At 57.1% G+C, this 57,671-nt stretch carries 41 protein-coding genes (2 of these 41 only partly in view); 14 read left to right on the forward strand and 27 right to left on the reverse strand.

Features of this window, described 5'->3' with window-relative positions:
* The 4 genes from AC07PU_RS31710 to AC07PU_RS31725 form a co-directional block, all read right to left on the reverse strand.
* Nucleotides 1-1,784, reverse strand: the 5' portion of a protein-coding gene (locus tag AC07PU_RS31710) for a UvrD-helicase domain-containing protein (RefSeq protein ID WP_495322264.1). 979 nt of this gene lie to the left of the window's left edge; the window shows 1,784 of its 2,763 coding nt (coding positions 1-1,784); the start codon lies at nucleotides 1,782-1,784; its stop codon lies beyond the left edge, outside the window.
* Between the two features lie 508 nt (nucleotides 1,785-2,292).
* Nucleotides 2,293-3,390, reverse strand: a complete 1,098-nt coding sequence (locus tag AC07PU_RS31715) for a DUF4238 domain-containing protein (RefSeq protein WP_495322266.1) — start codon at nucleotides 3,388-3,390, stop codon at nucleotides 2,293-2,295.
* 419 nt (nucleotides 3,391-3,809) lie between these two features.
* The gene (locus AC07PU_RS31720; RefSeq protein ID WP_495322268.1) at nucleotides 3,810-6,374 is read right to left on the reverse strand and encodes a S8 family peptidase; all 2,565 of its coding nucleotides are present in this window, start codon (nucleotides 6,372-6,374) and stop codon (nucleotides 3,810-3,812) included.
* 56 nt (nucleotides 6,375-6,430) lie between these two features.
* Nucleotides 6,431-7,414 carry an AAA family ATPase gene (locus tag AC07PU_RS31725; protein WP_495322270.1) on the reverse strand — a complete coding sequence of 328 codons (984 nt, stop codon included), beginning with the start codon at nucleotides 7,412-7,414 and terminating at the stop codon, nucleotides 6,431-6,433.
* A 781-nt stretch (nucleotides 7,415-8,195) separates the two neighbouring features.
* Here AC07PU_RS31725 and AC07PU_RS31730 point away from each other — a divergent pair.
* Nucleotides 8,196-9,632, forward strand: a complete 1,437-nt coding sequence (locus AC07PU_RS31730; RefSeq protein ID WP_495322272.1) for a hypothetical protein — start codon at nucleotides 8,196-8,198, stop codon at nucleotides 9,630-9,632.
* 135 nt (nucleotides 9,633-9,767) lie between these two features.
* On the opposite strand, the gene AC07PU_RS31735 is transcribed toward AC07PU_RS31730, so the two are convergent.
* The 4 genes from AC07PU_RS31735 to AC07PU_RS31750 form a co-directional block, all read right to left on the reverse strand.
* Nucleotides 9,768-13,787, reverse strand: a complete 4,020-nt coding sequence (locus tag AC07PU_RS31735) for a helix-turn-helix domain-containing protein (protein WP_495322274.1) — start codon at nucleotides 13,785-13,787, stop codon at nucleotides 9,768-9,770.
* 349 nt (nucleotides 13,788-14,136) lie between these two features.
* Nucleotides 14,137-14,802 (reverse strand): hypothetical protein, encoded by a 666-nt coding sequence (locus tag AC07PU_RS31740; RefSeq protein ID WP_495322276.1) that lies wholly within the window; start codon nucleotides 14,800-14,802, stop codon nucleotides 14,137-14,139.
* Between the two features lie 527 nt (nucleotides 14,803-15,329).
* A complete protein-coding gene (locus AC07PU_RS31745; RefSeq protein ID WP_495322278.1) occupies nucleotides 15,330-16,328 on the reverse strand; it encodes a hypothetical protein in 999 nt (332 codons plus the stop codon).
* Between the two features lie 218 nt (nucleotides 16,329-16,546).
* On the reverse strand, nucleotides 16,547-16,903 hold the full coding sequence (locus AC07PU_RS31750) for a hypothetical protein (RefSeq protein WP_495322281.1): 357 nt from the start codon (nucleotides 16,901-16,903) through the stop codon (nucleotides 16,547-16,549).
* Nucleotides 16,904-17,051: 148 nt separating this feature from the next.
* Between AC07PU_RS31750 and AC07PU_RS31755 the strand changes: the two genes are divergently transcribed.
* Nucleotides 17,052-17,381, forward strand: coding sequence for a helix-turn-helix domain-containing protein (locus AC07PU_RS31755; protein WP_495322283.1), 330 nt, complete (start codon nucleotides 17,052-17,054; stop codon nucleotides 17,379-17,381).
* Nucleotides 17,382-17,769: 388 nt separating this feature from the next.
* On the opposite strand, the gene AC07PU_RS31760 is transcribed toward AC07PU_RS31755, so the two are convergent.
* Nucleotides 17,770-18,738: a DUF932 domain-containing protein gene (locus tag AC07PU_RS31760; protein WP_495322285.1), complete on the reverse strand. Its 969-nt coding sequence runs from the start codon at nucleotides 18,736-18,738 to the stop codon at nucleotides 17,770-17,772.
* Nucleotides 18,739-19,468: 730 nt separating this feature from the next.
* Between AC07PU_RS31760 and AC07PU_RS31765 the strand changes: the two genes are divergently transcribed.
* A complete protein-coding gene (locus tag AC07PU_RS31765; protein ID WP_495322287.1) occupies nucleotides 19,469-19,675 on the forward strand; it encodes a hypothetical protein in 207 nt (68 codons plus the stop codon).
* A gap of 16 nt (nucleotides 19,676-19,691) precedes the next feature.
* On the opposite strand, the gene AC07PU_RS31770 is transcribed toward AC07PU_RS31765, so the two are convergent.
* From AC07PU_RS31770 to AC07PU_RS31790, 5 genes are all read right to left on the reverse strand, one after another.
* A complete protein-coding gene (locus AC07PU_RS31770; RefSeq protein WP_495322288.1) occupies nucleotides 19,692-20,462 on the reverse strand; it encodes a DUF7227 family protein in 771 nt (256 codons plus the stop codon).
* Nucleotides 20,463-20,753: 291 nt separating this feature from the next.
* Entirely contained in the window at nucleotides 20,754-21,176 is a 423-nt protein-coding gene (locus AC07PU_RS31775) for a hypothetical protein (RefSeq protein ID WP_495322289.1), read from the reverse strand.
* Between the two features lie 100 nt (nucleotides 21,177-21,276).
* Entirely contained in the window at nucleotides 21,277-21,504 is a 228-nt protein-coding gene (locus AC07PU_RS31780; RefSeq protein WP_495322290.1) for a hypothetical protein, read from the reverse strand.
* Nucleotides 21,501-21,767 carry a hypothetical protein gene (locus AC07PU_RS31785; RefSeq protein WP_495322292.1) on the reverse strand — a complete coding sequence of 89 codons (267 nt, stop codon included), beginning with the start codon at nucleotides 21,765-21,767 and terminating at the stop codon, nucleotides 21,501-21,503. Before AC07PU_RS31785 ends, AC07PU_RS31780 begins: the two co-directional genes overlap by 4 nt.
* Before the next feature lie 771 nt (nucleotides 21,768-22,538).
* The gene (locus AC07PU_RS31790; protein ID WP_495322294.1) at nucleotides 22,539-23,330 is read right to left on the reverse strand and encodes a YqaJ viral recombinase family protein; all 792 of its coding nucleotides are present in this window, start codon (nucleotides 23,328-23,330) and stop codon (nucleotides 22,539-22,541) included.
* A gap of 544 nt (nucleotides 23,331-23,874) precedes the next feature.
* Between AC07PU_RS31790 and AC07PU_RS31795 the strand changes: the two genes are divergently transcribed.
* The 3 genes from AC07PU_RS31795 (at nucleotide 23,875) to AC07PU_RS31805 (ending at nucleotide 28,379) form a co-directional block, all read left to right on the forward strand.
* Nucleotides 23,875-25,119 (forward strand): MFS transporter, encoded by a 1,245-nt coding sequence (locus AC07PU_RS31795; RefSeq protein WP_495322296.1) that lies wholly within the window; start codon nucleotides 23,875-23,877, stop codon nucleotides 25,117-25,119.
* Nucleotides 25,120-25,519: 400 nt separating this feature from the next.
* Nucleotides 25,520-26,839: a PDDEXK-like family protein gene (locus tag AC07PU_RS31800; RefSeq protein ID WP_495322298.1), complete on the forward strand. Its 1,320-nt coding sequence runs from the start codon at nucleotides 25,520-25,522 to the stop codon at nucleotides 26,837-26,839.
* Between the two features lie 418 nt (nucleotides 26,840-27,257).
* Nucleotides 27,258-28,379, forward strand: a complete 1,122-nt coding sequence (locus AC07PU_RS31805) for a DUF3800 domain-containing protein (RefSeq protein WP_495322300.1) — start codon at nucleotides 27,258-27,260, stop codon at nucleotides 28,377-28,379.
* Nucleotides 28,380-28,584: 205 nt separating this feature from the next.
* On the opposite strand, the gene AC07PU_RS31810 is transcribed toward AC07PU_RS31805, so the two are convergent.
* A complete protein-coding gene (locus AC07PU_RS31810) occupies nucleotides 28,585-28,974 on the reverse strand; it encodes a hypothetical protein (RefSeq protein WP_495322301.1) in 390 nt (129 codons plus the stop codon).
* Between the two features lie 377 nt (nucleotides 28,975-29,351).
* On the opposite strand from AC07PU_RS31810, the gene zorA reads away from it, so the two are divergent.
* The 4 genes from zorA to AC07PU_RS31830 are packed head-to-tail and all read left to right on the forward strand — an operon-like array spanning nucleotide 29,352 to nucleotide 37,657.
* On the forward strand, nucleotides 29,352-31,361 hold the full coding sequence (gene zorA / locus AC07PU_RS31815) for an anti-phage ZorAB system protein ZorA (RefSeq protein WP_495322302.1): 2,010 nt from the start codon (nucleotides 29,352-29,354) through the stop codon (nucleotides 31,359-31,361).
* Nucleotide 31,362: 1 nt separating this feature from the next.
* A complete protein-coding gene (locus tag AC07PU_RS31820; protein ID WP_495322304.1) occupies nucleotides 31,363-32,067 on the forward strand; it encodes an OmpA/MotB family protein in 705 nt (234 codons plus the stop codon).
* Nucleotides 32,061-33,779, forward strand: a complete 1,719-nt coding sequence (locus AC07PU_RS31825) for an EH signature domain-containing protein (protein ID WP_495322305.1) — start codon at nucleotides 32,061-32,063, stop codon at nucleotides 33,777-33,779. Before AC07PU_RS31820 ends, AC07PU_RS31825 begins: the two co-directional genes overlap by 7 nt.
* Nucleotides 33,779-37,657, forward strand: coding sequence for an SNF2-related protein (locus AC07PU_RS31830; RefSeq protein ID WP_495322307.1), 3,879 nt, complete (start codon nucleotides 33,779-33,781; stop codon nucleotides 37,655-37,657). Before AC07PU_RS31825 ends, AC07PU_RS31830 begins: the two co-directional genes overlap by 1 nt.
* A 76-nt stretch (nucleotides 37,658-37,733) precedes the next feature.
* Here the strand turns inward: AC07PU_RS31830 and AC07PU_RS31835 are convergent, their stop codons facing one another.
* The 3 genes from AC07PU_RS31835 to AC07PU_RS31845 all read right to left on the reverse strand — a co-directional run bounded on the left by AC07PU_RS31835 (nucleotide 37,734) and on the right by AC07PU_RS31845 (nucleotide 40,491).
* Nucleotides 37,734-38,567: an LEM-3-like GIY-YIG domain-containing protein gene (locus tag AC07PU_RS31835; protein ID WP_495322309.1), complete on the reverse strand. Its 834-nt coding sequence runs from the start codon at nucleotides 38,565-38,567 to the stop codon at nucleotides 37,734-37,736.
* 122 nt (nucleotides 38,568-38,689) lie between these two features.
* A complete protein-coding gene (locus AC07PU_RS31840; protein WP_495322311.1) occupies nucleotides 38,690-39,964 on the reverse strand; it encodes a DUF6035 family protein in 1,275 nt (424 codons plus the stop codon).
* A gap of 176 nt (nucleotides 39,965-40,140) precedes the next feature.
* Complete coding sequence (locus tag AC07PU_RS31845) at nucleotides 40,141-40,491, reverse strand: H-NS histone family protein (RefSeq protein ID WP_495322313.1); 351 nt, start codon at nucleotides 40,489-40,491, stop codon at nucleotides 40,141-40,143.
* Between the two features lie 328 nt (nucleotides 40,492-40,819).
* Between AC07PU_RS31845 and AC07PU_RS31850 the strand changes: the two genes are divergently transcribed.
* On the forward strand, nucleotides 40,820-41,806 hold the full coding sequence (locus AC07PU_RS31850; RefSeq protein ID WP_495322315.1) for a LysR family transcriptional regulator: 987 nt from the start codon (nucleotides 40,820-40,822) through the stop codon (nucleotides 41,804-41,806).
* A gap of 303 nt (nucleotides 41,807-42,109) precedes the next feature.
* Here AC07PU_RS31850 and AC07PU_RS31855 read toward each other — a convergent pair whose 3' ends face one another.
* Both AC07PU_RS31855 and AC07PU_RS31860 read right to left on the reverse strand, forming a co-directional pair.
* A complete protein-coding gene (locus AC07PU_RS31855) occupies nucleotides 42,110-46,063 on the reverse strand; it encodes a hypothetical protein (RefSeq protein ID WP_495322317.1) in 3,954 nt (1,317 codons plus the stop codon).
* A 259-nt stretch (nucleotides 46,064-46,322) separates the two neighbouring features.
* Nucleotides 46,323-47,528, reverse strand: coding sequence for a HEPN-associated N-terminal domain-containing protein (locus AC07PU_RS31860; RefSeq protein WP_495322318.1), 1,206 nt, complete (start codon nucleotides 47,526-47,528; stop codon nucleotides 46,323-46,325).
* 294 nt (nucleotides 47,529-47,822) lie between these two features.
* Between AC07PU_RS31860 and AC07PU_RS31865 the strand changes: the two genes are divergently transcribed.
* Both AC07PU_RS31865 and AC07PU_RS31870 read left to right on the forward strand, forming a co-directional pair.
* Nucleotides 47,823-48,479, forward strand: coding sequence for a hypothetical protein (locus AC07PU_RS31865; RefSeq protein WP_495322320.1), 657 nt, complete (start codon nucleotides 47,823-47,825; stop codon nucleotides 48,477-48,479).
* Nucleotides 48,480-48,863: 384 nt separating this feature from the next.
* Nucleotides 48,864-49,442: a DUF1643 domain-containing protein gene (locus tag AC07PU_RS31870; RefSeq protein WP_495322322.1), complete on the forward strand. Its 579-nt coding sequence runs from the start codon at nucleotides 48,864-48,866 to the stop codon at nucleotides 49,440-49,442.
* A gap of 155 nt (nucleotides 49,443-49,597) precedes the next feature.
* Here the strand turns inward: AC07PU_RS31870 and AC07PU_RS31875 are convergent, their stop codons facing one another.
* From AC07PU_RS31875 to AC07PU_RS31905, 7 genes are all read right to left on the reverse strand, one after another.
* Entirely contained in the window at nucleotides 49,598-50,590 is a 993-nt protein-coding gene (locus AC07PU_RS31875) for a dipeptidase (protein ID WP_495322324.1), read from the reverse strand.
* Between the two features lie 61 nt (nucleotides 50,591-50,651).
* Nucleotides 50,652-51,647, reverse strand: coding sequence for an ABC transporter ATP-binding protein (locus AC07PU_RS31880; protein WP_495322326.1), 996 nt, complete (start codon nucleotides 51,645-51,647; stop codon nucleotides 50,652-50,654).
* On the reverse strand, nucleotides 51,644-52,657 hold the full coding sequence (locus tag AC07PU_RS31885; RefSeq protein WP_495322328.1) for an ABC transporter ATP-binding protein: 1,014 nt from the start codon (nucleotides 52,655-52,657) through the stop codon (nucleotides 51,644-51,646). Before AC07PU_RS31885 ends, AC07PU_RS31880 begins: the two co-directional genes overlap by 4 nt.
* Nucleotides 52,658-52,662: 5 nt before the next feature.
* Complete coding sequence (locus AC07PU_RS31890; RefSeq protein WP_495322330.1) at nucleotides 52,663-53,574, reverse strand: ABC transporter permease; 912 nt, start codon at nucleotides 53,572-53,574, stop codon at nucleotides 52,663-52,665.
* On the reverse strand, nucleotides 53,571-54,545 hold the full coding sequence (locus tag AC07PU_RS31895; protein WP_495322331.1) for an ABC transporter permease: 975 nt from the start codon (nucleotides 54,543-54,545) through the stop codon (nucleotides 53,571-53,573). The genes AC07PU_RS31890 and AC07PU_RS31895 overlap by 4 nt, the downstream gene beginning before the upstream one ends.
* An 82-nt stretch (nucleotides 54,546-54,627) precedes the next feature.
* Complete coding sequence (locus tag AC07PU_RS31900) at nucleotides 54,628-56,220, reverse strand: ABC transporter substrate-binding protein (RefSeq protein WP_495322333.1); 1,593 nt, start codon at nucleotides 56,218-56,220, stop codon at nucleotides 54,628-54,630.
* 171 nt (nucleotides 56,221-56,391) lie between these two features.
* On the reverse strand, nucleotides 56,392-57,318 hold the full coding sequence (locus AC07PU_RS31905; RefSeq protein WP_495322334.1) for a LysR substrate-binding domain-containing protein: 927 nt from the start codon (nucleotides 57,316-57,318) through the stop codon (nucleotides 56,392-56,394).
* 124 nt (nucleotides 57,319-57,442) lie between these two features.
* On the opposite strand from AC07PU_RS31905, the gene AC07PU_RS31910 reads away from it, so the two are divergent.
* Nucleotides 57,443-57,671, forward strand: partial view of a carboxymuconolactone decarboxylase family protein gene (locus tag AC07PU_RS31910; protein WP_495322336.1) — the 5' portion only. Its footprint extends 317 nt past the window's final position; the window shows 229 of its 546 coding nt (coding positions 1-229); the start codon lies at nucleotides 57,443-57,445; its stop codon lies beyond the right edge, outside the window.

Consider the following 57,671-nt stretch of genomic DNA (forward strand, 5'->3'; position numbering starts at 1 on the left):
TCCGTTGCAAGATTGAGCATATCCTCGAAGTCGATGCACTTGGCTTCTCGTAGCTTTTGGTCCCACGCGCGCCGTAGGCCTTCAAAGAGCCGCAGAAAGATCCCGTGGCGAAAGCGAAATGTTCCGGCCTCCCCTTGGGACAATCTTCCTTGTAGATCCTCCGTCGTGAGTCGATTACTTTTCACGTGGGTCAAGAACGTCCGGAACGTTCCGGCAAGGCGCCGGTTCTCGATTGGCAATCGTCCTGGCACGGGACGATCTGGATTGGGGTCTAGAACCACGCCGAGCTTTGGAAGCTCTTGACTTAGTTTTTCGAAGGCCGCGCCGGACCACAACTCAGCCATAGTGGTCTCCAACAGGACCGTCCCATAGCGCTGGTGTAGTGCCCGTTTCCAAACCATGCCATCTTTGTAGCCGATGAATTTCTTTGGCGGCTCCCCGCTCGCGTCTAAAGCCCAGTGCTCTAAGTACGCGTTGGCATCAGGCAGGTAGAAGTCCGGCTTGTACTGTCGGTAGTTCTCGTCGGCGGTATCTTGTTCGTAGTCGCCTTCATAAACGTAGCGCACCCCGTTATAGAAAAGCCAGTTGGCTAACACCACCTCTCCCTGGCTTTTTACAACTTCGTCGTTCAGAGTTCTGAAACCCCTACGACGTTTGTCCGGGTCCCATGCGTCGGGATTTTCTTGCTCCTTTCCGAATTTCGGTAAGTCTTGTCCAAAGACGACTCGAAACATGTCCCACTGCGTTCTGAACTGCGAATCCTTGTCCTTGAGCTCGTCCGCCAGCGCCACCAGCGTTTCGAGGTCTTTTCCGTCTTCAAGCCACGGGGCAAGTGACGGCTTTTTTCCGGTGGCCGCACCGATAACATCCAGACCAAAGGCGTGGAAAGTCTTAGCCGTTACCTGATCTGCGGAAAGGTTCAAAGGCCCCAGTCTCGCTCGGATCCGCTCACGCAGCTCCGCCGCCGCGTCGTTGTTAAAGGCAAGCAGCAACATGCGATCTGCAGCAAAGTAGCCATGCTGAAGCGCATATCCCGCTTTGGCAACCATTGTCGATGTCTTGCCTGATCCTGCCGCCGCAACAAGAAGTACTCGGTTATCAAAACAGATGACGGCTTCGCGCTGCTCAGGGGTCAGTCGCGATTTTTCTACTCGGTCAAAGAAATCTTTGTCCTTGATCAGAGCTCGAGATAGCCGCTGAGCGTTGACGGTCTTGACATATTCCTCGAAGGGATGCTGCCATATCCGGACGGCATCCTGGATCTCTTTTGACTGGAGTTCTAAGTGCTTTCGAACCTCCAGGGTTTCGAACATGCTGCGTGCCGTTGATGGTTTTATTGTCTCGTGATGCTGTGCAAATTCTCGACTGAGCCAGCCACGATGGGCGAGCCGCTGGCTACAAGCTTTCAACGTCGACTCCGCCCAAAATTGGATTGGAAGTACGCTCAGGCCAAAGTTGCGGATGAATTTCTCAACCCTTACTCGCTTGCGCTTAGCCTCTATCGCTTCGGTCAGCGCTCGCTTGAGCTGCTGCGCCTCAATGTTCGGGATCCCGTCAAGCTGAAGCCGCTGCCCCTTCGCACCCAGTATGAGTACCGTCGCCCAAAACAGTCCACCTGTCACGGTGGTGCTTTCAAGGTTGTCCACGTTCGCGTCGAGGACCGCCCCCCCGACGGAAAGCTTCACCTTCTCTCCGTCCAACTCAAGTCTCCAATCGGGAGCACCCGTGAAGAACTTTCCAAGTGATGTAGGAATCCAAACTTGCGGCATAACCTGCACAACCATTGCTAAGAAATAACTACAGAAAACTGTAGAAATTCTATGCGCGATGTGTGGTGCTTGTTTTTTTCTTTGACGGCGGCTCCGAGCTACGGGCTCAAACCGCCCATGTCTTCTGAGACACCGCTTTCTCATGACGCAGATCGCGCTCAACCAGAGACGCAGATAGCGAAGGGAGAGGTCAGAGAAGGAAATTGAGAGTAATCATGAAGTCCGAACGGAGCCGAGGAGCCGGCTCATGCAGCGGGAGCCAAGTTGCGTCACTGCATGGGATCTCAGCGATCAACCCATCGCTTTTCAGCCGCACACCAAGGATGACGCGCAACACCGAACAATCGCGTCCGCGAAGCAACGACCCGAGCCTGGCCGGGCCACGCAGTCGGCAAAAGTGATGCAATGCAGCGAGAACAAGAAAGGCCGTCCCATCGAATCCAGGCTACAGACGGACCACCGCACCTGTCGAAAACTCTGTGCCGTCCTCATCCGGCAAGCTCGCAAGAGCGAATTCTCCAATTTACATGGAAGAGAAGCCATCCCTACGGCGAAGATTCTCACTGAACCGCTCATGAGCCCACACGTTTTCTGGTTCTCGATCCATACATTCGATGCGCTGCTTTCGAACCTTATTCTTGATCTTGACGAACGTCGGCATAGCAGGTAAGCGCACTTGCGACCGTAGAGTAAGGTGCGTGCTACGGAGCGTCCCATCCGCCTTGAGCGAGGCTGGAGTATGTGTTGCAGTCTCAACGAAGGCTTTGACTTTCGAATACTTTGCACCGAGTTCGCATAGCCCAGCCCTCATGGAATCGGAACGCGTCATCAGCACCGCAGAGGTGTTGATTGCCTGGAAGGAATTCAACAGCCGAACGTCCTCGTCCAACGCTTCGATGACAATTCCAGCAGATGCGTTACGATACAGATACACGCCGGGATCGTAAAGACAACAAGTTACGGAAGGCGTGATCGGCAGGAAGAACTGAATCCCTCTGACGGTTATAGACGAACTCATCGGGTGCGTGGACTCGCGTAGATACCAGTTATGCTGAAATACTGGATGATCTGAGAGAACGAACTCTGTTTCGGTCTTGTTGACGACAAGCGCAAGGCGCAGGTCACGAAGCAGCCGGTACTGCGTTGCGGCAAACGTGGCGAGATAGGCCTTCACGACCCTAGGCTCAGATGGAGTGACACGCAATCGCCGCATGTCGTCTTGCTCTAGGCTGTTCAGTCGTGCGATCTCCGCGAAGATCGTCCGAACCCCAGCGTTCACGAAGGCAATATTCCTCTCGTACGCTTCACGCGTTCTCGCCAATTGAACGACAACGAACCGCAGTAGCGCGGGCGTAGGTACGGGATTGAATCGATCCTTCACCTCGGAGAGGATCTTTAGATCATCGCCAACAGGGGCTTCCACATGCTCACTCAGAAACCGTTCAAAGGAGTCATCTATCTCATACTCGTAGTTTCCCGCGCAGATATCTTTGATGTTTTGATTAGGGCGGTACTGCTGGCGCTCAGTGTCGTAGACGTTAAGCCTGGACTCACCTCTCTTCTCCGTTGCGAAACGGCGCAGGAGAAGCTGAGGAACAAAGTGCTGTTTCTTGGCGGTCATTATCGAACGAGGAGCTGCGACGATTGAGACATGCGCGGACACAAACAATGCCTTGCGTCACGATAAGGCTGTATTTTCTAAGTGAGCCGTGAGTTTTATTTGCCTGATCCTTGTGCGTCTTGGCAGGACCTCCTAGAACCTGATGCGGCAAGAGGACAGCTCACCGCTCGATGCTCAGAACTGCCTCGAAGCGCAACGATGGACGTTGCGAGACCATCAATCTCACGATGTGCCCTGTGGTGTACAGCTTGCGCGCCGAGTGCTACACGCTGGCACAAGCCTGCACACTCTCCACGCGCGTTAGTAGGTGCGGAGAATGCCACCACCTGGTCAAAATGGAAGCTGGAAGGCGAGAGCGTCAATCCCATTGCTTCACGACTAATGGGCAAAGCTATGGACCACCACTAACGCTCAAAGACTCACAGCTCAATAGAAATTGCTGGAACCATGACGCCAATCCTATTGGCGATGGGAGTGTATATGTTAACTGTCGTGTCTCCAATCACACGAAGGCTGACGATGAGGGCATAGCGAGTCGGTGCGTCTTGACGCCCACCGCCTTTCCAGTCTTTCCACCAGCCACCAACTGGATACACAGCAATGTGATCCATCCCGGCCAATGTACGTGCGTTTCCACTCCACACGTCCGAGTGCACCGATCCTTGCGCGCGCATCTTGGCCCCTAAAAACCAATTCATCGCCTCAGGATCTGGAATTGACTCCTTCTTTCTTGGAGTTTCCGCTGCGGGGTCATCTAGATGCGCTGCTTCCCGCTCAAGCTTATTGATTCGCTGCTGGAATCGATTGAGGTTCTCGGAGGCCGCTTTCACGGCAAACCGCAAGCCATGCGACTGGTACCTGAACTTGGATTGCCACCCGCGCTGAGCCGGGTTGGGTTCTATGAAATAGGATAAGGTAACGCGAAGCTCGACATCGCGGCTATCTAGATCAAGCAGTTTTTCTGCTGGCCATGGTAGCGCGTGAAGATTCATGTTTCCCAGCTTAACGTCGCCTTCCTTAACAACATATGGAACGATCGTCTCCTGCAGCACGAGCGTCGCATCACTGTATTGCGAGACCATTGAACGCTCCAGATCAACAGCGCCGTATCCATAGGTACGGACCAGCGCGCGCTTCACAGCACCCGTCGATTGAGCATTCGCACCATTCCGCATGGTGTCGGTCCAGCGCGCACCATGAACTACCAGGCCGCGCAGCGTCTCAGGCCAATATCCTGGGTACCGAGCAGAAAGATGCCCGCAGATCCGGGCAACTTCAGCCGTCGCGGCACTGGTGTCCCCACTTTCCGCCAACATCGAGCTGGACGGCTCGTGCGATGTTGTGAGGACACGTAGATCGGCCGGACCAATTGTGACTCCACCCCGAGCCGTATCTACGCAGGCATTTCCGCCCTCCGCCACAACATCAGGTTTGAACGGCCATTGCGACGACCATAACGCCGATGTCCGTGATCCAGGTGACAGGCCTCCAGTTGCAGCGATGGGCTTCAGGGATGGCCACTTGTTTGAATCGAATGCCGCAAGGTTAGTAAATGCTCCGACCGTCAACGCGTTCCATGACTGCCCGGGGTCTTCGACGTTGTACGCCAAATTAGGGCTTGGATAGTGTTCCCAGAGATCCCAGTCCCTGACGTTCCCCCCCGCTAGGACAAAAAGCTTCGGCTTCCGATCAAGGTCTAGAGTGGCACCTTCATCGGTCGCCTTGACACCAAAAGACAGACGATCGACCTGGGCTGACCATTCTGAAGGGATGCCGGAAGTCTCACCTGCAGAGGTAGTCATCATGGCAAATGTGCGCTTCCGGGTCGCGTCGACCGCCTCCACCATCTCCACCGCGTCCGAAACGACCCGACCGTACAAACGGGGGGCATGCTCGTCACCTTTCGGGGGGCGAATCTTGACCGATTCAAGATGGTGACCGAGTACTGGTTCACCGACTCCCGTAAGGGGCAGCGTCAGGTCACCGTGCAGCACCAAGCCGGCCATTCCTGTGCCATGCCCTTCATGATCGGTTATAGGCCAATTCGGATTCAATGAGTGAACGTCGGGCTCCTGAAGAGCAGTCGAGATTAGGGGGTGCACCCGGTTCACTCCAGTATCCAGTAGCGTCACATAGGCGTTACTTTCAGGATGAGCGTACTGGACCCGGGCGTGCAAATCGTTGACCCACTCGGCTTGCTCATATGGCTTGAGCTCAGAGAGAAAGAACTCGGCAGACGGTCTGACACTCCGGATTTCAGCGACAAGATCAAGAAGTTCTAGAGCCTGCTGAAGTGCTGAGCGGGTTCCTTGCACAGCAATCACCGTTCGGCCGGGAAAGGACACCCATCCAGGGTCGACCACAAGCGGTAGGCTAGCGCAACGCTGTACGAACGCGTCGCGTGTACCAGCCGCGCCGGCAGGCGTATGCCGTAGCCACACCTGGTACCACGCTACTTCTTTTTCACCCGGGGGCGCGATCGAGTCGGTCCAGAGCTCGTCGAATACAGCGAGACGAAATGCTGAGATAGCGTTGACCAGGTCCTCGTTAACAGGCCCAACGCTTCCGTCCTTCTTGGGCTTTTTATCCTTTGTCATGTAGTCGCGGACGCGTTTCTCGAAAGCGCTTAGCTGTCCGCGCGGCACGTGGACCGACACGACCTCAGAGCGCTCGTGCTCGACTACGCTCAGGACCTGAATGTTGTCTCTAGACCATTCGATCTTGGCAAAATCCAAGATACCTTTAGGTTCGACCTCTATAGCAACTGTTAACCCTGCGTCTGTGGGAACACTACTCGCAGCGCGCAGCTGAGCGATTCGGGCCTCCTCTACGCCGAGAGCCGTCAACTCCGCAAGCAAGCGAAGGGAATGCGTCTGCCGGTCCCTACGCTGGCCAACGCCTCGCCCCCCTCCTCCGATAACAGACTTGTACTCGACGCTCTCGCCGGTGCTTTGTACAAACAGGTGATTCAGTGAGGTGGCCATTCGGCTAGATTTCCTTTTTTTGGGGAAAGACTCTAGCCCAACAACATCGACTCCGTCTATGCCAAGTTCTGGCTAGAGACACGCTCCCGCAAATGAAGCAAGACATCGGCAGCGTCAACGTAGTCCCGATGCTTGAGGACTGCGTCTTTCATGGCATCTTTCGACGCCCTCACGACGTCAGAATGGGAAAGCCCACGTGCGGCGTCCGCCAAAATCGAATAATCCAAGCTGCCTTGGGTCATCGCTGCAAGATTGTTCTTCAACAGCAGCTCGATCATGCTCTTCGTTGGTGGACCGTATTGCACAACGTCATCGAACCGACGAAACAGCGCCGAATCGAGAGACGCTCCGTGGTTAGTCGCTGCCACGATGATGCTCTCTGAGCTATCTTGCTCAATGAGTTGCAGGAACATGTTCAGCGTTCGACGCATTTCAGCAACATCATGCTGGCTGCCGCGTTGCAGGCCGAGCGAGTCGAACTCATCAAAAAGGTAGACGCCACGGGTGGCCTTCAGGGCCTCGAAGACGATGCGAAGCTTTGATGCGCTCTCACCCATGAACTTGGTGATGAGGCTATCGAACCTAGCAACAAAAAGCGGCAGCCGAAGCTCGGTCGCTATAACGCTGGCAGTGAGCGTCTTTCCGGTCCCTGGAGGGCCGACGAGAAGCAGTTTTCGACGCGGGGCCAAGCCATGCCCGCTAAGCCGTTCGTGGTTGCGCTGCTCATTGAGGAGGCGCTGTAGCTTCGCTTCTACCTCACTCGAGATCACCATCTGCGAAAGGTGATGTTGCGTATAGAGCACGCTGAGAAGCTCTGCGAGTTCTCCACGGGGCTGCGCGATCGGAACCGGGCGCACTCCCACGGGCCGCGGCGACCTCGAACGAGCAGCCTCGACCAGGTCTCTGAGCTCCGACGCTAGCTTGTTGTGCCCACGCTGCGCCTCATCCGCCGCCATCTGAAGTGCGACGGAAATGAACTGCTTCTCCTCGTTGCCCGCATAGGCACGTAGAAGCGCTTTGACTTGATCTGCGCGCGCCATATCGAGCTTTCCTTGTACCGATGTTAGGCCACGAACACCATCGCGACCGGTTTGTGTAATTATCACACACTTGTGCTGTAATAGCAATATGACGTTAAGGTATCCGACAACTCAGGGCGAACTCATCCGTACGGTTCGGGGAGAGATGACGCAAGCGGAATTTGCGCGCTTGCACGGAGTGGATCGGAGTTGTCTGTGCAGGTACGAAAAGGGGACGCTCGGGGCGCCCACGCGGCTCTTGAACCAATGCTTGCAAGCAATCGCACAACAGCTATCAGGGGCGGTTGAGGCGTCTGCAGCGCAAAGAGCGTTGTCTCACGCGCGGCACACGGTCGAGGAATTGGAAGCTCTGGCGAGAGGCGCCAGATGACCTCGACGGCATCGCCCTCTCGCGGGCTGCACAGCGCGGGCGAGCAGGTCAAGCGCCGGACTGCGAGGCGCTAACAACAAAGGAGAAGCTTGATCGAGCAGTGTAGTTCGGCAAAAAGGAGGCAGCTTAGGCAGGCTTACCGCACGACGCAGCGACGGAGGCTCGGCGAGATCAGAGAATTCAAAGGGTTGGAGCAACTAAGGACTTTCCCCCTCTCACTGCGGATAGGGCGCAAGCTTTCGAAATTTGCGTCATCGCCGTCTTCGCACGTTGCGCAATCCGACGACCGACTTATGACTTCAGCATCGATAGTGCTGATTCGCGATCTACGAACTCTATGAGTAGGGTTTCCCGCGCTGTTCTTCGGGGAGATACCTGAGAATACAGTCGGAAAGCGGAGAAGAGCCACACATGCAACTGACAGAACGTGACGCAGTCTTTGAGGAGCTTTCAAAGCCCGAAGTCAAGATTTCATTCTGGGACGGTCTGAGTGGCCCCATTACGGACTTTCGGGTCTACAGAGATCCCAACGACCTGCAGATATACATCGAAGCCTCTAGCGACTGGCGGACCAAGGAAAGCCTGGAGTTTCCGGCGGCTGGAGTTGTGGGCCCCGCCACTGGTCGGCTTGTATTTTCAGATTCTGTGGCTGAGATAGCCGTGGCTGAGGGCATTACCATACGGCACGCTAACGTGCAGATGTTTTCGCCTATTCCTGGACGCGGGAAAGACGAAAAGGCAAGGCTCCAAAGCCTCGCCCTAAAAACACGTTCGACCGGAACAGTTGGTTATGTGGTGGAGTGGATCTGCAACGTGCCTAGCTCGTTTCATTGGCCGGCTATGGTCGATAGACATGGGCAAACAGATTGTGCGACTGTTCTGACTAGTTCGAGCGGTGAGCTTAGGCTGGGGAAGCCATCCGCAGCTTCAAAAGGGGGCTCACTCACGCGCTGTTGTGCTCGAATTGAGGTGGCGGGGATTGCAGTTTTCGTAGGCCTGCTGCCGGAGGGAAGCAAGCAGGCCGGAGATGGATTCGTAGTCTTCGAAGGAAATCCGGAAGAAGAGCTTCGTCAAAAGATAAGAGACGGGCTGTCTTTCGCCCTTGGATCCCATCTCGTCTATCTTGGCTGCTCTGAGTTCACCGGCAGTTGGGATCTGTTGAATGCCTTTGCAGTAAGTGCAGTCTCTATAACCGGCTCCGTACACAGCGTTCCCACCAAGCCACCTGCGCCGTTGGACGTTCACTACCAATGGGGGATTCAGGAAGCATTCCTGGCCGACATCGTCTCTGGAGTTGTACGCGAGTATGAGACCTATAAGCTGCAGGCAGTAATGTGGGGATACCGGCACGCATTCGCAGCTCCGTACCACATCGCCGCCATTCATTTCGCAGCCGTCGTCGAAAGCCTGCAGAACTCCTACTTCGAGCAAGCGGGCCCGACCAGCTCAGCTATTGTTTTAAAGGCCACTTGGCGTCCAATCCTTAAGCAATTGCGTCAGGTCATCGCTGACGCGGAGCTAGGCAGCGATGCGACAGACTTGCTGCTTCGCAAAATAGATCAGGTAAATGTACTGCCGCAGAATCAGGCGCTCGTACGCTGCTTCGAAAAGCTAGGCCTCGAGATCGGCAAGACCGAGCAAGCGGCGTGGGGCGGACGTAACCGCGCCGCGCATGGAAACCCCATTCCATCTGAAGGTCCCGTGCACGTGATTCGACAGAACCATGTGCTGTTGACCATTGCAAATAGGATGCTATTGGCGCTCTGCACTAGAGCTCCAGCTTACTATGACTACTACTCCCTCGGGACGCCAATTCGAGAGCTTCACAGTGCCATTCCGGAGGATTGACCTTAAAGATTAAATCTGTAGGATCCGCGCACGCTTAAGAATGGCGCGAAATTCCGGCGCGAGGCTCGCCCCCCCCGTGGCCCGTCCTAGAAAATTTCGATGCAAATCGTCATGCAAGGCATGTCTTCCCGGGAATCAGTCCTCTTCAAGCAGAGCTTCTTTCTCCCGTGCCTGTCGATCAATGCCGTCCTCTGCATGTCGAAGCAGGCTTAGATGGAGAGCGTGTGCGGGATCCAACTTGCTAAGACCCTTCAGAACCTCTTCGCAGTGGGCCTTCAAAGCCAGGTCTTCCTTGAACGGCTCGCCAACGGCCCCGCTTCGCCCGCCGTTCACAGTTGCCGACCAAAGTGCCGATGAGAGCACTTTCACAGCTTTCTCCCCGAGGATTTCAGCTCGATCAAGTGCTTGCCGGACGAAAGAGGGTTCTTCAAGCAGGAAAGTCTGGTGAGCGCTGCGAAGCACACTCGCAACCACATTGACATGCGCTTGCGTACCGCCGGCAAGCATCCCAAGCAGTAGCTCTTGAAGGCTTGGCCCATGTTTGCCACATAGCCCGGACACTGCACGACCGAAGTCAATTTGCAAGTTGTCGTCGGCATGTTGATTGACTGCCCAGTTGAGAAACTCACGCAGAAGCTGAAGGCCGTCGGGATGTGAGAGGAGTGCAAGCCCATTCCCTTTGCGACTCCGCCTGAGGAACTGAAATTCGAAGCTCCTAGCAGTCTCCAATAGTCTAGCCTTGAGCATCTCGATGACCTTAGCTGGATGGGCGGCCACTGCCTTCACGAGAAATGCATTGGTCCAGTGCTCATCCCACTGGCGCAAGCGCCCGAGTTTCTGAAGCAGGGTTCCCCACTGTTCGTCAGCGACGACCTCAAGTGGAATCGTATCCCGGTGCGAGAGCCACATCAAAAACTCACGTGTCGCTTCCGGACTGACCTCGAAATCAGCCGCGCAGATCAGTTGAACCGCCACTGCGGGATCCTTGGTCGCAATCTGACGCACGATAATGGCTGCGTTCCGGAGCACAACCGGTTCCTTCGACAGGAAGATTTGCCGAACGATAGCGTGATCAGCTTCGACAAAGAAGCCCTCAGACTGACGTGAATACGCCTCCGAGACCAGCTCCCACGCCTTCGATGTGGCGGTGGTCAAAAGCTCAGCGAGGAGCACATGCCTCTTTGGGTCATCCATCAGCAAGGCAAGCGCGGTTCCAGCGAAGCGCATGAGCGGCGACTGCACATCGTCGTGCCTTGCCAGCACCAGCTTGGCAAGATCTGGCCGCTTTTTCATCAGCGCACCGATCAACGGCTGGGCCGTGCCCAAGCCAGCGCCACCCACCGTGGCAATTTCTACAAGCCAATGCTTCACAAAGCTATGGAGGAGCTCGGCATCGGGGAACTCACGGGAAAGATCTTCGACCGCCCTCGCGAGGTCAGCCTGATGAGCCTTTCGGTCGAAAGACTCATCGTCGCGCCAGGTGTCACTACCCCACGCATCAACAACCAATCGAACCAACCTCGTAGGAAGATCTCGGTCCAACATAGCGATGATGGATCTTGCGCGTGGCTGACAAACGGAGCCATCGTTGTACATCGCATGCCAGCTCACGGACTGAGCTGCTTTCACCAATACAGCCGGATGGACAGCGGGCGCCTGCAAAACCTCGCAGACACGCTCCAGAAGTTGCGCATGTGCGTTGTCCCAGACCTCGATGTCCTCGTCGCCATGCATCGGACTGCGCAGCGCTTCGGCCAGCAGTTCCGCAGCAAGAAAAGCCTTGCGAGGAGGGCCATCGCGCAAAAAACTCACGAGGGCGTCAATCACACGCCCACGAACAGCTCTTGCCAGTTCAAGGTCCAGCCTGTAGCGGGTGATGGTAAAGGTTTGCCTACTGAAATTGTGCTCCTCCATATCCGTGCGAAGCGCGCCTTCAAGGACTGAGAATGGCGTGTAGGGTCCTTGTAGGGCAGCGGGGCGATGAAGCAATTCCAAAGCGAACTGGACCACCCGCTCCACGCAATCCACTGGCTTCTGCGGAGCAAATTCCGCGAGCTCCTTGAGGATGCGAATCCCGTGGCTCGGCTGCTGATGCAGGGCTCGACCGTCTGACTTTCCAGCCTGCCACAGTAAAAGACATGCTTCCTCCAGATGCTCGAGATTAAACGCTGCATGGCGCACCATGCCGCAGACACCTGCGATCTCGCCGTGTCCCTGTTCGATAAGCCGAGCGGCAAAGTCGAGTGCCAGGCGGGGCTGGTAGTACGCCACAGCCTCGACTGCTTCAATGTGGGGGTTGTGGTACCTATCGAACCATTTCAGCTTGTGGACGATGCTTGAAAGCAAGGTGCTGCCGTCTGTGACGCCATTGCGAAGGCGCCAATCTAGGCGGCCAAGGTTCACCAGCAGGTGTTTCAGGTACTGAGAGTCGGCGCGATCAAAGACCTGCTGTACTTTCGAACTGGCAGTGCCGTTGGCGTCAATGAAGTTGCGCTGGATGATGGAATCGGCAAGCAGGTCAGGTGCCAGTCGGTGACGCAAACCCCGCTTAAACAGCACGCCACCTTCGCTCAGCAATCGCAGCAGGCGCTGGACATCTTCCTGCTCCAGACCTTCAACATCTCGTAGGATGTTGAGCAAGCCTGGGTCATCGAAAACCACCGGCTGCAGCAGCGCAACCATCCGCAGCACAGCTTGAAGCTTCGGCACGTCGGTGCCCGTGACGATTTCACCAGCAATGATTTTTTCCAACCTGGCGAGCACATGCCCGTGAAAATCTTCACTGTTTCCAACTAGTGCCGGCGGAGTGTTCTCCTTAGCAAGGATTTGCGTAGCCAGCACTGTCACCAATGGGGTAAGGTAGGTCAGTTCCGCGATCACGTCCGCTGCACCCACCGGGCCACCACATGCTTGGAGCACCTGCGTTGCTAGCGCGCGGGCGTCCTCTTTTGTTCGAGCACGCAACTCCACCGTTGCCACCTGCGCGCTATCCACCGCCGCTTGCGAGGCTTGATTGCGGACCATGGCACGACCATATGGGCGCAATGCGAGCAGCAGCTTGGCCCTATTTTCCGGCGCCGAGGCGTATCGCATCAGTTGGCTGAGATCCTCCCGGTCATGCGCATCGTCGACGACAAGCAATTTTTCGCCTTGGCCGAGTTCCTCCAGATGCTGAGCCTTGACATCTTCAGTAGGCGACACAAAGCGGACTGAGACCTCTGGACGCTCACTCTGCATGCGGTTAACGACTTCGCGCAGCACACGGGTCTTGCCGTTGCCTGGAGCTCCCAACAGCATGGTCACCAGGACAGTGTCATCGACCATGCACTCCTTCAACTGGGCCAACTCCTCCTGCCGGCCAACCAGTTCCCAACCATGAGTGAAGTAGCGGTCGGGCTCGACAAAGCCTTTGAAGAACTCCGCAGGCGTCTGGAACGGTCCCGCCTCAGGCTCCCCCAGCAGTGCTTGCCGCTGGCCGCGAAAATACGTGTCCACCAGATCACGCCGATCGACCATCGGCAGTTCCCGAAACTTAGCGGAGATGTCCACCCTGTCCCACAACTGCCAACCGTCATGCAGCGCGATAGCCAAGCGAGCACGAGGACTCGCAATATTGGACAAGAGCAAGACCTTCAGTTCGGCGGCGTAGGTTTGCTTGGCCACCGCTGCATGGACTTTCTGTTCACCGAACTCCTCCACACGCTTGCACTGGAAGGAATGCGCACCAAAAGAGCCACGAACTTCTATGTCGATGCCGAGCTGCTCGCTGCCCGCACCACCGAACCGGTTTGCGACGCCTGCGCGATCACGGTAGTAACGCGTCAAGAAGTCGGCGCAGAAATTCTCAAAGCTGTCAGGCCGCAGGTTGTGCAGAGGTAACGGCGTGTCGTACGTTGGAGCCCCCGACACCCTGCCGAGGGCGCCCCCTGGTGACGAATACCCTGCTGCGGCTTCCAGCCTCGCCAGATCTGCGTTAAGCAACAAAGTCAGATTTGGGAGCTCCTTGGACCGAGGGCGCGACAGCCCTTGCTCCCAGCGGCTGATCGTTTGCTGGGTCACCCCAGCCCGCAAAGCGAACTCATGCTGAGTCCAACCCAAACTCTTTCTCAAGGATACAAGCAGTTCGCCCAAGGCGCCATACGGAACAACTTTCATACGTACCTCTTCTGATACACATAAATATTGTTTCACAGGCTTCGAGATGGTTCAAGAAGTTGGTCGTGAATCGGCGCACCATCGTTCGACCGAATCAGCCGCACTACGAATGCCGCGCCAACAAAAAACCCGCCTGACGGCGGGTTGTGCGGGGGTAAAAGGTCTTACGAGACCACGGGGTAGTTGCGACGCTTACCGGTTGAACTCCGGGCAGCTGCATCTAACCGCTCCCTGGCCTTCGCATCCAGCCGGGGGATCCCCTTCAGCGAGATCGTATACACGCGGCCTGCCCCAGCCGGCTTGCTCGGCTTTGGGCCAGGTTTCTTGCGCGGGGAGGTGGTAGCTGTGCTCATACAGAGACCTTGTTTATGCAATAGGGTACCAGTTTCCGCCAAGACGCGCTCTCCGGAGCTAAGTTGAAGGTCATGCGGCGTTGCGAACCGTTCTCATCCCACCATGCGGGATCCTGGGCGAATACGTCTTGAACCGACCGGCAAGGCCTAAGGACTTCCGGTGCTTGATCTGTTTCACCGGGCAAAAGGGGGGCGTCGAAACCTAACCTTGGCCAGACTTTGTAGCCAATGTGCCGAAAATTGAAGCCCTTGCCGCCAGCGGCGATGAGCGAGATTTGCCCAAGACCGGCCAGATGCGCAGTGATTGCGCATAGCGCGAACGCAAACGAACCAAGGCTCGGTGGCGAGTTGCGCTCTCTCAGAAAGAAATGATCGATGTGCAGTCCCCCGATAAAAAGGTCAGTCTCCCCAGTTTCTTCAATGAATAGGCCCGATCTGTTCTTGTGAGGGCCATTAATGAGATGCTCGTTCACCACCGTGAAGTAAAGGCCAGGCGGAGCATCATCGACACCTACCCCCTTTTGAGCTTGCCTGTGAACGCGACTTCCATTGAAGACCAAAAATAGGTGTGCGAACTCCAGGGTAGACAGCGAGCCTTCACTCGGCGGAATCTCGAAACGATCTGCAGGCGTCAGGTCATCGCCGTCGTATCGGATGTTCATACCCGTCAAATGTTCCTTCGTAACCGGGTGCTGGAGCAGGCGTTGATGCAAATCGGCCAGAGACGATTGATAGAAGGCGGTAGGTGTAAGCGGCACAACAGACAAGTAAGGTGGGACAGGTCGGTCTTACTCGATTGTCCTTTCTAACGATACGACCGCAAGAGCGAATGAACATCTGCCACGCGAAATTGCGGATTGAACATGCGTCCGTGTCGCAGAGACCGCATGTCCTCTCGAGATTCTGCAGGAATACACTCTCGTCACGGCAAACGATTGTGGCCTGGAAGGTGGCCGCCTCGGACGAGAACTGATGCAAGCCCGGCGCCTCGATCTCACGCCAACACTTGCGGTAGAGGACCAGCGGACGTAAAGCATATTAGTGAGCGCACCCGGCGCGTTCATTCCTTTGCGAAAAGCCGTTTCGGCCTCAGGCGAGACAAGCCAAAACAAAAAAAAGAGGACCGCGGTCCTCTTTCGTTCATCTTCGCGTAGCCAGTCGGTCAAGCGTTCACGGCTTCCTTGCGTATCTAACTTTTCTCGCGACACGTCCCAGTGACGCCGTAGGAGTCTGACTTGCAATCGATAGGGAACTTGGTCCAGAAGAGGTCTCCCGCTTCCAGATAGCCCGATTTCTCAACGATCCAAGTTACAGATTCATCGAAGTCTTGTGGGTTGTACAGCGCGGGACCACCCTGAGACAGTGGGAGCGGCTTGCCTTCAGCGCTCCACTCGAGCGAATGTATCCGGACTGGCTGATCCGTCGGAACACTGAAAACCACCCTTAGGCGGTACTCCCGAGACTTAGAGTAGTGCGCGTCCATCTCCGAGGTCACGGACTTTTCAGTGGTTTTCAAGGCGGCTGCGTACTTGCCCTCCAGAGCAACGATGTCATCAAGGCGCTTCTGTGCCTCCGCAACAGCCGTACTGCCCTGCTGCTGGGGTTTGGCTTCCTCGTTCGCGATCTTTTCCTTCAGATCCTGAAAGTCTCGCTTCAGGCTAGCCAGCTGCTGCTCGCTCGCCACTCGCCAGTCGCGGCGCTCAGGGCGTTTGGCATCTTCGCCCGCAAGCGCTTTCTCATAGGCCTGGATGCCATCGAGGTATTCGGCCAAGCGCACCCGGTCGGCTTGAGTGGCCGATGGAGTCGAAGCAGCCATCTGCTTTTGAAAGGACAGATCTCGTTTAACGCGTTCCACAAGCTCTGGATAGTACCTCTCAGCTTCTTTCACAGCGCGCTCAAGAGCGACCGCGCTGTTCTCGCGCATCTTTTTGATCGACACGTCCGAGGTTCCGGCCGTACAGGTGAATACGACCAAGGTCTGCTTGTAGTCATTCTCTGTACGCTCCCACTTGGGTGAGCGACAAGCCTTGGAGTTCTCAACCACCTCCCCAAAAGGCATCCCAGTGGGCAGCAGGGATCCGGAAAGACCTTTGCTGGCTTTCACACGCTCGACATCGGCGTTCGAGCATGCGACCAGGAAGGCGGGAAGAAGGGCAAGGAAGACGAGCTTGAAAGTTTGAGTTTTCATGGTGTTAGTGGTTGATTCATCCCCAAGCGCGAGACGGCAAGAACCAGCTCCTCGCTGAGCAGCCTGGTCGCTCTATAAGAAGGCTTGGCCACAGAGCCCTCCGAATCGAAGCATTCGGTGATGAAGCGAGACAAGAGAGAGCTTCGCGCTCGGTCAGCGCGGCTTTGGTCCGTCAACGTGAGCGCTTGCAAGGCCTCCCGTCTTGGAATCGGCGCCGGTTACAGGCCGCCGATCCGCGTGCTCTCTGCAGATGCGCGTTCAGCCACGCGCTCTTGCGGTAGCTTGATGAACGCCAGCACAGCAAGCACAACGACGCCCACCCACGGGAAGCAGAACGTCCAGGCCAGCAGGCCCCAGGCGCCGTGGTAGCCGAGCTTCTTGGCGACGCGCCAGCCCAGCACGGGCGGAACAACGAGGCCGACCAGGATGAGTAGGTGAAAGATGCTGAAAGAGTCCATGGATAGTTGAGTTTTCGATTGATAAGCCTCGCGCGTGGGCGTGCTGAACTCAGCTGCGAGCCGGAACTGACCAGCCGCGCTGAACGAAGCCCCCACATGCGAGATCCGTGCAAGCATGGTTCGAAGATGTGTTTAGGTCTCCTTATGAGGCGCAAGAAAGCGAAGCTAGCGATGTCACCGCTGCACTTTCAAGTCTTGTTTCGCGAATGTTAATGGGATTTAAACACCGTGGTACTAAACGCGTCGTTTTTTAAGCATCAACGGCATGCCACGTGTCTCAGGTGCCCCACTCTCTCTTCGTCAGGTGTTTGCCCGAAATGTCCGCCTGATGCGAGTAAACGCAGGAATATCACAGGAGCGCCTAGCCGACGAAGCGCAGTTGGACCGCACCTTCATCGGCACGCTTGAGCGAGGTCTACGTAACATCTCTATCGATAACATTGAACGCATAGCCACGGTGATCGGTCATCCGGCCCATGAGTTGCTTAGGCCGGATTTTGCAAAGGTGCACAACCTCGACGACACACTGCTACGCGCGCCAAGAACACAGCGGCTATATCCCACTGCCACTCGAACGCGCAAGCCAAAGGTATAGCCGTCAGGATCGCCGAGTAGCCGGAATACAGAGAGCGCCAAGCTGAGGGCGGGTAGACCCCGCTCGTCGGAATCAGTCGTGCTTGAAAGAGCAGGCCGATCGTTGTGTTCGTCACCAGTCCAAACGCCCCCTCAGCCCCAAGACAATGCCCATCGCCATCCCAAAAAGCAGGACTACGGCGTAGGCAACCAGGTACTCAAGCGGGCTAGCGTTTCCTAGCATCGCTGCTCCTTTCTCGGCCTCGCCATCGACGCGGCCCCCGAGGCACCAGAGCACGGAGCGCGTTCCCGCCCTCCCCCTTCACGCTGACGAGCACATCGCGCTCCATAAGCACAAGGCCCCGGATCCTTTCGGATTCCGGGGCCTTGTGCCGCAGCGATGATCTGTCTCACGATACAAGCTCCAGAGCCGCCTTCAGCGCCCGCTCCTTCAGCGCCGCCCCCTGGCCGAACCAAGCGCTGTCCAGCCGGTAGTCCGCATTGCGGGCCCGACGCTCGTGGTCCACGAACTCGGTCACGGCGTTGAGGAGGCCCCAGGCCGTGTTCTTTGCCGACGAGAGCTCCGCTCCCCTACCCTGCCCGTCATACAGCGCTTGAACCTTCTTCAAGGCACGCTCGTTGACCAGCTTGTTTGTGGAATCGCCGCTCCACTCGGTATTGCACAGGGTCTTCAGGAAAAAGCTAGAAGCCTCACTGATCTTGACCTTGCGCTCGGCCAGCTTCCTCATGCCGAACATGAACTCGTCCCAGCCCGACACAGCCACGCCCAGTTCGAGCTTGACCGCATCGGCATCGAAGGCTGTACTGTGGGAAACCTTGACCGCGCCCTTGGCGTTGTTCAAGGCTGCCGTCAACGTGTTTTCGCACACCACGCGAATCGTCGTGGGCGTCGCGATGGTGGCGATCGTTCCGTCGCACGAGGTCGCCAGCAGCAGGTAGCCGCGCACCAGGTCGTTGCCCTTCAGCACGGCCTCCCGCCCAGTGCGTGCAAGCGCCCAGAACTTGCGCCCGCCTTTCAGGACTCCAGCCGTCTCAAGCTCGTAACCGGAGATCTCGGTCAGGTCACGGTAGAACTCCAGCACCTCCAGGGGCTGGACAACCTGGTAGCGACTGCTCACGACCGACAGCGGCAGCTTCGAGTCGCTGCGATAGAGCACCTTCTGCGCCTCATAGCTGCGCATCGATTCCGCGGAAGTACCTTCCTCGGAAAGGAAGCGAACAGGAGCCTCCTTGATGATCCAGTCCATGCCGGCCTTGCGAGCCCAGGCGGCCACGGACTGGTGCGGCTCGAGCACGTGGCCCGGCCGCTGACGGCCCGCCTGCTCGTTAGCAGCGGGGGATTGGATGATGGTAGACATGATGAGTGGGTTTCCTTGGTTGAAGTAGAGGTTGAAGTTGAGGTTCTGGTTGGGGTTGATACAAACGCCGATTGCTTAAAAAATTGGCAGTGAAAAGGCGTGCCCGCAGTCCTTGCAGCGCCGATTGCGCAAGATGGAGGTGTCAATCGCTGCGCCGAGGGAAGATCCAATGCGGCAACCGGCCACGCCGCCACTGATGCCGCCGAGAACGGCAGAAGAAACAAGGCCAGGCCAGGAGGAATCCGAGCCAGCGACGGCGAGCGGTCCATCGTCGTCCGGGGCGCCGATGAGCACTGCGCCACACACGCCACTGACGATGCCCGCCACGGTCCCGATCAAAGCGCCGGTGGGCTTACCAAGCTCTCGCAAGCCCACGTGCGGGGACTTGCAGATCGGGCAAGGCTCGTCGCGAGGGTCACGAGAGCAGTAGCTCGCGTCGAGAGGTTCAGAGTAGTCAGAGTGATCGTCGCTTTCCATGAGAGGTTTCGCGTCGCTCGCCCCCGAGCGGGGGTTGCGACTCGGTGGGTTAAGGTGTCAGTCAAAGCGCAGGAGCGCGACGGAGCATCAAGTACGGGACGGCGTCTCCTCGGGCGAAACTCGGTCTCGTTCTTCCTACGCCACCAAGTCATATGTGGCCCAAAAAATCTGGAGTACGGGCCTCTCCCGCGTGCCGCCTTGCTTTCTCTGCGACAAACTAGTCCCAGCCTTCCGACCGACTCGGGCGGTCCTGATGGATCAGCGCCAAGCGGTCATGCTGAATCTCCTGCGCAAGGATGTAGGGCAGCCGCTGAAACCGAAAAGGATCATCCTTTTTGTGTGCAAGCGTTGCCCGATCCACCGCCGTCAGAAATGCTTCATCAAGAAGGTCGTCGCCATCTCCTGCAGCCATGCGGTCATGTTCGGCTTGGCCTTCGCTTCCAAACTGCGCGTGGCTTGACGAGCCCACTGCAGGGCTACGCGCTCGCTTCATGCTGGCCTCCCGCGAAGAAGATCTGCTCCACGCGGCGCGCACCACGTCCATGTGCGGGCAATCCCACGATGACATCGCGATCCACCCGCTGACACAGACCGCAGTTCAAGCAGTCCGTCTGTGCGAACGTCGCTGGGCAGATAGCCACCGAGCGGCCCTCGGGCGTGCGAAGGGATCGCTCAGCGCTCGTGGGAAGAACGACGACCACAGGCGCACAACCAACTGCGGCGTAGCTGTCAGCCTGCCAGAGCGTCTGCGCGCTCAGGTTGATAGTGAACCCACCTTCGTTCGCTCGGCGCAGCGCCGCTCGATTGGCTTCGCTGGGCTCGTAGTGCGTATAGGTGAAGCCTCGGCGACCTCGGTTCACCCACACAAGCCTGTCAAGGCTGGCCGCGTCCAGCACACCGGGCGTAGCAGGTGTCAGGTCGCCCGCCTGGTTGTGCCGCCATAGGGCACGCCGCCGAATGGTGGCGATGTCTTCGAGGAGTTCCTCGAAGCTGCCTCCTCTGCGACCTTCACTAACGGCGCGCCAGTGCAGGGAAAGAGGACCACTGTCGGCATAGCAGCCATTGGATCGGTAGCTGCAGCTGGGAGGGCAAGAATTCGCGCTGGTGGTGGTGACCGGCATCGGACCGGTCTTCGCGTTCTGACTGACTCGGGTGAAGTGATATGTGAGTGAATTTGGGAAAGTTTTGACTGGCGCAGGCTCGGACCAAGCGGTCCGAGCGGCGCGCGCGGCAATGCGACTGCTCATGGGCAGTACTCCTGGTTGCTATGGGGGAGCGCCGCGTTCGCGGCGCAGAAGATGAGAGAGGGGAGACGGGAGATGGGCCGCCCTTACCGTCGAGCCGAAAGCGGTAAGCGCAAGTGGCGGTCCGTGCAGCAGACCTCTTCGAACCCAGCCCGGTCAACGTCCGAGCTACCCTTGGGATCAGCCCTAAGAAGTCAGGCCTGCGAGCACTCGCCTGCGCCGTTCGTAGACAGCGACGAAACGCGCGATACCAAGGCGGTCATGCGTGACAACGTGGCGGGAGAACTTCATGGCTCAGCCCTCCTCGCCCAGCTTGCTCAGTCGAGCGTCGATACGGTGCAGCACAACCTCATGATCGGTGTGGCTCATGTTCGCCTCAAACTCGCTGTGCATGCTCCAGTCTCGCGCGTAGAACAAGCTCTCATCTCCGAAGAGCACGATCGCGACTTCGAAATGCTCGATCGAGTCGTCCTCGCTCGGCAACTGAGGGTAGCCAAGCACCGAGTTCGCCGTTACGCCCAGACTTTGAAAGTAGGGATCAGTTGGGATCCAGCCACCGAAACACGACACCGTGCCGCACGTGTGTCGCCAACGATCGAGGTCGATCTTCTCGGGTGTAAGAGCCCGCATCATCCGCCGCGCGGCTTTCAAGTTTCTGATCCAAAAAGCTTTGCGCTCTTGGCGGCTCATGGTTTCGATGGTGATGTTGATATTCATGTCGATGTTTTGAAAGTTGCGGCATACGACCGACGGCGACTTGCCCTTGTAGGAGGGCAAGCCGCCGTCGAAGTACGCGCGTTGAAGGAGAAATGCGCTGTCAACGACCGAAATAGCGTTGCAGCTTGCTGCGCAGCTCCTGCGCGCAGCCGTGCCAGGCCTCGCCAGCCACGAGGGGGGTATCAAGCTCTTCCGCAGAGCTGTTGGCGACTGACCCTGCGTATATCCAAATGGCTTGAAGAACGAACGCCTGAATCAGTGCGCCATGGCTCGAGTGCTCCATCAGATCGACCACGAACTCGACATTCGTTTGACGCTCGTGGCTCATGCCGAGGAGCCCGGATCCAACTCACTCGCGCCAACATCCAGCATTTCGCATCGGGACTGAATGATCTCGAAGCCAACACCCATGACGTCCCCGGGGTCCAGGAGCATGACCACATCGTCACGACAGCCCGACCTCATCGACACCCAATCGTGTGCACTGACTCCGTGATCAATCGCGCGTTGGGCAGCGGCCTCGCGCAGAGCGTCCTCATCCAAGATGCGAACCTGCGCCGTGAAGACGACGGTCTGGATCCGGGCGCTCACTGCGACAGCTCCCCACACCGTGCTACGTCAACCCAATGCAACTCTCGCTCCTGTCTTGTGACGGGAGCGCTGTCGGCACGAAGGATCTCTGCCCTCGCAAGTTGGCGACAGGTCATGTGAAAGCCGACCCCATCGCTCTCGCGACGCACCTTCCAGCCGCGGCGCTTCAGGCTACGCACAAGCGTGAAAACCTGAGTTCCGTACTGCACCCGCGTCCCTGGACGAACCGAGGGACGACGGGCAATACGAGCGGCATGGAAGGCGCGCACCCGCTCGCGCCAGGCGGCCGCATAGGGGCCGCCCGGTGGATCGGCTTGTGCAAGGAAGGCTAGTGGACAGTCGTAGTAGAAAGGCCCGCTGCTCTCGTCCATGCTCTTGACGAGGACCTCGCCCCTGCGGCACTCAACGAGCGTCAGCCCAATCCATGTACAGAATGAGCCGTCGCCAGTTTCCGCGCGGGCCAGGTACCACAGTCTGTTCCCGACCAGCCTGGAGGCCAGCACTGAAGCGCAGGCTTGCACGCGCCGCAACTTCTCACGTATCACATGCTGCTTTGAGCCGCGAGAGACCGATGTCTCCATATCAACCTCCAAGGTTGCAGAAGAACGTCAAGCTCGTCGAGCAAGGCTCGGCGCCCGTAACGCACGACCAGGAATCGAAAAATAGAAGCACTTGAATCTCCTGAAGCTGTTGGACAAATAAAAAAGCCCACCGAAAGGCGGGCCACGAGGAAAAGGGAGTTGAAGAAGGAAGGGACTAGAGGCGAGGCGATCAGATCGCAGGCGCGTGCAGCGAATAGGCTCGCTCTACGCGCTGCACCGGCAAATCGAGCACGATCCGAGGTTCCATCGCGAGATCGAGCGGCGGTGGACGTTGTGATTGAACGCTTTCCCAGAACGCCTGCTCTTGCGCCACGATCTCTCGCGCGGCCGATGGCGTCGCATGGATTCGATGAATCTGCAGATCGCGCCCCCCGACAAGAACCATGACATCGAGAGCCTCTGCGCCCGCAACTACGAGCTCATGAAGTGCACGAGCCCTTGCGTATAGCGGTATGTCGCCGTCCCAGTGAGGAGCTTCAGACACCCCCACCACTGCACACATGAGAAGCTGTACAACCGATGAGCCGCCCAAAACCTGCGCCGTGCCACTGAGCATCCATCCATGCTGCAGATGACTGCGTTGCGGGACGCGGCGTGGCTTGTGGCCAGTGCGCGATCTGTAGTGAGCGCTCATGAACGCCTCAATCACATTGCCCCAATAGCTCGCATCGGGATCGATGGCGCCGCAGCCGCCGTGTGGGCCTTCGGCTTGCAGCATCGTTCGTCGCCCCGTCATCTCCATCCAAAGGCGCATCGGCGACTTGAACGGACTCAGGCCCAATGACGCAGCGGCATCAAGTGCACTAATGCCCTGTGGCTCGCCCATGACGCTGGCAGAACAAGGCGTCCAAGTCATATCCGCTCGCTTGAAGCCCATGAACAAGACCGCGTGGTCATCGCAGAACGCGAGACCTTTTGACGCAGAAGCTTGACGACGAAAGTTGGCAACACGGCGTTCCACTCCCCAGAATCAGGATCTAAGGATTTCGGTTCCAATGAATTCATATCTTGAGTGCTCGAGAAAATCAGTTCGATAGTGAAAAGGCGAACTTCATCGGCCAGAACCAGAAGGATTCTTGGCCGTGTCCACCCGCAAGCTGAGCTCCTTGATCTAGCAACGCTAGGAAGCGATCAACCCCTAGAGCTCGACGCGGTGATATAGGGCTGAAAATTTCTGGATTCGACATGCTCTGTCTCTCGTCACACCAATGGATGAATAAGCAGACCGCGACTTTCAGATCCAAGGCACTTCACCAACACTGAGAGGGAGATGGCATCGGTGCCTACCGCCCCTCAAATGCAGATCCCGACAAGGCTCCTTGGCTTGGCGCACAAGACTGGCAAGCAAGGTCACCCCGCCTTTCGTGCCCACACCCCCGTCAAAACGGTTGACTTGGCCAGCACCCCGAAGTAACCTCTCTGTGACGTTTTACAGGTTACTAAAACACGGGGGGCGCTAAGAGCGGAAACGCCGATCAGGCAGCCTCCGACAAGGCTTGGGGTTTATGGAAGATCGACAGACAACACGTCCCACCACCACTTCGCCAAGCGCGCCCGGCACGATCGGGAAGACGGGCCCGAGGGTGCAGGCCCGGCGAGACCTGGTTGGGATCATTGGCGTTGTGGTGGTTGCGCTGGCTCTACGCCCCTCCCTAGTCTCTATCGGACCGACGCTGGATCAGATCCGCGACCACTTCGGTCTTCTGCATTGGGTCGCTGCGCTGTTGACCACCATCCCCGATCTGCTGATGGGACTTCTGGCGTTGCCCACTCCATGGCTAGCTCACAGGTTTGGTCGCGATCGGATGATTCTTTTCGCCCTTGCCTTGTTGAGCGTCTCCACAGTCGCACGCGCTCTCTCAACGAACGTGGCCGTACTGCTTTTAACCAGCGGCGGAGTGGGCATTGGCATCGCAATCGCAGGAACACTCGTCGCCGGCTTTGTGAAAGCAGCCTACGCACACCGCGCAGCAGCGATGATGGGGATCTACGCCACGGCGCTTTCTCTTGGCAGCACACTGGCCGCGGTTTCCTCGGCACCAATATCGTCGGGGGCGGGAGGTTGGCGTCTGGCAGTTGGCATGTGGGGTGTTTTCGGGCTTGCCGGAATCTTTGCGTGGCTCGCTGTGATGAAGAGCGTGGCGCCCAAGGACACCGTTAAGACAAGCAAAGCATTCCCTCGAGCGCCGCTTCCATGGAAGGATGCAACTGCATGGAGGATCGCCATCTTCTTTGCGGCGCTCAACCTGATCTTCTATGCGTTGATCGCCTGGATTGCTCCCATCTTTCTGGAAGTTGGCTTGTCAAGCACGCGGGTGGGTCTGCTGCTCGGCGTGTTCACAGGAGTCTTTATGGTTGCGAGCTTCGCCGTGGGGATGCTCAGCAAGTCATTGGATCGTCGGGGGTGGTTGTTCGGCTGTTCCGTTATGACGGCTATCGGGCTTGTGTTGATGGCCACGGTGCCGGGATTGAGCCCCGTAGGCACTATCGCGCTGACAGCGATCGGGCTGGGCGGCGCGTTCACGCTCGCAATGACGCTGCCGCTGGACAACACATCCGATCCGCACCAAACAAATGCTTGGACAGCGTTCACTTCGATGATCGGCTACGTGGTGGCAGCACTTGGCCCGCTCTCAGTTGGTGCGCTGCGCGATGCGACGGGGAGCTTTACCAGTTCCACATTGCTTCTCTTTGGCTTCTCCGTTCTGATGATTTCGCTTTCACCAACGCTGAGGCCGCGCCGGATCTGAAGGCCTACTCGCATAAACGACCAAGCCCGCCCTTGCGGGCGCATGCCCACAAGGCCTCAATCCGTATTGAGCCCTGGCAGGGGCGCAGGATCACCGCTATTCATACGCCAAGCAGCCTCTCCGCACGAAGCTTGCGGAAACACTCGGTCGGGCGATTCGCGTTCAGGTGACAAGACTCCGCGATAAGAGCACGAGCCTTGAAAATCTTCTTAACCGCATCTTCGTCTATCAGGCTGATGGATCCACTAGCGTTCTAACCTAAGACGCATCGCCACCAGGCAGTTCTGAGCTACCGAGTCAGGTGTGGCGGCGCGGCATCACATCAGCATTTAGCTATGCAGGCGGATTGACGACGGATACATTTATCCTTGCACATCACCAACAGAGAGATGAATTGGCAATGAGACATATCGACTGCGCTAGCGATTTATTCGGCGATCCGGAGGTTCATCAGCTTCTGAACGCGACCGCGCGGCGCGGCACCCTGGAAGTCTGCACGCCTCGCGAGATCAACGTATCACGCGTGCTTGCCTGGCTGTTCGATCCATCTGAAGGGCACGGACTCGGCGACCGCGCACTGCGATCGCTGCTCATCGTTGCAGGACAGCTGGATAAGGCCTCGATGCTGGACAAGCCGACTCAGGACTTTCTGCGGCCGCACAACATCCACCACCTGTCTCTCTCGCACATGCTGGTGAACATCGAGCTGCGAGTAGAGCAGCGCAACGCGCCGGCCACTAGCGCGAAAAGCCGAAAGAACTTGCTAGATGTCGTCGTCATCGAGCCAATGACCAAGGTGTGCATCGCAATAGAAAACAAGTTCGGCGCGGGCGAGTCACCGGACCAACTCAGGCGGTATCGAGCGGTCCTTGAGAAGCGCTTCCCTGACTTCCAGAAGGTCTACATCTTTCTTGACAAACTCGAGGCGGAGCCGAAAGATGATCAGTGGCTTCCGGTCAGTTACAGTTGGCTCAATGGCTTCCTCCTTGAACAGGAGAACGATCCGGCGATCTCCGCGGACGTACGCCGCACACTGGCAGAATTTCGAGATGCAGTGCAAGACGAGGACGAGGAGTCGACAAGCGCATCGGCCAAGGGCCGACTTATCAGTTCAGTCGCAGCGAAGCATGGCGAAGCGATTGAGACCATGTGCGCGATCGGCAGGCCCGCTGGTGGAAAATTCCTGAACGTGCTGGAAGACATTTCAGGCAACACACGAAGCGCCGAAGGGCGCGCGACGCTGTCTCTCTTCAAGCTTTATCACACACGATCGCTTTTGTGGGACGAATGCCGCCAGCGCGCGCGGTTCGCTCCGTTTTTCAACAGTCTGAGCAAAGAATTTCCTGCGGATCTGGATTCTGATGTGAAGCGGATCAAGGCGTGGTATTCATTGCGTTCCTGGCAAAGCCTCGTCGAGGATCGGGACGAATACTTTTTCCCAGTTTCCGTACGCGTGGCCAACCGAGACAACAAGTTTGACCTGTTTACGTATCTAGATCTTCGGTCAGTCCGCCAAAACACACGCGAGCCGTTGCGTGCGTTCGCTTCCGAGATCCGGAAAAAAGCAGGTGGGAGCATGCCCAAGAGGTCAGCTGAGACCTTCGACATCACTGTCAGGCGAGGCCTCGGTCGAGTAGAAGCCGTCGAGGCGGTACGGGCGCAACTAGCTTGGCTTAGAAAAGAATTGGCTGATAAGAAGTTGACATCGATCACCGGGTGACCCAAGGGGTTGCTCGGACGTCGGCTCTTTGTACGAGGGTCACCGTCGAAGGCGACATAGCGTTCGAAGTATCCACAAGCAGCAGGCAATCCCTTTCCGGAACGTCGATCAACACTGTCGATTCCCGAGAAGGGAGGCGCCCCGCCGTCGCTCGTTCATGCATGCTCTGGGTGACATCAGCGCTTGGCCAGCTAAGGTTTTTCTCCGCGTTATCTGTAGCGCTCACTCAAAAGCACATTGATCCGAGCCCGCTCTCCCATGTCTGGATTTGGATCATCGACGGCTATTTATTCAAGATTGCATATTTTTCTTATCCTGGCGCTTCAGCCAAGGTAGCAAAAGTCGCTCGCAACACTACGCAATCGCGATCAGTCGAATTGAGGAGTTTATGAGTGATAAGCGAAGTGCAAGTCGAGATATGGATGTCGGCATTTTTCGCAAGCCGGAGTTGACGTTGATCCCCTCAGCTGACGATAAGTATTCGCTGTTCTATGACGAGACGAACAACATTCGTCGGCTTACCCTCACAGAGACTGGACTGAATCAAGAAGCGCTCGATTGCTTTGTTTTAGGTGGAATCGCCCTCAGGCCTGGAACGACTCTTCCCGATGTGGCGCAGCTGAAGAAAGATCTTCGCATTCCCGCAAACGCTCCAGAGATGAAATTCAAGCATGTAGCTTGGGGACCCTATGAAAAAATACTTTCATCGCATCGACTCGAAGCGCTTCTGACTTGGCTACTTGAAAGTCCTCTGTATATACATTTTACGAACTTCAGTGTTCTCAATTGGTCGATTATCGATCTGGTCGACTCTCTACTGACCGACCAGCAGTTCGAAAATCTATGGCCCTACCATCTTCAGCTGAAGAATGAGCTGCATTCCATCGTAAGGCTCGACCCGCTCGGCTATTTCCGCTTCCTGAAGACCTTCAACTATCCAAACGTGCCATCAGAGCAAACGGCTGAATTTTTGAAAGCTGTCAGGGCGTACCTCTTCGACAAGGTTCGCGGATTTCGCAACTACGAGGCGATGGCCTTCTTCGACATGCTTTCAATCGCATCGTGCGGAACACCCCTGGTTTTCCTCGACGGCAACGAACCAAACACGCTCATCGGAGGATTCCATGGCTTGTTCATCGATCGCCTCGCTACATTCCGGAACGCAAGTCATACGTTCGATGAGGAGCCTGAGGTTGAGAGGTATCTACGTCGCTTCCGCTTCATAGAGGGCGGTCGCGAGCTGACCTACAGCTTTGCCAATTCCAGAAGCGAGCCTGGCATAGAGATCGCAGACGTAGTGTGCGGCCTACTCGGCAAGCACTTCAGCTTTCTGGAGAAAAACTCCATCGATGAGCTTGAGGCAAAGAAAGCAACATTCAGCGAACAGCAGCATCTGAACCTACTTCTCCTAGCTCAGATCATCGATAAAGCCAACGATGAGTGCCCGTGTTTTCTACAGAATCTGGCGCCCCTTGATAGCGGCTACAAAAATGCTTGGTTTGTCGACGGCGAAGAATATCCTGACGAAAATCGCTACTAAAGCGCGCTCGTACGTCATCCACTCGACTGAGTATCGCGATACGCCTCTGCACTATTCGAACGAGGAGCAACATACACGCCCCCCGGTTCGGGTTGCAACGCCGACGGCGTCACAGTGATTTCTTGACCTCCTAGTGGAGTGGGAAAGCTGGCTTCACACCCCGGTACGGGCGAGGGCTGTATCTTCGAGCACCTCAGACAACCTTCTAGGTGGTTTTTGGCAACGGCTCTTCTGCAAGCCTGCGAAGTTCCTCGACCTCTTCTGTTGTCGGCATGCTTACCGCTCCCAAATTGGCCTGGTTGCAACAAACCTTTGCCAGCAGGTGTGCGTGATAGAGCCTAGCGCGCTCATCAGGAGCGCTGCACTCCACGGCGAAAAGGCCACGCCTCCCGGAAAGAAGCTGCAGCGCGGTGACGAGCGACCAATTTGACCCGTGGGCAGCCTTCAGGCCAGCCATCGCCGCCTCTTGTTCGCCACTTGCCATCGCCCATGCGAGCACGGCATCCGCACAGTCTCGTACGAGAGGTAGATCAAAAGGCGCGGCGGCGCGAGCTCGCGCGATCTTGTGAAGAAGTGAGGCGCTGGCGGCGTTCATAGGCCTGTAAGTTTCGAGCAAAAGCCGGTCGCCGCGAACGTCTACAGGGTGATTTGCAAGCGGTTTTGGTTGAGAAGAGGAGGCCACGATCCGACTGGTTAGGCCAGTAGTCGCCTGCAGACATATTTACTACAGCATCGTGTACAGTATGTTGCAAAGCGCAACGCATTGAGACATGAGCGCCGAAGAGACGGTCGGGCGGCTATCCGAAAGCATACCGAGGTCAAGCCCATTCCTAGCCACTGCGCCAGAGCAAGGCCATGGGATCTGGGGCGACATTCTGGAGATCACGGTCGGAAGCTTTCACACACGCACCGAGAGCAACAAGAGCGGAAAGCCTTCCCGCGAGGGAATCCGCAACATAGGAGGAACAGTGAGTGAATGAAGTGTCCAACGCCTTGGGCGCGGTCCATCCGTCGCTTGCAAGTCTTCATGGCCTACCGCTCTACGTATTTCTGCTGGTTGCGGTGCTTACCCTGGCGTTCTTGATTGGATATGCGCTCAAGGGAACACAGGTCTGGTGGCAGCTCAGGTCCACGATAAAGGCGGTTCGTCGATTCCGGACGGCAGGTACCGCGCCAGATCCGAAGAAAGTTGCTCCCGCATTTCGATCGGAGCCTCTGAGACACCTATGGGAAGAGTACGCCGATACGCTGCATGAGCTGCGCAAGGCGAGTTCCGGAACGACCGCGCTTGCTGAATTTCGGGCTACCGTTCCCGCTGAGTCCATGTTCACCAAGGAGGTCTTGGTCGATGGTCGCTTGTTCGATGAGTTCACTCGACACCTCCCTGGTGTACTCACTGGACTCGGCATCATCGGAACGTTTGCTGGCTTGCTGAGCGGGCTGGAGAAATTCAAGGTTGACCCCGAGAAGATCCAAAACACAGTCAACGGGCTTGGCCCTCTGTTGGAAGGCGTCCAGCACGCCTTTGTGGCTTCCGGCGCCGCTATTGCCTGCGCGATGCTGGTGGTGTTCATCAGCCGGTTCGCACTGGCGTACCTCTATCGGCTCGTCGAACACCTGACGCACGGTATTGACAGCCTGTACCAAACGGGAGCCGGCGAGGAGTACCTGGCAAGATTGGTCAAGTCGTCAGAGCAAAGCGCTGCCAGTACCGCGCAGCTCAAGGATGCTCTTGTGGAGGACCTTCACAAGATGATGACCAACCTTGTCGATCGACAGATCGCGGCGCAGGAGGTTTCCTCCCTCGCACTGGGTAAACACATCAGTGAGGCCATCTCAACGGCCATTGCCGAGCCGATGAAACGCGTCAGTGATGCCATGGAGGTGACGGCTCGTGGCAACGGTGAGCAGGTCAACTCAATGCTCGAGAATTTGCTGACCGGGTTCATGGCCAAGCTAGAGGACACCTTCGGTGGACAGATGCGCGGCATCAATGAGCAGATGCAGCGCTCAATGGACTCAATGGCAGCGGTGCAGGCATCCTTGCAGGGGCTTCTAGCCGACATCAAGCAGACAAACGAGCAAGCAGCGTCTCAGATGAGCGGAACGCTCGAAGATGCGATGAGGAAGGCTGCAGATAACCAGCAACTGCTCACGGACCAAATGCGCGAGTTCGTGCAGGATTTCAGACGCTTGGTCACAGACGAACAGCACAAGTCCAAGCAGGCTATGGACGAAGCAGTGATGAAAGTTCTTGGCGAGGTCGCCACTGCCATGGAGGGCTTGGAGAACCTGCGCAAGGTCTCCGCAGCCGAGGAATCTGGCCGCAACGATAGGCTGGCCGTACAGACCAATCAGTTGGTCGGGGGTTTGACGACTCAGGTCGAATCCCTGCTTGGAGCGGTTTCGGATCAGGTCACAAAAACCCAGCGCAACATTGACGCGCTGGGCGATGTCTCCTTGCGAGCCATCGACGGCATGAATCAAGGAGCATTGACGATGGGCACGGCCGCTCAGCGATTCGAGACGGCCGGCAGTTCTGTCACAGGTGCTTTTGATCGATCGACGCAAGCAGCCAATACTTTGGCATCTACCGCCGCCACCCTCCAGGCTGCATCCACTGCGGTTCAGCGTGGGTTTGAACAGTATGACTCCACACGCAAGACCGTGGACACACAGGTGGCCGCCCTCATGGGCCTTATTGAGTCAGTCAAGAAGGAAGCGGGCGTATCGCAAGAGCTTGTCAACAGCATCAAGTCCAGCGCGGAGGCGATGAAGCAGTCGGAGATGGAATCTCGTTCCCACCTGGAGCAAGTCAATGCAGCGCTGGTAAAGGCCTTCAGCGACTTTGGCAACTCACTGGTGAGCCAGGTCAAGTCGACCATCGCAGAGACCGACCGTCATCTCGCACAAGGAACCGGGCATCTGAACGGCGTGGTTCAGGAACTCGCTAACGCTGTGCAACGCATGAAGAGGGCCTGACGTGCTCGCTCGACTGGTTCTCAAGCGAGGCGGTAAGCACGAAGGCGAAAGCCCCTTCTGGATCTCATTCTCCGACCTGATGTCGGCGTTGATGGTCCTGTTCTTGGTCGTAATGGCCGTAACGTTGGTCTCGGTGACCCAAAGCATCGACGCCGCGACTCGAGCGACCATCGAAAGGAGTGCGGCGATCAACCGAGTAATGGCGATGATTGCTCAAGACCCCAAGAGCTCAGGCGTTGGCGTCGATCAACAGAACTTTCGTATCGATCTGGGCAAAGAAGTTCGATTTGACAGCGGCAAGTACACCATCAACGCGACCGCAGGGCAGTTCCTGCGAAGCTACATCCCCGTGCTTCTTAAGGCCAAGGACACGCCCGAAGGGCAACGATGGATGCGCAGTGTCGTCGTCGAGGGGTTCACCGACGAGGACGGCACCTACCTCTACAACCTCCAACTCAGCCTTGACCGCAGTCGCAGCGTGGTCTGCTCGCTGTTTCAGGGCAGCGCAGCCAATGAGGTGCTGACGCCTGAACAGCTTCGCAAGGTACAGGAGTTGTTCCTAGTGGGCGGCTATTCTTTCAACTCCATAAAAAAAGACAAAGCTGAAAGTCGCCGCGTCGAATTCAAGATTGACTTCTGGGGTTTGGACGAACGGGTTCCCGACGCGAGCGACGTTTTGAAGGGCAAGGAGTTTGGAAGGTGCTAGCCGCATCCGCTCTTCAACATCTGAGCAGAGACCTTGCCGCCTCAATCGCAGCGATGGGTTTGCATGCAGGAGAGTTCGGAAGGCCTGAGCTGGTAGAGAAGCCTACACGTGAGGCAGAGCAGCTATTCCAAGGCTACGCGAAAGCCAAGCCCAACAAGGAAGATGCTTATGCGGCAGCGCGGACCTTCGTAAGAGGACAGCCGCTCGATACGTGGCAGCGCGATCTTGTCGCCAGCGCTTTGGCCGAGCCCATTCGTGAGCACTCTGGAGCCTTGGCACTTGCCTCAGCGAACCTGGCGGCTCTGCTCGCTTCTTACGAAGCCGAAGCGAAGCAAGGAGATCTGTGGCGCCTCACCTGGCACGGCCTTCTTTATTCGTACTTCAACTTTGACCTCGAGACGGCAAAAAGCGAGGCCGCGAAGGAAGGTTGGGAGTCTCTACGGTCGTTCCTTGAGCGCACGTGGCCATTGATCGATCGGCAGGCCGGCATGGAAATGGTTCCCGACTGGGTGAACGTGCTGCGCTTGGAGTCTGCTGTTCTGAGCAAGAATCCGGTCGAAAAATACGCGCAAGCCTACCTAAGAGACGAAATCGAACCCATCAACCGTCTCGCGGAAAATCTGGGCATTCCACCGTCGAGCTGGTTTTGGCACGCATTGGTGTTTGGCGCAGTGAGACGAGCAGCCGCAGAGGCCGACTCTGAATTCCGCAGGCTTGTCCCCCAACTGATCAAACTCATTCAGGGCAAACCAGGCTTTCGAGACGATGCGATTGAAGCCATCCTAATCCGCTACCACGCTTGTAAGGGAGCCCCACCGGATGAGCGTCTGCGCGACTTCGTCTGTCAAACGACGGTTTGGAAAAACCCAAAGCTCAAAGCGGCAGGTATCGCCACCGCTTGGAACCGAGTTCCGGACTCAGTATGGCAAATGGTGCTCAGTTGGGTCAACGAGCGCAATCTCAAGGACTTCTTCGATATCCTCGCTGCCAGAAATAACGCAGACGAGGGGCGGTTGGCCTTCTGGTCAAAATATCTGAAGCAGATCTCTTGGACCCGCCTAGTCTTCGGCGCCGACACTATGGCGTTGAGGCGGACCAATCCCGGCGTGCGCGAACTTATCGGCCGAGAGGAAGGCGCCTATGCGCAGTTGGCAAACAAGCCTGAAGTTGATGCATTCATGATGCAGTTGGGCTCGTACCTCATCATCGAGTTCAGCAAGAAGCCCAACGCGTGCTACGTCTATAAGGCAGACCAACTACCGTTTGAGCCTTACTCGCGTCACTACGACGGCGGCACAACTGACCTGGCCGCTGGCTTTCGGGACGGCTGTGCGCTACGTATCGTTCATCGAGAAGGTTGGGGTTTACGTGCAGAGCACGATCTCCGAAATCTTGGAATCTTCCCCGATGTACCCGGACCTCGGCGCGTCTCGTCTTCCGCCGCAACAGCTACTACCACCAGCACAACAAACACCGAACGTTTGAGCGCGACGATACCCGAGTTGACCACAGTGGGACCCGATATGAGAAGGCTGAACTCACTTCTCTCTCGATTCCGAGGAACCTCCATCGACGACAGGCGAAAGTCTTCAAACGGGGGGCGACTATGGGTTGAAGACCCACATCAACGCGCACAGCTGGCATCGGAGCTGAAGGCGCTCGGCTTCAAGTGGGCGAATAGCCGTCAGGCCTGGTACTTCCCGGAGAGCTAATGGGACTACTCGATTTCTTCAAACGTGCCACGGCCTCCAAAGGCTCCGGCTCCATCCTCGCAACGACTTGGACTTTGGAAGGCGTGCGTGTTGATTTCAACAGCGAGATCCCCGAACCAACCGCTGAGGGTCTACTTGAGGCCATTCATCGGGCCAACGCAGAAGACTCGGTACTTGGAGCATATCTGGCTCAGCTCGCGTCAGAGCGTCGGTGTCAGGTAGATACTCGTGGGGCGACCATCCCTTGGGCCGACATCTATGCACTGCTGGGAGCGGCAGAGCACGTTGGCGCACTGAAGTTGCTAGACCTTCCACCGCCAAGTCCATTGCGCCCGATCATCGATGGGGCCGGAACTCTATCTTCTGACGACTTCTCGCTCGCGATATCAGGTTGGACCGATGGCATAAAGCAAGTAGCTGTGGAGCAGCTTGATGGCGCAGTTGTCACTGTGGCTGGCAATCCTCAACTCTTGCCAGCAGCGGCTTGGTCCGTCGTGACCGAAATTGCAGCATTTCAATCCCGCCCATCCGAGGAAAGAGCACAACATCCCCAGGAACTTGCTTGGGGACGTATTCGTCGCTTCGCTGAGCATGCGGGCGCACTTTACGCAAACCCCTATCTCGAGACAACGCTGGTGCTGACGCCCGAGAGCCTACGCCTACCCTTGGCGAAGGAACAAACGCCATTTGGGCGAGTATTGACGGTCTCGCCAACGTTTGAAGGAGCTCCTGATGGTTGGCTCACGGCGTTCGATGGCTTTAACTCTGTGCAGCCCCACTACGATTTCACACGTGGAGCCGGGCGCATTCGCGTAGTGATTTCCGAGCCGGTACGCAAGGTACTGGGGGTCATCAAGCGCGAGATGCCAAACCGCAAGGTGGCCGGGGCCAGGGCTGAGAAATTTGTCCACAATCCATTTGCTTTCTTGGGAGAAAGCGCGCATGAGGTACTAAGCGAGCGAGAGTTCGAGGAAGACCGGGCCGAAGCCGGAGCTGTCGCCGCGGTTTTCAGCATCGTCGGGCGGACTGAACACTGCCGCATCGAGGCCGTGGATTTGCTGGTCACTGAGCACTTCGGCGATGGCGCCGCGAGGACCGATACGAAGGGCTTTAAGACACCCGATGAGCTGGATCAATTTTTAGGAACGCTAAGGTCCGCGCTCGAGCAGGATCGAGAAAATTTCCCTTGGGATGAATACGATCTCACTATCGATGCCGACTCTACTACCCGGCTTGAACAAGGCATCCAACTAGTTCACCTGTGGCGCACTCAGCCAGCCCAGCATATCAGCCTCGACGACGTCTACCAGCTTGATGGTTACAGTCATCGGATCGAAGGCATTGGCGTGGCCAAGCCAATCTATGTCCCCGTCTTCCAGCGTGAAAAGAAGGAACATGAGGAAGAGTCCGGATGGCTGCCGCCCGACCTGACGCCAATGGTGAAGGTGACTCTACGCGGGCATGAGGGCCAGGTCCTCATACCGCTGACGAAGGAATGGGTCGGGGATTTCGATAGACAAGTTGTCGAAGCGGAAACCCAGGGAATGGCGGAGGTTCGCAATACAAGCCTGCCAACGTCGATTGCCACCTCACAAGCTCGAGCGCTTGTCGATGGTTTCAAGGCAATGCTCGGCGAAGGTAAAGTAAAGATCGACGGTGGGACTGGCGAGAAGGTGGCGAAGGGGTCGCGAGAAACTCTTCTGATCAAAACCAACTTTCACGGCGTCGATTACCTGGAAGAGCGTCGAACGTCTCTTGCGTTGCCGGAAGGATGGGAAGCAGTTCTACCGAGGTCTCTGCGACCGTCCATTCGCTTGAAAGGGCATCAGCTGTATGGTGTGGCATGGTTCCAGCACCTAGTATCGAGGACACCAGCTGAGTGCCGCGGCGCCCTACTTGCCGACGACATGGGACTTGGAAAGACGCTTCAACTCCTATGCGTCCTCGGCTGGTACTACGAGAAAAACTCGAACGCGGCCCCCTCTGTCATCTTTGCGCCGAAGAGCCTACTGGAGAACTGGGCGAATGAGGCGGGCAAGTTCTTCAACGATTCTTTTCCAGAGGTACTCGTTCTCTACGGCGACGAACTGAGGGCTCGCAAGCAACCGCTCGGCTTGATCGACCGCCAGCTGCAAGATAAGGGCATCGTCGAGCTTCTGAAGCCCGGCTGGGCTAGTACAGCAAAAATCATTGTCACGACCTATGAGGTGTTGACGTCCTACGAATTCTCACTGGCCAGGCAGCCATTTGCATTCCTGATCTGCGATGAGGCTCAGCGCATCAAGACTCCAGGGACTTTGGTAACGCTTGCGGCGAAGAAGCTAAAAGCTGATTTCCGTATCGCGTGCACTGGGACTCCAGTCGAAAATTCGCTTGCCGACCTGTGGTGCCTGTTCGATTTGGTGCAGCCTGGCCTACTAGGTGCTTTGGAAGATTTCGGAAAAACCTACCGTAGACCCATCGAGTGCCAGACGGAAGAGCAACTTGCTGCGTTACGGCGCCTCCAATCTGCCATTGCGCCACAGACGCTTCGACGCACAAAAGCAGACATCGCCGCGGACCTTCCAAAGAAGCTCTTTGCTTTCAAGAAGGCTGCGGACATGGAACTGCAGTTCAAGCCTTTGCTGGCTGATGACGAGCTTCTTGAAATCCCTTTGACAGAGCATCAACGCATTCTGTACAAAGGCGGGCTCAAGAAGCTTCAAGACGCCGCGAACGAATCAAACGGCCGCAAGCGCGCTCAGCTGTCCTTCGGTGCGTTGCACCTGATGAAGGCGGTCTGCGCGGAACCGTACTGCCTCCCGGGCACGAAATTCATGGTCGACAAGGCGGGACGCGATCCGCACCTCGCGAACTCCCCAAAGTTGAGTTGGTTGCTTTTCCACTTGGCGGAAGTTCGGCGTGCTGGTCAAAAAGCTATTGTGTTTACGGAGTTGCGAGAGGCTCAAGCCGCGCTGTACTACTTTTTGAAAGAGTCCTTTGGACTGCGCCCTTTCATCATCAACGGCGACTCACAAGGACGGCAAAGCTACATCGACAAGTTCTCCGCCAAGCCGGGTTTTGACGTCATCATCTTATCCACCCTTGCAGCGGGAGCGGGCCTCAATGTCACCGCTGCAAACCATGTTTTCCACTTTACCCGTGCATGGAATCCCTCCAAGGAAGCCCAGGCTACCGACCGCGCCTTCCGCATCGGGCAACAGCTAGACGTCCACGTGTACTGCCCAACAGTGGTTGCGGACGACTTCCATACCTTCGAGGTCCGGCTCGATCAGCTTTTGAAACGCAAGGCTGGTCTGGCAGGCTCCACATTGGACGATGGTGGCTTGGATAACACCCTCGCCTCAATGCTCAACGGTTCTGGCAAGGATGCGACGTTCACCGAACTGGTCGGGCGCGGGGACGATGGTGAGGCTATGCCGAAGCGATATCTGACGATGGACGATGTCGACCGGCTAGACGGCGATGGCTTAGAGATCCTCTGCTGCTTGCTCTGGCAGAAGCAAGGGTTCCAAGCTACCGTCACCCCGAAGCGCCGCGGCGATGGTGGCATTGACGTGATAGCGTTCAAAGGCCGAGAAGGAGAACTTCTGCAATGCAAAAGCTCCAAATCGGCGGAGGTCGGTTGGGATGCGGTGAAAGAAGTGACGGCCGGCGCTGCAAGGTATCAGGCACGGTTTAGGGGTACCCGGTTCCGACGGGTAGCTGTGACCAACCAACGCTTCACGGCTGGGGCTAGGGAGCAGGCCTCGGCCAATCAAGTCGAACTAATCGTTCGATCCCACCTTGAAGCATTGCTGGGCAAGCACCCGATCACGAACCACGAGCTGGACGAAGCGGTTCAGGAGCTGGCACTGTCCACTGAACTTGTCGTTTGAGATGAAATCGCGAGCGCGCTGAAATTCGGCACAAGGACCTTCGTTCATGCGCGCTCCAGGTCCTTCGTGCAAGCGCTCAATCTGCGGCGACCGGAAGCAAGATCCGGGGGCCCTCCCAGTTGGTCCCCGTGCCTTGCAAACGAAGCCCCAAACATTTCTTGCGAAGGGTATGGTCGATGCCGGGCAAGACCTTCATCTGATAGCGGTCGTCCCCACGTACGAGCTTTACAGACCCCGGGCCGATACGCCAAGCGCCAACGATCATCGGCAGGCGGTTGGTCATGGATGACCATGCAAGCAGCACTGCCCCTCTCGACTTCTTGAACGGCCCAAGGCTTGTGTTGGCGTAGCGTTCAAGGTCCCAGAATTGCCGGGCCATCTCGGCGACAAGCTGTGGCTCGTAGGAAGGGTGATAAGTCTTTGATAGCCCGACCAGCAATGTCGGTACACCAACAAGCGCTGCTAGTTCCTCCTTGCTGACCGTCTTCCGCAGGTTTGCTTTGGCAAGCACCGCCTCAAGGGTGAGTACTGGGTGCTTGGCGCTGTCCTCCCGCTTCTGAAGGAGTGCCGCCTCATGAGGAACTTTTCTTTGGTGGCTAGCCTTTTTCTCCCAGACCACTTGAATCCCAAAAGCGTCCTGAAGCGCACGCTCTACCGTCGAGTAGACCTCGCTTGAATGCGTCTGCTCCAAGTTATACGCGAGCAACTTGATTACCGGTATCCCCCCGCCTCGCAGGATTGCGAGAATCTCACTCTCATGCGGCTTTGGGTTCGTCTTCGAGCCGACCGCCTCACGCCAGTGCTGCAGCACACGAGCACCTTTTCCTTTCCCAACATAGAAAGGCCTGAACTCACCGGGTCTGTAGTAGGCGTAAACGTAATCACCAAGTGCGGCGAGTGCTTGGGACATTTCACGAGGGAAGACTTCACTGAGCGAGGGAATCTTTACGGGCGCCATATTGTTGCTAGTCAGGGTCGATCTTTTAGGTTCTCATTGAGAGCAAGCCAAGGGGTATACCCCACCTGCTGTCCCTATGGGAGCGGAAGTAACTCCGGGAACAGCAGCTCTACCATTCGCTGATGGTCACGAGCTGGTTCAAACGGCTGCGGGTTGGATCGGTACTCCGCTCGGCTTTTTTCATAGCGCCTCTTCCACAGCACGGGATCGCCTTCGCTCGGCATTGTTTCGAAGCGTCCGTATTTCCGGACAGCGTGCATGAACCACTGAAGGTGATGTTTCTCTCTATTCGCCACCCGATGGGCCACCTCAACAAGCTTTTTCTGGCCTTGTCCCCACGGACGATTGTGCTTTGCTGAGTAGAGACACGTCAGCAAGCGCCGATCAAACTCCCCAAGGTATCTCGTGAGCTCAACCCCATGTTGCCTGAACCTCGAACGAAACTCGATCCAGTCGCTCTTTGCGTCAGTACCGTAGTAGCCAGTAGCACCCATCCAGGCTTCAAAATCGTCTCTAAGCCGTTGCTTCTCAAGCTTTAGGTTTCCTTCCTGGACCTGCTTCGCGGAGTCGTAATCAAAATGGTACGCATGCTGAGTGGCCGGGTTTAGCGTCAGAGCGTGAAAAGAAACGATCTGGCGATGAAGTCCCGAATGTCCGCCGCCTGAAGTTGGTCGCGCCCAGACGCATTCCAACAGAAACTCTCTTGCGTGAAGGGAAGCCTCCACAGTCTTCACGTTAACTACGAATGCATTCAAATTGTTGTTGTAGAAGACGTCGTCGTCAGTCATCCGTCGATGTTCCGCATCGAACTCGGCGAACAGCCATATCAAGAGGCCGCCCTCTTGCAGGTAGAAATCGCGCCTGGCTGCGATCACGTTTAAGTGCGTCGTCGATAGCTGGATCTCGAAAGCGATGGGCAGGCCCCGGTAGACGGCGCGCACGTCCGGCTGGCGGCGCCTACCCGTCAGCAAACCCTTCCACGTGGATTCCTGAGCAATATGCTCAAAGCGGCCATCTGCCACTAGGCACATGCAGACCCACTCTTTCATTCGGAGATGAAGTTTGCTTTCCTTGGCACCGTTGTACTTGCGAGCGTCAATCTCGTCTTGGCTGAGCACCCCCTTCGTGGTGGCAGGACAACTTCCATCGTCATGCCGATGCTTGAAGAAAAATCTAAAACGGTCTTTGGTGCGACAAATATGTACTGCGACGCCACACAACGAACAGCGATACAGAGGGTCATCCTTGAGCATTCGAGTACGAACCTCCATGCGAAGCCGCATCAACCGCTCGTAGTCCGCGCCCATCACTGCCGCAACGGATAAATGCTCGCCACTCTCCGTGTCCATGACCTCCTTGACTTCTGGCTTCTCAAGCCAAAGAGATTGGCCGGGCGCCGGACGCTCTTGACTTCGCCGACGCCCCGGTCGGAGACGAGAATCCTCCCGAGGCAAGCGCTCAGGAGAATCCTCAGCCATGCTTCTCAGTCACCTGAAGAGCCAGCAGTTGCCTCCTTCCGCTTTCTTTACTTCGCAAGCAGTTCTTCAGCAGACTTACCCGCTTCTAACGCAGCCTTGAACCATGCGGGACGGGGGCCTCGACCACTCCAGACATTTCCATCTTGGTCACGGTACTTGGGCGCGGCTGCACCCTTCCGTTTCACCCCACGACCGCCGGCAATCCGCCCAACCTTCTTGGCTGCACGAGTGCTTCGTCCGACAGAAACGCCTAGCTCCGCCGCGGTGAAGCCATATACGGCGATTGCTTCTTTGATTCGCGCCAAGACTTCAGCGGCCTCTTTCGTTCGAAGTTGATCAGCCTCTTTTTGAAGTTGCTCGATCTGCTTTTGAATCTCGATGAAAGTCAACTTTGCCATTGATAGGGTCCTTCTAGTTGATTGGAGCGCCATTATCTATCAATCAATTTCTTATTTCCACCAGTCAGAAGACAGATGAGCGATGAACTCTTGCAACTTTCCCGAAGCCCCTCGCCTCGGGAAACCTTCCCCATTTCGCTTTTCCTAGAGTTGGAGTCGTGCCGAGAACTTTGCGGCGTAACCTTGATATGGCCTGTCTACGAGTGAGGTCATTACATACGTAGAGCCATACGTCGATGCGGTGGCAAGTACCTCATACGGGTCTGTGCGGTACATTTCCATCGACCTTTTTGTGGTTGAACGTTCTAGAAACGGAGATCCCTACACCATGACTTCATCGAGAGCAGGTGCGCTCCCCGACTGGGAATCGCTAGCGACTTGGGTAGCGGTCGTCGAGTCGGGGAGCGTTTCCAAGGCCGCCATTGCACTCGGGGTGTCGCAAGCTCTTGTTTCGCAACGTGTCAAACAGATCGAAGATGCTACTCAGACATCGCTTCTAGACAGAAGTACCCGACCAGCCAACCCTACGGCTGCGGGCCAGCGACTGTTCGAGCATGCGAAAGGCCTGCTGACCCAAGCCGACCAGATGATGGAGAGCGTGCGTGCGGTGAGCCGCGCCAAGCGGCTGATCGTTCGCTTCGGCTGCGTCGACTCTTTTGCGGCAACGATCGGACCGATCCTTATACGTGCCTTGACAAGTTCCTCGCACCAGATCCGCTTATGGTCAGGCATAGGCCCGACGCTGGACTCGTCCATAGAAAATCGGCAACTTGACTTGGCGGTGATCACCAGTGACCGTCCACTCAGCGACGTGGTGCGCACGCAGCTTTTCTCCGAGCGCTACTTCATCGTCGTGCCGCGTGACTTCAGTCTTGAAGATCTTGACTCACTGCAAGCTGTGGGCAAGCAGTTGCCCTTCATCCGATACAGCGCTCGATCTCTGATCGGTCAGCAGATTGACGGCTATCTTCATCGACACGGTGCGGACCTAGAGCGAAGCTGTGAGCTCGATACCACTGACCCCATGCTCAGTTTGGTCGCAGCAGGGATGGGATTTGCGGTAACTACGCCTCTGTGTTTGTGGCAGTCGAGACAGTTTGCCAAAGATCTACGCGTCGTCCCTCTTACAACGTTCCGCAACCACGGCCGTTCAAACGAAAGCATGACGCGCAGCTTCTATCTTGCCTCCCGCGAGGGCGAACTCGGCTCGCTCCCTCAGCAGGTCAGTGACTTAGTACGCTCATCGATTCAAGGACCACTAGGCAAAGAACTGATCTCTTCACTGGGCCTTCCGAAGGATGCCATTTGGTGCTGACGCCTGATTTAATTATAAGGTCATCACCGCTTTCTTCGAACATTGGAAGAAGATGCTTTTTTCATGCATGCATGAGTTGCGCGACCTCACAGTCCTTGAAGGTTTCTCACTGACCGGCCGTTGCGTCACCGCAAGCCTGCGTCAACTCTTTCGCGGCACCGTCCCTTCGAGCGGAGCCTCAAGATACTGCGAAGATCAAAAGGGTGATACCTATGACGGAGAAAGACGCACTTTCTTCCTATTGCTCGAGCCCTTTCAATACAGAAACCATGTCTCCGCTGCGCCTCGCGGCAGGCAACTAACTTACTCGAACGACTGCTCGTGGAAGATATCCGTCGCCCGGTCATTCTCAATGCGCCTTTGCATTGCTTTCAGAGCTTCCTGGGCCCAAATTGCAATGACAGAATCGGCATGCCTCACGAGCTCTTTCAAGAGAGCCAAGTGAGGTGCTAGGGTCTGCGCAAGGCTGCCAGACCAGTGGCTTGGGTGGAAATGCTTGCCGAAGCCCTGGAGCACGGCCGCTTTGTCAGGTGCGATTTCCAAGAGGCGAGCCGCCAAGGGACTTAGTTTCGCTGTGCTCTCGCCGCTACCCAGTGCCAAGCCGTCATCGCTATTCGTAACCAACGCGACCTCGATGTCGCTCTTGGTCGCGAAGATATTGATTTCCCGCGCCATGAGTACGGCGCGCGTATCAGGCTCGGCGCGCACCCACTGCAGAAGAACGTCCTCGGGCGCACATTGCACCACGGGCCCGTGGCGCGCGATGAATCTAGCGCGAAATCCAAAATGGCGCTTGGGGTTCGGCTTGCTCATGAATGCATCTAGCGCGACCCAGGGCTGCAGCTTGAAGAGGGTGCAGGCTAGGTCACCAAAGTGGTCACCATGAGTGCGATAGTCCTCTAGGGCAACTGCGAACCGCGCAGCGAATTGCGCTGCGGAGCCAACTGCTTCTGGGCCTGAGAATGCGATCTTGGCTAGTTCATTGACTCGCCAAGCAGCGTTGGGCGTGTGAACTTCAAAAGTAAAGCGCGCTAGCAGACGGCGTGCGAGCAGCACCAGTTCTACGGGAACGGTCACCTGACGAGTCTTCCATTGATAAAACTCGGTGCCGAGTTGATCGATGGCAGTTAACACGGCGTCTTCCATCTGGGAAAGCGCTTCTATAGCTGCGCAAAATTTCACTATCGACAGTCCACTGGTGGTTCCATGCTGTGTTCGCAGGGAGTACATGTAAGGCCGGGACACCGCGCGTTTCATGGACTCAATGAGCCGGTCGCCATCCGCATCGTCCTGAGGCACCCCGAGCACCGTTGGGTAATGCGCATCGAGTTTGGCGTCGCCTACGATGCCGTCCAAAATCGCTGCGGCACTTAAGGGATCTTTTGTGCGCAGGCCATGGACGAAGCCGGCCAGCACAGCAAGGTTTGGCTCGCCAGGCGCTTGTACAAAGGCGTCGTGAAGAAGCTTCCAGTGACGCTGTGCATCAGGGGTTCCTTTGCCCAGGCCTTGCCCCAAGAGATGCTGCCGGCCGCTCTCTCCAGCAAAAAGATCTGGCAGCATCTCTCGCAGAATAGTGTCGTCTGCAGCAAGAGCGCTACCCAAAGCGACGACCCTGTCGTTAACTCGCTCCCAGGAGCTGACCAGATCACTCTCCTCAGCCTCATCTGATTCATCCACGGCATCAACTACGTCCAGCATGCCCCCGGCGTGGCCCAAGGTGTACGCGCGGACCTCTTGCGCGAGCCCTTCGGGCGCAAGCGCTGCGTCCAGCTCCTTCAATGCTTTCAGTGATTCGGGCGACGTTCGGTCGCTATCAAACCGAATGGCGCTTCTCGTAGCTATCCATCCCGCAGGCCAGCCGCTTGTACCAGCTAGTTCGAGCACCAAGGCGGCGAACTGGGCGTTTACACCGCAAGCCCATACCTCGCGAAAATGTGCCGCGACGGTTTGGCGCGCCGCCTGGAGGCCGTCAGCTCCTTGATCTGCGATGAGGCGAAGCAGCGAAAAGGCGCTCTCAAACCATGCAACGACTTCGGTGTGTGAGGCTGGCTCCCAGCCGAAACCATGAGGTCGTGCTCCGAAAGAGAAATCGTGCGAGGAGTTGATGTAATCAGCCTCGAGCATTGCATCGACTGCCACCCAGATCAGCTCGCGCCGCTTACCGGTGCTCGTGGCCAGCAGATGCTCCAGCAACCGGACCCGCTGAACTGGAAGGGCTAGCGTCCCCGAAAGTTGGATACGGAACATCTCTTTCCAGGCGTTGCGGCAGTCTACGGCTTTGCTCTCCTCATGCTGTGCAAGGGCAAGTAGCAGGGTCGCGGCGCTGTCAAAAGACTGGGGTTGGTAGGCCAGGTGCCGCAAGAGCGCACTCCATTCATGCATCGAGTCTTTGTGCCGTAGCACAAAGTCGGAACCTCCTTCCCCCAATGCGCGCTCCATGGAGGCGATGACCTTTTCGGGCACAAGCGGAGCAAGATTGATAAACAGTTTGCGGCCAAGTTGGTCTAGCTGCGAGGGGTTGGCTAGCCACTTCGCGTCATCCATCCAACGGCCGGCAATCGCACAAGCCTCTTCACTATCGTGTAGGTATTCGAGGCGGCGGCTGAACGAAATGAGAAGGCGCTCGCTGATAGCAAAAGCATCGATGATCTCGGATGGGGGCACTTCTTGCAGAGCCGACTTGGCGAGGCGGTTGGCCAGCGCCGGCGGCAACACCGCACGCCATCTGCTGCGCGACTGCACTAGATCTCGCCGCTTCAGATTTGCCACGTGTCTGTACAGCTCCGTCGTCGTCATTTCAGCCAGTTGGGCAAGTACCCTCAACTCCGCAGCATCACTTCTGATGTCCTCGCCATCGAAAGAGTAGACGAGCGAGCAGACTCGAGCGGCCCTGAGCAACTCCGGGTCGTCGTCCTGCCCCTGCCGAAAAAGACGATAAAACAATTCAGCGTCGTTCAGCACCCCGAGGGTCTCGCCCTTCAAAACAGTTCGGGCAAGGGCCAGCGCAATGCGCGCGTTACCGCCAGAAAACTCTGTGATGCGATGGCGGTCAGGCGCTGAGACGTGAGGTACCAAGCGCTCTAGGACTTTCTCAAGTACCTTGTCCGATGCCGGTGCGAGCTCGAACACGTCCGTCGCGTCGGGGGCGTCGTCATCCGCAACGTCGTACTCGACAGTGACAAGGCTCAAATGCGCGTTGTTCGCGCTGACGACATCGGCTAGCGTTCGGTGCGTCTTCGGGTTGCAGTTGTCGACGACAACGACTGTACGTTGCTGCAAAGCACCCAGACGTAAAAGCATCTCTCGTGCGCTTGGCTCGGGATCGTTCCCCAAGTCGGTGTACAGCACGGATGCTTGGTCGAGCGGCTTGCCACTTCCGACACCACCTTCAAACAGAGCTTGCACGAGGCGAGTTTTTCCTGTGCCGGACAGGCCGATGATACGAAGTACTTGGCCAGGCGTGTTCAGAGCAGCACGAAGCCTGCCCAGACCTTCGGCGATCGGCAACGCAGTCGCTGCGCTGCCTCCTGTGCGTTCCACAAGCCTGGCCGTCTCATCAAGCACGTAGGCAACACCTTCTGATCCGGACCAGGCCCCGTAGCCTTGCCAGCCCCGCAGGCGTGCGTTCACCCGTTCACGTAACCACATCTCGACGCCCGGATACTGGCGCACCCACCGCGCCAAACGTTCCCTGTCGTAGAAGTCAACCTTTAGGTTGGCGTGGTTAGGCTGATCCGTCACGGCTTTTCGCATTGCGTCGAGGCGCTTAGCAAGAAACGCGTCGGCCACTGTCCCCTTTGAACTCACGATGACATATGCACCCTTACTGACAATGAGTTCCTTGATGGAGCTTCGCAGCACGCCCTTTGGGCGCATCTCATCGGTAATCTCACCCACGGGCATGTTCTCGCACTTCACCTGGAATCCAGTATTCGCACGGGGAACAAAATCATGCGAAATGCTCGCAGACGTGGAACCAGGAGCAGCGCTGGCAACCGTGGGCTCATCAGTACTCAGGGCATCGGCGTTAAGCCCACTACCCGCGATACTGGCATCAACAGCGTTGTCTACAGTATCGAGTTGGATGCGAACGTCCACGCCCCCATCCGGGGCAGTCTGATTTCCGCCCGCAAGCACGGCTGAAAAAGGCCGGCCGGTACGACGCAGCTCTGCCTCGCAAAGCTTGACCACGAGTAGCCTAAGGTCTTCGTCCCCAAGCTGGGCAACATGTTCACCTGTGAGATCGAGCTCAGGCATCTAATACTCCTGACATTACATTTTTTTGGTGGGCTGGACGTGTAGCGCGTATCAAGGTCGCCGGATGAAAATGGCGTCGACCGGCTGGCCCGTCATTCTGGCGAAAAGTCTCAAGGGTTTGGCGACGATCGAGATGTGAGATCGCCGTGAAGCGCTTCGAAAATCGTGCCCCACAATCAACACTTACTTGTCTGCGCGAATTGATCCAGGCTTGATTCGTTTCTTAGACCGTTCCGCTCCGTGCGCTGGTCGTATCCAGTCAGCTCTGCGCCTGTTCAAAAGCAGCTGACAGAACCTCGGTCCAAGTGAGGATGCGCGTGACATTGACTGCTTCAAAGGGCAAAGCAAGAATTTTCCTTGAAGGAAAAATTGCGATGTTCCGACCACCAGGATTTGCTGCGCTGGGATAGACGACTCCATCCAGCGGACCACCATCCGAAGATTCGAAGCCCTGAGCGAGAAATTCTGACATAACCTGAGTGGGCGCGTAGTGAATGTCCGGCAGGCGAGGCCTCTCAACAGGCTGTGATATTTCCTGGACAAAGCTGCGAAGAAAGAGAAGCTCGTCGTATAGGTGGCCACGATCCGAATCGAAAAGGGATGGCACTGGGGGAATCTGGGTGAAGTCGACAACACGCAGTGGAGCAATCGATTGATAGACCGCCGCTGGAATCACCTCATCCTGCCCCAGCGCGCCCATCTCAGCAATCATTGTGTTGAGATCGAACGCCAAGTACAGATACGGAATGCCTGTTGGATTCATTCGACCGGAAGTTGCTACATCCCTAGGTGGAGCTCCAAGCGCCTCCGCAACCGGCTCCCAGTTGGCGCCGGGACGAAGAATGCGCCCTCTGTAAAATGCTTCACCAGGTGCAATCACTTTCACCAGTCCGCTCCTGCCAATGAGGCTCCCGATGGCCGCGAGCATATCCGCAGGCGCAATGCCGTCTTCAGGATGCTCATACGAGCGCTGATGAAAATGGAACCGTGTTCGGTGCCTGACCACAAAGCAGAAATTTTCCCAAGCACCGTCGAGTTCTCGGTTAAGTGGCAAAGTTCCCCAACTCCCGTTAGGGGCCTCGACCCAGTCGACGACTTCGAACGACTCCTCCACCGCCTGCAACACCTCCGGGGTCGCGTCGAAGCCAACTTCGCCAAGCACGTCTTCTGTCGACATCGGCTGATCTAAGTACTGGCCGTCGGCGTATGGTGTCCCGACTCTGTCGACATCGCCATATCGCTTCAGCACCGTTTCGGCGACCCTGGATACCAACAGACGAAATGGCGCGGCAATGGGCTGCTCCTGCGAGCGTCCACAAAAATCGCACCTGTTGTTCACGGAGGCAGCAGCAATCATGGCGGCCAGGAAATCCTCGTGAATACACTCGGCGCACACGAACCTACTATCTTCATCATGCCAGCCGCGTCTTTCGGCTTCCATCATCGCTCGCTTGGCTAGTCCCATAAGACTCCTTCATCCGTTAAATAGCGGAAGTCACTCTTTCCACGAATAGACCATCGATCAGTTGGCGTGTGAAGCACAGCGACACTGCTTCGGACTCATCTCGTGTGATGAATTTCATTTAACACGCACTGCGTTCTCAAGTATCTCTCTTTTCGCTCGAGCGGTGAAATTGCTGCGACGCAATCCATAGCTGCACTGCACTTGCACTACCCGCTCCAGTTTTGGAAGTCAACAATCCGGCAAACGGCTAAAGCACGTAGTTACGGCATACTTCGAGCAAAACCGGAGGGAACCATGTGGAAAAGAAACTCGACAAAGCTCGTCGTCGCAACGGCCAGTGCGATCCTGTTAGTTTTGATCGCGTTGGTCATTAAGCATCGCCCCATGACACCTGGCGACTGGGCGTCATGGGTCCAAGCGTTCGCATCTATCCTTGCGATCGTGGTCGCATGGAGCGCTGCCGCATATCAACTCCACGTGTCGCATGAGACGGCGATAGAGGCAAAGATTCAGGCGGACAGGCTGTCCGAAATGGCGGCGACCCGCTCGCTTCTCTTGTTGACGAGGGAGACAGCGGCGACGTTCGACTACATCGCTGCAAAAATGAAGCAACAGATGGGCAAACGAATGTCGCTTCGCACAGAGCGGGTCGAGGAACTGCAGATCGCGTACCGCAGTTTCCTATCGAAAGATCTTCCACCGCTTTTACTCATGAGCGTGCTCGGTGTACAACGTGAACTAGCATATTGCCTTACGGCTCTTCGTCAGATTGAGGAACGTAGGTCAATCTCCGAGGAACGATATCAGCGCGCGAGACGTAGGGCAGAAACCGTACGAACCATCGTCACGCAGATCGGCGTGCGCTACGGACAGTTGACGGCTGGGACTACGGAAGTCATGTTCGATGCAGTGCGTCTCGACTTCGAAGAAATGGATAGCGATGCGCAATAGAGTGTCGTGGTCCCGTGCGGCCTTCGCTAACTTGATTTCAGGTATTCCCATCTGCTGGGCGCTAGGCAACCGAGACAGGCCCCAGCAGCGGCAAATGTCTAACCCCACGAACTTGTTACCAGTCAGCGAACGACGCGACGGGAGCTTGCGCAATCTCTTTTTTTTTTGCTTCAAGATTTTTGACTAGGTCATCGGTGGCTGCCTCGACATCGGCAGGCACGAGCCCACGGAAGGGCAAGATGAGGAATTTGCCCCCCTCTTCATCGAAGAGGTAACGGCATCGCGTTGCAACCCGGAGCCTATAGGAACTCCATTAGATGATGTCCCGGCACACGTCTTTCAGCTGCGCAAAGCTTTTCGACTCGAATCAAGACCAGGCGACGCATGATCAACGCTAGATCGACCATGCTTCCCCTTTCGGTAGCGACCATCGGGTCATCCGCACCCCTACCAACCTCGGATCTGGATCCACTCATCAAGGCACGCACTGCTTTCAACGAGGATCGAACTCACCGTTTCACGCTCTTTCGATATTGGAGCGATCCTGATGACTACGCCTGTGGGATCAGCATGAACCCATCGGGGGCTGCCGAGGACAAGGACGATCGAACAGTCGCTGGAATGGCGCGCCGAGCAAAGCGAGAGTGGGGGGTCGGTGCGTACTATCAGCTCAACGTCATGTCGATCCGTGGAACCAAGTCTTCCGACCTGAAAAATGCCGACACAGTGAATCTTCCGGAGAACGATGAACACATTCGTCGCATTGTTCGGGACGCGCGTTTGGTCGTGGTGAGCTGGGGCAATATCGGACACAAGTCCGGCAGAGGGCCCGCAGTAGAGAAGATCTTGCGGGAAGTGTGCGCACCGGAGAAGGTATTCTGCTTCGGAAGAAATAAGAGTGGAGCACCAGTCCACCCCCTCCGTCAGCCTCGTTATGCGCCTCTGGTGCCCTATTCACTTTGAAGTTCGCGCCGTCGCTCCCTCAGCACTCAGCACTCAGCTCTCAACTAGTACGGCACTACGTGACGCTCTGAAACGTCAGCTGAGCGGAACACCGAGCTCACCGGTCGGTAAGTGAGCCCGGCAGACAGCGTCCGACGGCTTGGGCGGAAGCCGAGCTACTTCCAGACAGCTTCTGCGACCCGCAAGAAGTTCTCACCCAAGATCCCTCGAATGTCATCGTCGCTGAAGCCATCCGCCTGCAGTGCATCGCAAAGCGGCGGCACCTGCTCGGGCTTGAAGTAGTTCCAGGTTGCGGGGTATCCCTTGGGCCACAGATCCTTGCGCGATGTGACCTTCTCCACGTGCTGCTCCACGAAGAAGACGTTGTCGATGCCGAGAGCGATGTGACGCGGCCCCACCTTGTCTGCGATATAACGGATGTGGGGCATCATGTCCTTCACTTCAGCAGTCCCCTCAGCGCCCAAGAACTTGCCGACTCCACACATACCGATCACCCCGCCCTGCTTCGCACAAGCCTCGATCTGATCATCACGAATGTTGCGCTCGTGATCGAAAACCGCTCGGGCATTCGAGTGGCTGAAGATCACCGGCGTCGTGGAGGCCTCCATCATCTCCATCGTCGCGCGATAGCCGGTATGCGTGCAGTCGACGATCATTCCCACACGGTTCATTTCCGACACCAGTTTCAGACCGTAGCTGCTCAAGCCCGCATCCACTCGCTCATGACAGCCAGTCGCCGCGGCGTTCATGAGGTTGTAGACCAGCAGCATGTGTCGGACACCGAGGTCGTACACCAACTCGACCATATTGGCGTCGCTCTGGAGAGAACTGCTGCCTTGAAAGTGGAAGCCCACAGCAAGCTTGCCCGCAGCTTTCGCGGCGCGAATCTCGGGCACGCTGCGCACGAAGGTCATGATGTCCGAGTTCCGGCGGATCATCTCTCGCACACCCGCGACGTTGTGAATCATCTCGCCGGTCGTCTCGAAATCGCCGCACACGGTCAGGCTGATGTAGCTGATCCCCGAGGCATGCATGCGCCTGAGGATGGACTCTCGGCCCATGTAGTGAGCCGCGAAGGGAAGAGTCAGATCACAGATGGTCGCGGAGCGATAGAGATCGGAAAACTTGGACGTGGGGGTATCAGACATGAGTAGGGTCTCCAGGGATCAATGACAGGTAGCGCACGAGCTGGCCTCGCGCGGCCGTGAGTCAATCGTTCAGATGACAAGCGCTGAAGTGCGAGGGGGCAATTTCTTTCAACGCAGGCCGCTCCAGCCTGCATCTTTCAAAGGCGTGCGGGCATCGCGGATGGAAGTGGCACCCTGAGGGCGGATTCAGCGGGCTTGGAATCTCGCCCTTCACCACAGCGAACGACTTTCGACGTGCATCCAGCCGAGGCACTGAGGCCAACAACGACTGGGTATAGGGGTGGTTGGCGTGGCCATAGATCTCTTGCACTGGCGCCTTCTCGACCACTCGACCGAGGTACATGATCACCGCACGATCGCTGATGTGCTCAACGACGCCAAGATCGTGGCTGATGAAGAGATACGTCAGCCCCAGGTCCGAGCGCAGCTTCATGAAGAGATTGATGATCTGCGCTTGGATCGACACATCCAACGCAGCCACCGATTCGTCGCAAACCAACATCTTCGGCTGCACTGCAAGTGCACGCGCGATGCCCACGCGCTGGCGTTGGCCGCCTGAAAACTGATGAGGAAAGCGATTCTTGAACGATGGATCCAGCCCTGCACGCCGCATCTGCTCGTCCACGTAGTCTGAGATCTCACTTCGCCCAACCAAGCCATGGACTCTCGGGGCCTCGCCGATGATGTCCTTCAGCCGCATGCGCGGATTCAAGGAAGACATCGGATCTTGGAAAATCATCTGCGCCGAAAGCTTTGCCGCCTTCGCTTCACGCGCGGAGAACGTAGAGGCATCCGCCCCCTGCCAGTACAGAGAGCCCTCGGACGGAGGCATGATGCCCGCAACGATCCGACCGAGCGTGGACTTTCCACATCCGGACTCACCGACGAGGCCTACTACTTCCCCTTGCGCGATCTCAAGATCGACGCCGTCCACGGCATGCACCGTGACTTCTTTCTTCGGCGCGCCTAGACGCTGTGCAACTTGGCTAACGAAGCCCGGCTTCTGGGTAAAGCGCTTGCTGACACCTCGCGCCTGAATCATCGGGGTGGTGCTCATAGCGCGACCTCATGGGACTTCGGAAAGCGAACAGCGTTCGCGGGCAAATATGGGTGATGACATCGCACTCCATGCTCCGGCGCGAGCTCGCGCAAGATCGGCTCTTCCTTGCAAAGGTTCGTTGCTCGCTCGCACCGGGACTGAAACGGGCACCCTTGAGGCAGGTTCAAAAGCGAAGGCGTGGTACCAGGAATCTGCTTAAGTGGCTCGCCACGCTTGTTGCGTCCAGGCACGCTGCCGATCAATCCCAGTGTGTACGGGTGCATCGGGGCATCGAGCACGTCATCCACACTCCCTTGCTCCACGATACGACCTGCGTACATGACCGCGATGTAGTCGGCCAGGCCTGCAACGACTGTCAGATCGTGCGTGATCCAGATCAAGCTGGTTCCCGTTTCGCGCACCAGCGACTGCATCTCCGCAAGGATCTGCCCCTGGATCGTCACGTCCAAAGCCGTCGTCGGCTCATCGGCGATGATGAGGTCGGGCTTGTGCAGCATCGCGATGGCAATCGCAACTCGCTGGCGCATACCACCCGAGAACTGATGTGGATACGCCTTGAGCCGTTCGTCCGGGCTAGAGATCCCCACCAACTGCAAGACCTCACTTGCGCGGCGACGAGCCTCCTCGCGCGTTGCATCGCTATGGGCTTGCACCGTCTCGATCATCTGCGTATCGACGCGCAACACCGGGTTGAGCGTCATCATGGGATCCTGGAAGATCATCGCGATGCGGTTGCCTCGAATCTGACGCATCTCCTCTTCCGACATCTCGCGCAGATCTCTCCCTTGAAAGAGGATCTTTCCATCGACGATGCGACCAGGCTCGTCAATCAGTCGCATGACTGAGAAGCCGGTGATCGACTTCCCGGATCCGCTCTCCCCGACGATGCCAAGGACTTTGCCTCGCGGCACGACGAACGACATGTCATCGACCGCTTTGACCGTGCCAGCTCGAGTGAAAAAATGTGTGCGCAGGTCGCGCACCTCCAAAGTGTGAACAGAGCTCATGGCGATCAGCGAAGCAAACGAGGATTGAGCACGTTGCGCAGATGGTCTCCAACCAAGTTCATAGAGACGATCGTCAACAGCAAAGCTATGCCGGGATAGAAGCAGATCCAATAGTTACCTGCCAGCAGATGCTGATACCCGTTCGCAATCAGCAGGCCCAGAGAGGGTTCGGTGATCGGCACGCCCAAGCCCAAGAACGAGAGCGTCGCCTCCAGCGCGATCGCTCTGGCCACTTGCATCGAGGCCACGACCATCAGCGGTGGTAGGCAGTTCGGCAGCAGGTGTCGAAGAATGATCCGATGCACCGGCAGAGACAAGCACTGCGCAGCCTCGATGTATTCCCGGCGACGCTCCGCCAACGCCGCACCGCGTGCAGTTCTCGCCACATATGCCCACTCGACGATGACCAGTGCAAGGACGATATTTCCGATGCCTTTGCCAAGGATCGTCAGGATCATCAGCGCCACCATGATCGAAGGGATCGAGAGCTGGAGATCGACCAAACGCATCAGCAAAGCGTCTGTCTTTCCACCTCGATATGCAGCAAGCAGCCCCAGCAACGTACCGACAACGAAGGCAAATGCCGTCGCACCGACGCCAACCATCAGACTGATGCGCAGGCCATACAAAATGGCCGAGAGCATGTCACGTCCCTGGTCGTCGGTGCCAAGCCAAAAGGTCGTCCCACTGACGCCCTGCTCTCCAGGCTTTGCCTTCGCATCCATCAGGTCTAGATGGGCAATGTCGTAAGGATTCTGCGGTGCGATGAACGGAGCCAGGACCGCAAGAACGACAAGCGCCATGAAAACCCACAAGCCGGCCAACGCCATCCGGTTCGCTGTGAACTCGCGCCAGATTCGGCGCAGCGGTGTCTCATCGGCCACGGATGCACCTTTGGTCAATGATGTGATGCTCATTCCTTGTTCTCCAACCGAACGCGCGGATCAAGCACCGAGTACGTCACGTCCACCAACAGATTGATGATCACAAACACGAGGACCATCAACATCAGATACGAAACGATGACTGGCCGATCAAGCACGTTGATGCTGTCGATGATGAGCTTGCCCATGCCTGGCCAGCCGAACACTGACTCAGTAACCACCGCGAACGCGATCGTCGAGCCAAGCTCCAGACCAACCACCGTGATAACCGGAATCAGGATGTTCTTCAAAATATGAACGCCGATGATTCGAGCGTTCGTGAGGCCCTTGGCACGAGCGAACTTCACGTAGTCCAGGAGGACCGCTTCGCGAACACCCGAGGCTGTGAGGCGAATCACCACGCTGATCTTGAAGAGCGACAAGCTGATCATGGGCATCGCCATGTGCTTGAGGCCGTCCAGCGTCAGAAAAGACCAGCGCATGCCGAGGAACGAGACCGTCTCCCCTCGCCCGCTCGAAGGCAACCAACCAAGGTGCACCGAGAACAGGAAGATCAACATCAAGCCGATCCAGAAGGTCGGCAGAGAGAACCCAAAGATGCTTGTGACCATGATGGACGATGCCGCGGGCGACTTGGGCTTCAAACCAGCGATGAAACCCAGCGGCATGCCGATGAGCAGCGAAAGCAGCGTCGCGCCGATGGCCAGCTCCAACGTGGCGGGCATGCGCTGCGCGATCAACTGAAGTGCGGGCTGATTGAATACAAAGGACGACCCGAGGTCTCCGTGCAAGGCCCTCGCGGCAAAGTGAAGGTATTGCTGCCACAAAGGCAGATCCAAGCCAAGAGAACGCACGATGGCTTCGCGCTCGAGCTGGCTAGACATGGGGTTCACCAGAATGTCGACCGGGTTGCCGATGGCATAGATGCCAGCAAACACGATCATCGACATGGCAACCATCACGAATAGCGCCTGAACGAGGCGTCTAGTGAGATAGGCAAACAAAAGAAGCTCCTAACGCCGCAAGATGTACGCACGACGAAGGCGATGAACGAAATCGCTCATCGCTTCGCGTCGAAAGTTTTCGTTAGGGCTTGCCCGCAGCGCGAGGCACGACACTCATGGCAAGCGTCTTGTCATCTACTCTGCTGATGTAGTCGAGCGTAGGTTTGCCTGCGAAGATGGCCATGGACAGGTTCAGTGGAACAACGAAGTAGTCGTCCGTCACGATCCGCGCCGCCCGCTCGAGCAGCTCGCCTCGGCGCTTGTCATCCATCTCCTCCGCTGCAGACTCAATGAGCTTGTCTACTTCGGGATTCGAGTAGTGAGCGTTGTTGTTCACCCCCATGCTCTTCGCACGGTCATAAGTGTGCGCCAACGGGCCAAGCGTCCGAGTGGCGTCCAACGTCTCGTTGGACCAGCCCACCATGTACAGAGGCATCGTGCTTTGGCCACCAGTGCGCGTGAAGAACACGCTTCCAGGGTAGACCTCCACCGTCGCCTTGATCCCGATGCGAGTCAGCATCGAGCCGAGTGCTTGACACATTTGCGCGTCTGCCGGATAGCGATCGTTGGAGCACGTCAGCGTCGTCTTGAAGCCCTTCGGATAGCCCGCCTCTGCAAGTAGGCGGATGGCCTCATCGGGCTTGTAGGGGTCAACGCTTCGGCCTTGCACATAGCCGGCACTTCCCTTCGCCACGATTTGGTGTGCTGGTTCGCCGTTTCCGTTCAAGACTTTCTCGATCAGCGCCGTACGGTTGATGGCCAACGAGATTGCGCGACGCACGCGCAGGTCTGTGAATGGATTCTTTTCCAGCGGCTTGCCATCGTTATCTGTCAGAGCCGGCGAATTCACGACACTTTCGTTGGGTGCCAGGTACATGACCCGCATGGTTGGCCAGCGGAACAAGGATACGGCCTTGTTGTTCTTCAGCGTTACCGCATCACTCAACGGCACGTTGTCGATCAGATCCACCTCCCCCGCCAGCAGCGACGCGGTTCGACCCGCGTCGTTCGGGATGATGCGGTACGTCACGCGAGACCATGCCGGCTTGTCTCCCCAGTAAGTCTCGTTGCGACTAAGAACCAGACGCTCGCCGGGACGATACTCCTCGTAGCGAAATGGTCCGGTGCCGATTGCCGCGACCCCGGAATTGAAGTCCGCCGTGCTACGCCCTTCGCTTGCTCGTTTGGAGACGATCGCAATCCCCGAGGTCTGGTTCGGAAGAAGCGGATTTGGCTTAGTCGTGACAAAGTCAACCGTGTAGTCATCGACTTTCTCGACGCGATCAATACTCGCCAAGTAGTACGTGTACGGAGCTGTGTTGTTGGGGACCTTCGGTACACGCGCAAAGCTGTAGATCACATCGTCGGCGGTGAAGGGCTTCCCGTCATGGAAGGTCACGCCCCGACGAAGAGCGAAGCGCCAACGGGTTGGCTCCACAAGCTTCCAGGAAGTTGCAAGTTGCGGCACTTCCTTGCCCTCACGGTCGCGATCGACTAGACGCTCGAAGATGTGCTTGCCGAAGGCAACGTTGGACTCTAAGAACAAGAAGTGCGGATCCAGCATCGGCGTGCCGCGCGTTCCGATCTTCAACTCTTGCGCCATCGCGACGCTGGATACTGTCAAGGCGACCGCAGTCAGTGCAGTCGCGCAGATCTTCATAAGCGTTTGTCTCATATCTATTCCTCTGCAAGGCATAAAAAGTCATGCTAGTGACAGGGAACAATGAGGCCGACAGTATTAAGAACGTTGATGCTCTTCATCAGCGCCCCCTTCTGCGGTTGAGGACGCTGGGTGTTTACGCCGTTTGGTCACAACGTTTCTTTGTGCGTAGCCGCCTAGGATCAGCTACTCCGGCGGCCTGAAGCTCGCGATCTTCTTCAACGCCTCCCTAAGCCGGGGAGCAGCGAAGTCGAGGAAGCTTCGCATCTTTACGGGCATCTGGCCGCGAGATGCGTGAAGCAAGTGAACCGGCGCGGCGTCCGGTTCATAGGCCTCTAGAACAAGGCGCAGTTTGCCGTGCTGCATCGCATCTACGGCTTGATAGTGGAGCAGTCTCACCACCCCCACATCGCCAAGGGCTGCTTGGGCTGCAGCCTCGGGCGTCGTCACCGTCAATCTCGGCTGAATGGGGACATCAATAACGCTACCGAGTTGCGGATGCCGAAAGCGCCACGAAGGGAACGGCATGGGTGTGTCGATCGACACACAAGGAAGACGAACCAAGTCTTCGGGCTTGCGTGGCGTGCCATGTGCGCCCAGAAGTGCAGCGCTCGCACAGGTCACCGTGCGCATCTCGCCGATCTTCGTCGCGACCATCGAGCTGTCCGGAAGCTTGCCAATCCGCACCGCCATGTCGACCTGGTCACCCACGAGATCGATATTGCGATCGATCAAGATGAGCCGAACATTGATCTCGCGAAACGTTGCGAGAAAGTCCGCCACTGCAGGCAGCACATGCAGTCGACCGAACATGACCGGTGCGGTGAGGACCAACTCCCCTTTGGGCACGGTGAATTCGCCAGCGACCTCTTGCTCTGCCTCTTCGACTTGTTCGAGGATGCGACGTGCGGCGGCAACATAGACAGAACCCGCATCGGTGAGAGTCAGCTTGCGCGTGGTGCGAGTCAACAGCCGTGTGCCCAGCAGCGCCTCCAGGTCGGAGATTTTTCGACTCAAAGTTGCAAGTGGAACCTTCAGTTCACGGCTCGCGGCGGAGAGGCTTCCCCGCTCTGCCACCACCACCAACATCGACATTGCCTCGAGGCGATCCATCTCATCCTTCCGGATATTGGTAGAGACATTCTTGCTCTTGCCGGATTATCAGTTCAGGCGAGAGGGAACATGATTCGTATCGCCCGAGCCGATTTCGGCTCTCAACTTTAAAAAGGAATACATCATGTCCCGACTCTCCGTACCTACCGTTGATACTGCTCCTGACGCGTCCAAGCCAACGTTGGAAGCTGTGCACAAGCAGCTCGGCGTGGTCCCCAACTTGTTCCGAGTGATTGGAAACAGCCCCGCGGTGCTCACCGGGTACACCAGCTTCAATGGTGCGCTGGCAAAGACACTGGACGTTAAGACGCGCGAGCGTATTGCTCTCGCGGTTGCCCAGATCAACGGCTGCG

Source organism: Variovorax sp. GW821-FHT10D07, assembly GCF_059415325.1.

Bases quoted from the DNA above. Each gene is read 5' to 3' on its own strand.
- AC07PU_RS31750 (WP_495322281.1), bottom strand. From the start codon at position 16,903: ATGCTTGCACGGATCTCGCATGTGGGGGCTTCGTTCAGCGCGGCTGGT.
- AC07PU_RS31735 (WP_495322274.1), bottom strand. From the start codon at position 13,787: ATGAAAGTTGTTCCGTATGGCGCCTTGGGCGAACTGCTTGTATCCTTG.
- AC07PU_RS31740 (WP_495322276.1), bottom strand. From the start codon at position 14,802: ATGAACATCCGATACGACGGCGATGACCTGACGCCTGCAGATCGTTTC.
- AC07PU_RS31880 (WP_495322326.1), bottom strand. From the start codon at position 51,647: ATGAGCACCACCCCGATGATTCAGGCGCGAGGTGTCAGCAAGCGCTTT.
- AC07PU_RS31760 (WP_495322285.1), bottom strand. From the start codon at position 18,738: ATGTCTACCATCATCCAATCCCCCGCTGCTAACGAGCAGGCGGGCCGT.
- AC07PU_RS31725 (WP_495322270.1), bottom strand. From the start codon at position 7,414: ATGGCGCGCGCAGATCAAGTCAAAGCGCTTCTACGTGCCTATGCGGGC.
- AC07PU_RS31775 (WP_495322289.1), bottom strand. From the start codon at position 21,176: ATGAATATCAACATCACCATCGAAACCATGAGCCGCCAAGAGCGCAAA.
- AC07PU_RS31885 (WP_495322328.1), bottom strand. From the start codon at position 52,657: ATGAGCTCTGTTCACACTTTGGAGGTGCGCGACCTGCGCACACATTTT.
- AC07PU_RS31830 (WP_495322307.1), top strand. From the start codon at position 33,779: ATGGGACTACTCGATTTCTTCAAACGTGCCACGGCCTCCAAAGGCTCC.
- AC07PU_RS31770 (WP_495322288.1), bottom strand. From the start codon at position 20,462: ATGAGCAGTCGCATTGCCGCGCGCGCCGCTCGGACCGCTTGGTCCGAG.
- AC07PU_RS31890 (WP_495322330.1), bottom strand. From the start codon at position 53,574: ATGAGCATCACATCATTGACCAAAGGTGCATCCGTGGCCGATGAGACA.
- AC07PU_RS31715 (WP_495322266.1), bottom strand. From the start codon at position 3,390: ATGACCGCCAAGAAACAGCACTTTGTTCCTCAGCTTCTCCTGCGCCGT.
- AC07PU_RS31805 (WP_495322300.1), top strand. From the start codon at position 27,258: ATGGATGTCGGCATTTTTCGCAAGCCGGAGTTGACGTTGATCCCCTCA.
- AC07PU_RS31810 (WP_495322301.1), bottom strand. From the start codon at position 28,974: ATGAACGCCGCCAGCGCCTCACTTCTTCACAAGATCGCGCGAGCTCGC.
- AC07PU_RS31900 (WP_495322333.1), bottom strand. From the start codon at position 56,220: ATGAGACAAACGCTTATGAAGATCTGCGCGACTGCACTGACTGCGGTC.
- AC07PU_RS31840 (WP_495322311.1), bottom strand. From the start codon at position 39,964: ATGGACACGGAGAGTGGCGAGCATTTATCCGTTGCGGCAGTGATGGGC.
- AC07PU_RS31875 (WP_495322324.1), bottom strand. From the start codon at position 50,590: ATGTCTGATACCCCCACGTCCAAGTTTTCCGATCTCTATCGCTCCGCG.
- AC07PU_RS31850 (WP_495322315.1), top strand. From the start codon at position 40,820: ATGACTTCATCGAGAGCAGGTGCGCTCCCCGACTGGGAATCGCTAGCG.
- AC07PU_RS31855 (WP_495322317.1), bottom strand. From the start codon at position 46,063: ATGCCTGAGCTCGATCTCACAGGTGAACATGTTGCCCAGCTTGGGGAC.
- AC07PU_RS31745 (WP_495322278.1), bottom strand. From the start codon at position 16,328: ATGAAAACTCAAACTTTCAAGCTCGTCTTCCTTGCCCTTCTTCCCGCC.
- AC07PU_RS31835 (WP_495322309.1), bottom strand. From the start codon at position 38,567: ATGTCCCAAGCACTCGCCGCACTTGGTGATTACGTTTACGCCTACTAC.
- AC07PU_RS31755 (WP_495322283.1), top strand. From the start codon at position 17,052: ATGCCACGTGTCTCAGGTGCCCCACTCTCTCTTCGTCAGGTGTTTGCC.
- AC07PU_RS31780 (WP_495322290.1), bottom strand. From the start codon at position 21,504: ATGAGCCACGAGCGTCAAACGAATGTCGAGTTCGTGGTCGATCTGATG.
- AC07PU_RS31860 (WP_495322318.1), bottom strand. From the start codon at position 47,528: ATGGGACTAGCCAAGCGAGCGATGATGGAAGCCGAAAGACGCGGCTGG.
- AC07PU_RS31800 (WP_495322298.1), top strand. From the start codon at position 25,520: ATGAGACATATCGACTGCGCTAGCGATTTATTCGGCGATCCGGAGGTT.
- AC07PU_RS31845 (WP_495322313.1), bottom strand. From the start codon at position 40,491: ATGGCAAAGTTGACTTTCATCGAGATTCAAAAGCAGATCGAGCAACTT.
- AC07PU_RS31795 (WP_495322296.1), top strand. From the start codon at position 23,875: ATGGAAGATCGACAGACAACACGTCCCACCACCACTTCGCCAAGCGCG.
- AC07PU_RS31720 (WP_495322268.1), bottom strand. From the start codon at position 6,374: ATGGCCACCTCACTGAATCACCTGTTTGTACAAAGCACCGGCGAGAGC.
- AC07PU_RS31905 (WP_495322334.1), bottom strand. From the start codon at position 57,318: ATGGATCGCCTCGAGGCAATGTCGATGTTGGTGGTGGTGGCAGAGCGG.
- AC07PU_RS31870 (WP_495322322.1), top strand. From the start codon at position 48,864: ATGATCAACGCTAGATCGACCATGCTTCCCCTTTCGGTAGCGACCATC.
- AC07PU_RS31765 (WP_495322287.1), top strand. From the start codon at position 19,469: ATGGATCAGCGCCAAGCGGTCATGCTGAATCTCCTGCGCAAGGATGTA.
- AC07PU_RS31730 (WP_495322272.1), top strand. From the start codon at position 8,196: ATGCAACTGACAGAACGTGACGCAGTCTTTGAGGAGCTTTCAAAGCCC.
- AC07PU_RS31865 (WP_495322320.1), top strand. From the start codon at position 47,823: ATGTGGAAAAGAAACTCGACAAAGCTCGTCGTCGCAACGGCCAGTGCG.